General features: G+C 63.5%; 59 protein-coding genes and 2 pseudogenes (2 of these 61 running past the window's edge). 33 read left to right on the top strand and 28 right to left on the bottom strand.

Going from position 1 to position 54,355, the window contains the following annotated elements:
- Both NKI58_RS06270 and NKI58_RS06265 read right to left on the bottom strand, forming a co-directional pair.
- A protein-coding gene (locus tag NKI58_RS06270) for a DUF982 domain-containing protein (RefSeq protein WP_352784518.1) crosses the window boundary here: on the bottom strand, positions 1 to 268 show its 5' portion. Its footprint begins 2 nt before the window's first position; only the first 268 of its 270 coding nucleotides appear in the window; it begins with the start codon at positions 266 to 268; its stop codon straddles the left edge of the window (only 1 of its three bases is visible, at position 1).
- Between the two features lie 137 nt (positions 269 to 405).
- Positions 406 to 618, bottom strand: a complete 213-nt coding sequence (locus NKI58_RS06265) for a hypothetical protein (protein ID WP_245274651.1) — start codon at positions 616 to 618, stop codon at positions 406 to 408.
- A 344-nt stretch (positions 619 to 962) separates the two neighbouring features.
- Between NKI58_RS06265 and NKI58_RS06260 the strand changes: the two genes are divergently transcribed.
- From NKI58_RS06260 to NKI58_RS06220, 9 genes are all read left to right on the top strand, one after another.
- Positions 963 to 1,430 (top strand): Hsp20 family protein, encoded by a 468-nt coding sequence (locus NKI58_RS06260; RefSeq protein WP_352784516.1) that lies wholly within the window; start codon positions 963 to 965, stop codon positions 1,428 to 1,430.
- A gap of 29 nt (positions 1,431 to 1,459) precedes the next feature.
- The gene (locus tag NKI58_RS06255) at positions 1,460 to 1,981 is read left to right on the top strand and encodes an Hsp20/alpha crystallin family protein (RefSeq protein WP_352784513.1); all 522 of its coding nucleotides are present in this window, start codon (positions 1,460 to 1,462) and stop codon (positions 1,979 to 1,981) included.
- Between the two features lie 63 nt (positions 1,982 to 2,044).
- Positions 2,045 to 2,725 carry a hypothetical protein gene (locus NKI58_RS06250; protein WP_352457308.1) on the top strand — a complete coding sequence of 227 codons (681 nt, stop codon included), beginning with the start codon at positions 2,045 to 2,047 and terminating at the stop codon, positions 2,723 to 2,725.
- A 106-nt stretch (positions 2,726 to 2,831) separates the two neighbouring features.
- Complete coding sequence (locus NKI58_RS06245) at positions 2,832 to 3,434, top strand: CDP-alcohol phosphatidyltransferase family protein (protein WP_352724573.1); 603 nt, start codon at positions 2,832 to 2,834, stop codon at positions 3,432 to 3,434.
- 26 nt (positions 3,435 to 3,460) lie between these two features.
- Entirely contained in the window at positions 3,461 to 5,248 is a 1,788-nt protein-coding gene (locus NKI58_RS06240; RefSeq protein ID WP_352784510.1) for a bifunctional alpha/beta hydrolase/class I SAM-dependent methyltransferase, read from the top strand.
- 2 nt (positions 5,249 to 5,250) lie between these two features.
- Positions 5,251 to 6,594: a phosphatase PAP2/dual specificity phosphatase family protein gene (locus NKI58_RS06235; protein ID WP_352579496.1), complete on the top strand. Its 1,344-nt coding sequence runs from the start codon at positions 5,251 to 5,253 to the stop codon at positions 6,592 to 6,594.
- Positions 6,591 to 7,019: a hypothetical protein gene (locus NKI58_RS06230; protein ID WP_352579495.1), complete on the top strand. Its 429-nt coding sequence runs from the start codon at positions 6,591 to 6,593 to the stop codon at positions 7,017 to 7,019. The genes NKI58_RS06235 and NKI58_RS06230 overlap by 4 nt, the downstream gene beginning before the upstream one ends.
- An 8-nt stretch (positions 7,020 to 7,027) precedes the next feature.
- A complete protein-coding gene (locus tag NKI58_RS06225; protein ID WP_292664595.1) occupies positions 7,028 to 7,690 on the top strand; it encodes a lysophospholipid acyltransferase family protein in 663 nt (220 codons plus the stop codon).
- A gap of 22 nt (positions 7,691 to 7,712) precedes the next feature.
- Positions 7,713 to 8,648 carry a phosphatidate cytidylyltransferase gene (locus NKI58_RS06220; RefSeq protein WP_023675663.1) on the top strand — a complete coding sequence of 312 codons (936 nt, stop codon included), beginning with the start codon at positions 7,713 to 7,715 and terminating at the stop codon, positions 8,646 to 8,648.
- Positions 8,649 to 8,772: 124 nt separating this feature from the next.
- Here NKI58_RS06220 and NKI58_RS06215 read toward each other — a convergent pair whose 3' ends face one another.
- Positions 8,773 to 10,797: an AI-2E family transporter gene (locus NKI58_RS06215; protein ID WP_352579494.1), complete on the bottom strand. Its 2,025-nt coding sequence runs from the start codon at positions 10,795 to 10,797 to the stop codon at positions 8,773 to 8,775.
- 233 nt (positions 10,798 to 11,030) lie between these two features.
- Between NKI58_RS06215 and NKI58_RS06210 the strand changes: the two genes are divergently transcribed.
- The 3 genes and pseudogenes from NKI58_RS06210 (at position 11,031) to NKI58_RS06200 (ending at position 14,093) form a co-directional block, all read left to right on the top strand.
- A complete protein-coding gene (locus NKI58_RS06210; RefSeq protein ID WP_023675661.1) occupies positions 11,031 to 11,327 on the top strand; it encodes a hypothetical protein in 297 nt (98 codons plus the stop codon).
- 382 nt (positions 11,328 to 11,709) lie between these two features.
- Positions 11,710 to 11,925, top strand: a pseudogene (locus NKI58_RS06205) (alkylphosphonate utilization protein); the annotation flags it as partial.
- Positions 11,926 to 12,122: 197 nt separating this feature from the next.
- The gene (locus tag NKI58_RS06200; RefSeq protein ID WP_352579492.1) at positions 12,123 to 14,093 is read left to right on the top strand and encodes an acyltransferase family protein; all 1,971 of its coding nucleotides are present in this window, start codon (positions 12,123 to 12,125) and stop codon (positions 14,091 to 14,093) included.
- Between the two features lie 222 nt (positions 14,094 to 14,315).
- Here the strand turns inward: NKI58_RS06200 and NKI58_RS06195 are convergent, their stop codons facing one another.
- The 4 genes from NKI58_RS06195 to NKI58_RS06180 all read right to left on the bottom strand — a co-directional run bounded on the left by NKI58_RS06195 (position 14,316) and on the right by NKI58_RS06180 (position 17,434).
- Positions 14,316 to 14,594: a hypothetical protein gene (locus tag NKI58_RS06195; RefSeq protein WP_352617074.1), complete on the bottom strand. Its 279-nt coding sequence runs from the start codon at positions 14,592 to 14,594 to the stop codon at positions 14,316 to 14,318.
- A gap of 403 nt (positions 14,595 to 14,997) precedes the next feature.
- Complete coding sequence (locus NKI58_RS06190; RefSeq protein WP_352853095.1) at positions 14,998 to 16,269, bottom strand: DUF6456 domain-containing protein; 1,272 nt, start codon at positions 16,267 to 16,269, stop codon at positions 14,998 to 15,000.
- A gap of 61 nt (positions 16,270 to 16,330) precedes the next feature.
- Complete coding sequence (locus NKI58_RS06185; RefSeq protein ID WP_352579490.1) at positions 16,331 to 16,966, bottom strand: high mobility group family protein; 636 nt, start codon at positions 16,964 to 16,966, stop codon at positions 16,331 to 16,333.
- A gap of 69 nt (positions 16,967 to 17,035) precedes the next feature.
- Positions 17,036 to 17,434 (bottom strand): hypothetical protein, encoded by a 399-nt coding sequence (locus NKI58_RS06180; RefSeq protein ID WP_352579489.1) that lies wholly within the window; start codon positions 17,432 to 17,434, stop codon positions 17,036 to 17,038.
- Positions 17,435 to 17,516: 82 nt separating this feature from the next.
- Here NKI58_RS06180 and NKI58_RS06175 point away from each other — a divergent pair, with 82 nt between their 5' ends.
- Entirely contained in the window at positions 17,517 to 18,212 is a 696-nt protein-coding gene (locus tag NKI58_RS06175) for an XRE family transcriptional regulator (protein WP_352579488.1), read from the top strand.
- Positions 18,213 to 18,433: 221 nt separating this feature from the next.
- Here NKI58_RS06175 and NKI58_RS06170 read toward each other — a convergent pair whose 3' ends face one another.
- On the bottom strand, positions 18,434 to 18,739 hold the full coding sequence (locus tag NKI58_RS06170; protein WP_352826573.1) for a hypothetical protein: 306 nt from the start codon (positions 18,737 to 18,739) through the stop codon (positions 18,434 to 18,436).
- A 185-nt stretch (positions 18,740 to 18,924) separates the two neighbouring features.
- Here NKI58_RS06170 and NKI58_RS06165 point away from each other — a divergent pair, with 185 nt between their 5' ends.
- The 7 genes from NKI58_RS06165 to NKI58_RS06135 all read left to right on the top strand — a co-directional run bounded on the left by NKI58_RS06165 (position 18,925) and on the right by NKI58_RS06135 (position 24,092).
- Positions 18,925 to 19,245 (top strand): hypothetical protein, encoded by a 321-nt coding sequence (locus NKI58_RS06165; RefSeq protein ID WP_352784500.1) that lies wholly within the window; start codon positions 18,925 to 18,927, stop codon positions 19,243 to 19,245.
- A 54-nt stretch (positions 19,246 to 19,299) separates the two neighbouring features.
- Positions 19,300 to 19,446: a GNAT family N-acetyltransferase gene (locus NKI58_RS06160; protein ID WP_352784497.1), complete on the top strand. Its 147-nt coding sequence runs from the start codon at positions 19,300 to 19,302 to the stop codon at positions 19,444 to 19,446.
- A gap of 98 nt (positions 19,447 to 19,544) precedes the next feature.
- The gene (gene ybiA, locus NKI58_RS06155) at positions 19,545 to 20,093 is read left to right on the top strand and encodes a riboflavin biosynthesis intermediates N-glycosidase (RefSeq protein WP_352784676.1); all 549 of its coding nucleotides are present in this window, start codon (positions 19,545 to 19,547) and stop codon (positions 20,091 to 20,093) included.
- Between the two features lie 131 nt (positions 20,094 to 20,224).
- Entirely contained in the window at positions 20,225 to 21,466 is a 1,242-nt protein-coding gene (gene dinB, locus NKI58_RS06150; protein WP_023675647.1) for a DNA polymerase IV, read from the top strand.
- A 170-nt stretch (positions 21,467 to 21,636) separates the two neighbouring features.
- Positions 21,637 to 21,807, top strand: coding sequence for a hypothetical protein (locus tag NKI58_RS06145; RefSeq protein ID WP_352784494.1), 171 nt, complete (start codon positions 21,637 to 21,639; stop codon positions 21,805 to 21,807).
- Positions 21,808 to 21,857: 50 nt separating this feature from the next.
- Complete coding sequence (locus tag NKI58_RS06140) at positions 21,858 to 22,280, top strand: hypothetical protein (RefSeq protein WP_352824261.1); 423 nt, start codon at positions 21,858 to 21,860, stop codon at positions 22,278 to 22,280.
- A 654-nt stretch (positions 22,281 to 22,934) separates the two neighbouring features.
- Positions 22,935 to 24,092, top strand: coding sequence for a sulfite oxidase (locus tag NKI58_RS06135; protein ID WP_352617106.1), 1,158 nt, complete (start codon positions 22,935 to 22,937; stop codon positions 24,090 to 24,092).
- 188 nt (positions 24,093 to 24,280) lie between these two features.
- Here the strand turns inward: NKI58_RS06135 and NKI58_RS06130 are convergent, their stop codons facing one another.
- Entirely contained in the window at positions 24,281 to 25,156 is an 876-nt protein-coding gene (locus tag NKI58_RS06130) for a sigma-70 family RNA polymerase sigma factor (protein WP_352784489.1), read from the bottom strand.
- A 44-nt stretch (positions 25,157 to 25,200) separates the two neighbouring features.
- Positions 25,201 to 25,662, bottom strand: a complete 462-nt coding sequence (locus NKI58_RS06125; protein ID WP_352853094.1) for a hypothetical protein — start codon at positions 25,660 to 25,662, stop codon at positions 25,201 to 25,203.
- On the opposite strand from NKI58_RS06125, the gene NKI58_RS06120 reads away from it, so the two are divergent.
- Both NKI58_RS06120 and NKI58_RS06115 read left to right on the top strand, forming a co-directional pair.
- Complete coding sequence (locus tag NKI58_RS06120; protein WP_023680367.1) at positions 25,657 to 26,022, top strand: VOC family protein; 366 nt, start codon at positions 25,657 to 25,659, stop codon at positions 26,020 to 26,022. The two genes, NKI58_RS06125 and NKI58_RS06120, sit on opposite strands and share 6 nt — an antisense overlap.
- Before the next feature lie 230 nt (positions 26,023 to 26,252).
- Positions 26,253 to 26,477 (top strand): hypothetical protein, encoded by a 225-nt coding sequence (locus NKI58_RS06115; RefSeq protein ID WP_031213090.1) that lies wholly within the window; start codon positions 26,253 to 26,255, stop codon positions 26,475 to 26,477.
- Between the two features lie 24 nt (positions 26,478 to 26,501).
- Here NKI58_RS06115 and NKI58_RS06110 read toward each other — a convergent pair whose 3' ends face one another.
- From NKI58_RS06110 to NKI58_RS06075, 8 genes are all read right to left on the bottom strand, one after another.
- The gene (locus NKI58_RS06110; RefSeq protein WP_352784486.1) at positions 26,502 to 27,725 is read right to left on the bottom strand and encodes an MFS transporter; all 1,224 of its coding nucleotides are present in this window, start codon (positions 27,723 to 27,725) and stop codon (positions 26,502 to 26,504) included.
- Positions 27,722 to 29,098, bottom strand: coding sequence for an FAD-dependent oxidoreductase (locus tag NKI58_RS06105; RefSeq protein WP_502896904.1), 1,377 nt, complete (start codon positions 29,096 to 29,098; stop codon positions 27,722 to 27,724). Before NKI58_RS06105 ends, NKI58_RS06110 begins: the two co-directional genes overlap by 4 nt.
- A gap of 50 nt (positions 29,099 to 29,148) precedes the next feature.
- Positions 29,149 to 29,481, bottom strand: coding sequence for an ArsR/SmtB family transcription factor (locus tag NKI58_RS06100; protein WP_352490030.1), 333 nt, complete (start codon positions 29,479 to 29,481; stop codon positions 29,149 to 29,151).
- A 69-nt stretch (positions 29,482 to 29,550) separates the two neighbouring features.
- Positions 29,551 to 29,973 carry an arsenate reductase (glutaredoxin) gene (gene arsC, locus NKI58_RS06095; RefSeq protein WP_352784479.1) on the bottom strand — a complete coding sequence of 141 codons (423 nt, stop codon included), beginning with the start codon at positions 29,971 to 29,973 and terminating at the stop codon, positions 29,551 to 29,553.
- Positions 29,970 to 30,662, bottom strand: a complete 693-nt coding sequence (locus NKI58_RS06090) for an aquaporin (protein WP_352824260.1) — start codon at positions 30,660 to 30,662, stop codon at positions 29,970 to 29,972. Before NKI58_RS06090 ends, arsC begins: the two co-directional genes overlap by 4 nt.
- Before the next feature lie 4 nt (positions 30,663 to 30,666).
- On the bottom strand, positions 30,667 to 30,999 hold the full coding sequence (locus NKI58_RS06085) for an ArsR/SmtB family transcription factor (RefSeq protein WP_352784475.1): 333 nt from the start codon (positions 30,997 to 30,999) through the stop codon (positions 30,667 to 30,669).
- A gap of 99 nt (positions 31,000 to 31,098) precedes the next feature.
- On the bottom strand, positions 31,099 to 33,108 hold the full coding sequence (locus NKI58_RS06080) for a tetratricopeptide repeat protein (protein ID WP_352826571.1): 2,010 nt from the start codon (positions 33,106 to 33,108) through the stop codon (positions 31,099 to 31,101).
- Between the two features lie 134 nt (positions 33,109 to 33,242).
- Positions 33,243 to 33,866 (bottom strand): NAD(P)H-dependent oxidoreductase, encoded by a 624-nt coding sequence (locus NKI58_RS06075; RefSeq protein ID WP_352784469.1) that lies wholly within the window; start codon positions 33,864 to 33,866, stop codon positions 33,243 to 33,245.
- A 284-nt stretch (positions 33,867 to 34,150) separates the two neighbouring features.
- Here NKI58_RS06075 and NKI58_RS06070 point away from each other — a divergent pair, with 284 nt between their 5' ends.
- Positions 34,151 to 34,894: an SDR family oxidoreductase gene (locus NKI58_RS06070; protein WP_352784466.1), complete on the top strand. Its 744-nt coding sequence runs from the start codon at positions 34,151 to 34,153 to the stop codon at positions 34,892 to 34,894.
- A gap of 46 nt (positions 34,895 to 34,940) precedes the next feature.
- Here the strand turns inward: NKI58_RS06070 and NKI58_RS06065 are convergent, their stop codons facing one another.
- On the bottom strand, positions 34,941 to 35,531 hold the full coding sequence (locus NKI58_RS06065) for a DUF922 domain-containing Zn-dependent protease (RefSeq protein WP_352784464.1): 591 nt from the start codon (positions 35,529 to 35,531) through the stop codon (positions 34,941 to 34,943).
- A 115-nt stretch (positions 35,532 to 35,646) separates the two neighbouring features.
- Between NKI58_RS06065 and NKI58_RS06060 the strand changes: the two genes are divergently transcribed.
- From NKI58_RS06060 to NKI58_RS06045, 4 genes are all read left to right on the top strand, one after another.
- Positions 35,647 to 36,411 carry a pseudouridine synthase gene (locus tag NKI58_RS06060; protein ID WP_352784461.1) on the top strand — a complete coding sequence of 255 codons (765 nt, stop codon included), beginning with the start codon at positions 35,647 to 35,649 and terminating at the stop codon, positions 36,409 to 36,411.
- 156 nt (positions 36,412 to 36,567) lie between these two features.
- Positions 36,568 to 36,915: an antitoxin Xre/MbcA/ParS toxin-binding domain-containing protein gene (locus NKI58_RS06055; RefSeq protein ID WP_254819704.1), complete on the top strand. Its 348-nt coding sequence runs from the start codon at positions 36,568 to 36,570 to the stop codon at positions 36,913 to 36,915.
- Positions 36,916 to 37,506 carry an RES family NAD+ phosphorylase gene (locus tag NKI58_RS06050; RefSeq protein WP_352457343.1) on the top strand — a complete coding sequence of 197 codons (591 nt, stop codon included), beginning with the start codon at positions 36,916 to 36,918 and terminating at the stop codon, positions 37,504 to 37,506.
- Positions 37,507 to 37,576: 70 nt separating this feature from the next.
- Positions 37,577 to 37,864, top strand: coding sequence for a hypothetical protein (locus tag NKI58_RS06045; protein WP_352457344.1), 288 nt, complete (start codon positions 37,577 to 37,579; stop codon positions 37,862 to 37,864).
- A gap of 76 nt (positions 37,865 to 37,940) precedes the next feature.
- On the opposite strand, the pseudogene NKI58_RS06040 reads toward NKI58_RS06045, so the two are convergent.
- Positions 37,941 to 38,065, bottom strand: a pseudogene (locus tag NKI58_RS06040) (HAD family hydrolase); the annotation flags it as partial.
- 86 nt (positions 38,066 to 38,151) lie between these two features.
- Between NKI58_RS06040 and NKI58_RS06035 the strand changes: the two are divergent.
- Positions 38,152 to 39,546 carry an NfeD family protein gene (locus NKI58_RS06035; RefSeq protein WP_352784455.1) on the top strand — a complete coding sequence of 465 codons (1,395 nt, stop codon included), beginning with the start codon at positions 38,152 to 38,154 and terminating at the stop codon, positions 39,544 to 39,546.
- Positions 39,543 to 40,313, top strand: a complete 771-nt coding sequence (locus NKI58_RS06030; protein WP_352569156.1) for a slipin family protein — start codon at positions 39,543 to 39,545, stop codon at positions 40,311 to 40,313. The genes NKI58_RS06035 and NKI58_RS06030 overlap by 4 nt, the downstream gene beginning before the upstream one ends.
- A gap of 171 nt (positions 40,314 to 40,484) precedes the next feature.
- Here the strand turns inward: NKI58_RS06030 and NKI58_RS06025 are convergent, their stop codons facing one another.
- The gene (locus tag NKI58_RS06025; RefSeq protein ID WP_352569155.1) at positions 40,485 to 41,414 is read right to left on the bottom strand and encodes a LysR family transcriptional regulator; all 930 of its coding nucleotides are present in this window, start codon (positions 41,412 to 41,414) and stop codon (positions 40,485 to 40,487) included.
- A gap of 105 nt (positions 41,415 to 41,519) precedes the next feature.
- Here NKI58_RS06025 and NKI58_RS06020 point away from each other — a divergent pair, with 105 nt between their 5' ends.
- Positions 41,520 to 42,530, top strand: a complete 1,011-nt coding sequence (locus NKI58_RS06020) for a zinc-dependent alcohol dehydrogenase family protein (RefSeq protein WP_352784452.1) — start codon at positions 41,520 to 41,522, stop codon at positions 42,528 to 42,530.
- Between the two features lie 109 nt (positions 42,531 to 42,639).
- Here the strand turns inward: NKI58_RS06020 and NKI58_RS06015 are convergent, their stop codons facing one another.
- From NKI58_RS06015 to NKI58_RS06005, 3 genes are read right to left on the bottom strand one after another with little or no spacing between them, the layout of a single operon-like run.
- A complete protein-coding gene (locus NKI58_RS06015) occupies positions 42,640 to 44,961 on the bottom strand; it encodes a xanthine dehydrogenase family protein molybdopterin-binding subunit (protein ID WP_352784450.1) in 2,322 nt (773 codons plus the stop codon).
- Entirely contained in the window at positions 44,958 to 45,941 is a 984-nt protein-coding gene (locus NKI58_RS06010; protein WP_352784447.1) for an FAD binding domain-containing protein, read from the bottom strand. Before NKI58_RS06010 ends, NKI58_RS06015 begins: the two co-directional genes overlap by 4 nt.
- Positions 45,938 to 46,423 (bottom strand): (2Fe-2S)-binding protein, encoded by a 486-nt coding sequence (locus NKI58_RS06005; RefSeq protein ID WP_352579463.1) that lies wholly within the window; start codon positions 46,421 to 46,423, stop codon positions 45,938 to 45,940. Before NKI58_RS06005 ends, NKI58_RS06010 begins: the two co-directional genes overlap by 4 nt.
- A gap of 720 nt (positions 46,424 to 47,143) precedes the next feature.
- Here NKI58_RS06005 and NKI58_RS06000 point away from each other — a divergent pair.
- The gene (locus tag NKI58_RS06000; protein ID WP_023677324.1) at positions 47,144 to 47,776 is read left to right on the top strand and encodes a TetR/AcrR family transcriptional regulator; all 633 of its coding nucleotides are present in this window, start codon (positions 47,144 to 47,146) and stop codon (positions 47,774 to 47,776) included.
- Positions 47,777 to 47,794: 18 nt separating this feature from the next.
- Here NKI58_RS06000 and NKI58_RS05995 read toward each other — a convergent pair whose 3' ends face one another.
- Positions 47,795 to 48,235, bottom strand: coding sequence for a lipid-binding SYLF domain-containing protein (locus NKI58_RS05995; protein ID WP_023677323.1), 441 nt, complete (start codon positions 48,233 to 48,235; stop codon positions 47,795 to 47,797).
- 288 nt (positions 48,236 to 48,523) lie between these two features.
- Between NKI58_RS05995 and NKI58_RS05990 the strand changes: the two genes are divergently transcribed.
- The gene (locus NKI58_RS05990; RefSeq protein WP_352784445.1) at positions 48,524 to 49,465 is read left to right on the top strand and encodes a hypothetical protein; all 942 of its coding nucleotides are present in this window, start codon (positions 48,524 to 48,526) and stop codon (positions 49,463 to 49,465) included.
- Positions 49,466 to 49,511: 46 nt separating this feature from the next.
- On the opposite strand, the gene NKI58_RS05985 is transcribed toward NKI58_RS05990, so the two are convergent.
- The 3 genes from NKI58_RS05985 to NKI58_RS05975 form a co-directional block, all read right to left on the bottom strand.
- Positions 49,512 to 49,832: a hypothetical protein gene (locus NKI58_RS05985; protein ID WP_352784443.1), complete on the bottom strand. Its 321-nt coding sequence runs from the start codon at positions 49,830 to 49,832 to the stop codon at positions 49,512 to 49,514.
- Positions 49,833 to 50,087: 255 nt separating this feature from the next.
- Complete coding sequence (locus NKI58_RS05980; protein WP_352784440.1) at positions 50,088 to 51,650, bottom strand: serine hydrolase; 1,563 nt, start codon at positions 51,648 to 51,650, stop codon at positions 50,088 to 50,090.
- 132 nt (positions 51,651 to 51,782) lie between these two features.
- Positions 51,783 to 53,216 (bottom strand): coiled-coil domain-containing protein, encoded by a 1,434-nt coding sequence (locus tag NKI58_RS05975; protein ID WP_352784437.1) that lies wholly within the window; start codon positions 53,214 to 53,216, stop codon positions 51,783 to 51,785.
- Between the two features lie 443 nt (positions 53,217 to 53,659).
- Between NKI58_RS05975 and NKI58_RS05970 the strand changes: the two genes are divergently transcribed.
- On the top strand, positions 53,660 to 54,355 hold the 5' portion of the coding sequence (locus tag NKI58_RS05970) for an ATP-binding cassette domain-containing protein (RefSeq protein ID WP_023677318.1). It continues 45 nt past the right edge of the window; 696 of the gene's 741 nt are visible here — the first part of the coding sequence; it begins with the start codon at positions 53,660 to 53,662; the stop codon falls past the right edge of the window.

The following is a 54,355-nucleotide window of genomic DNA, read 5'->3' as shown; positions in this document are numbered from 1 at the left end:
AGCCGGCGTGGTCGACAGGCTTGCGGGCCGATGCGAGCAATCCAGCCTTGCGCGCCGCCCTGACGAAGGCCTTGCGCGCATCACGCGCGGTGCGCCAGCCGTCGAGCGCGTCGCGGCAGGTCCGATAGGCCGCGCGCCAACTCCGGCCGCGTGCACGGTCCGGCCACTGCTGGCGCATGCATTCGATGGCTTCCCAACTGCTGGCGACCTTGCGCTTGCTGGATTGGAATTTCAACGTGATCGGCTCGGCAAAGCGGACGTCGTCCATCACTTCCTCCTTGTTTTCTGATCGTCTTCTTGTTTGAGCAAGCAACGTTATGCTGGCGGCACCGGCGGCCGGCCGGCGCCGCTGAAGGACATGGTTCGTCTCTCTGCGCGGTTCAAGAGCATCGCGGCAACAGCCGGTTATTCCTCCTCGTCCGGCCCTTGCAGCAGTTCGATCAGCGTCGCTACTCTTGCCGTCGGCAGCGGTCGGCCCTCGTTCACCAACGCCTCGTCGGCGGCGATCCAAGCCAGGGCCTCGCGCAATTCCTGGACCGTCCCGTCCGTCGCCGCAATGTCGGCGATCACGGCTTCGTCGACCGGGCCCAGCACAGAAATGATCTCGTCGCGTGTCATGGTCAGCTCCATCTGCGAGTGCCGGGAACGGGCCCGGCAACACAAGAAATCTGGGTCTTGACCTGCTGCAGACAATAACCGACCGGGGAAGTCAGCGTTGGCGATTGAAATCAAACAGGCAATCTCCTGCCGGACATCTCGCCGCAAAAAGGGGGATTGGCAGCCTCGCCGAGCCGACCGAAAACGGCCCGAAAAACCGGCAAAGCGAAAGCCACCGGGTCTTGACTTGCGGCGGACAATAACCAGATCGAAGGCACCGGTCGCCGAAATGGGGCCGGCGAAACCAGGGAGCGCCAGCTCTTTGGCGCTCCTCGTATCTATGTTGCTCGATGGAGGATGTAGCTATGAGAACCGCATTCGACTTTTCCCCGCTCTATCGGTCGAGCATCGGCTTCGACCGCGTCTTCAACCTGCTGGAAAATGCTCCGCAGGCTTTCGACGCCTGGCCGCCCTATGACATCGCGCGCAGCGGCGAGAACAACTACCGCGTCACCATCGCCGTCGCTGGCTTTTCCGAGGACGACCTCGAAATCACCCATGAACCCAACCTCCTGATTGTCTCCGGCCAGCACAAGGAGCCGGATAACGCGGAGTATCTGCATCGTGGCCTCGCCGCACGGCCCTTTACCCGCCGTTTCGAGCTTGCTGATCACGTCAAGGTCGCAGGCGCCTCGCTCGACAACGGCCTGCTCAGCATCGATCTGGTACGTGAGGTGCCCAAGGAGATGAAGCCTCGGCGCATCGCCATCGCGACCGATGTCGCCTCGCCGAAGACCGGGCCGAAGGTCGCGCAGGTCGAGCAGGCTGCCTGAATGCACCAGTCGAGAAAGGAGACTGTGCAATGGCTATTCGTGATCTCATTCCCTGGGGCGGGGAGAACAATCAGGCCCCCAGCCTGTTCCGTGACGCCGATCGCGATCCCTTCCTGACGCTGCATCGCGAAATGAACCGCCTGTTCGACGAGGCGTTCCGCGGCTTCGACACGCGGCTGCCGTCGCTCGGTGGCCTCTCCGCGGCCCGCGCCAGCTGGCCGAGTGTCGAAATCTCCGATGGCGAAAAGGAGATCCGCGTCACCGCCGAGATCCCCGGCATGGACGCGAAGGACGTCGAGCTGCTGCTCGATGACGGCGTGCTGACGCTGCGCGGCGAGAAGCGCGAAGAGACCGAGGACAAGGACAGGCAGTTCTCCGAACGCTTCTATGGCCGTTTCGAGCGGCGTATCCCGCTCGGCTACGAAGTCGACGAAGACAAGGTGAACGCCGCGTTCCGGAACGGTGTGCTCAGCGTGACGCTGCCCAAGACGGAGCGCGCCCAGGCCAAGGCCAAGCGTATCGCCATCAGCGGCGGCGACGGCAAGTCCTGACGGCTCGTAGGACGACACCCCTTCTGCCTGCCGGTTCCGGCGGGCAGAAGCGGGCAAATGTCGATGACCCGTTCTCCCGACGCTCCGGTTCCGCCTGACCAGGCGCAGCACGCCCTGCAGTGCCTGACGACCGAGCATTTCGTCCTGCAAAACGCTCGCGCCGCGACCATTCAGGAAGCGAACCAGAGAGCCGATCTGTTCCTGACCTCGGTCTCGAGCGCAACGATTGCCTTGTCCTTCGTCGCGCAGGTCACGGAGATGGGCAGGCCGTTCGTGTTGTTCAGCCTGATCTTGCTGCCTTGCCTTTTCTTCATCGGACTGGTCACCTTCGTGCGCGCGGTGCAGGTTGCCATCGAGGACATGGTGCATGCCCGCGGCATGGCCAGGATCCGCCACTATTTCGTCGAACTGGCGCCCGTCCTGCAAAGATACCTCGTCAATTCCACGCATGACGACCCCTCGGCGGTGCTGGTCGACAAAGGTCTCAGACCCTCGCCGCTGCAATATTTCATGACCACCGCGGGGATGGTGGGCACGATCAATGGCGCCATTGCCGGCGTCTTCACCGGCATCGTTGTAAAGTCTGCGTTTGGCGGGGGCATGACGCCCGGCGTGATTTGCGGGCTGCTGGTCTTCGCCGCATGCATTCTCATCCTGCGGCGTTACCATAGTCGCGCCTGGGCGGCGGCCGAACAAAGTTTGCCCGCCCTGTTCCCGGGCGACACGGTCAAAGCGAGGACATAGCCGTCCGGCAAGTTTGCGGAAAGTGATGGGCGCCGCCCTTGCGCCTTGCGCGCCAATTGACCATCCTCGCCAACATCACTTTGCACCGCGGCCGGGGGGTTCGCACATGCCGACGCTTTATGCGCTGAAACCGGCCTTCCAGGCCAGGTTGCGGCCGCTTGCCGACGGACTGGCCAGAGCCGGCGTCACCGCCAACCAGATCACGTTGCTGGCCGCTGCCCTCTCGCTCGCCACCGGCCTTGTGGTGGCAGCCCTTGACGGCCACCGCGTGGTCTTTCTGCTTATGCCGCTCGTGCTGTTTACGCGAATGGCGCTGAATGCGATCGACGGTATGCTCGCAAGGGAACATGGCCAGGCCTCGAAGCTCGGCATGTATCTCAACGAGTTCTGCGATGTTGTCTCCGATCTCGCTTTGATCCTGGCCTTTGCCGTCATTTTTCCTGTCTGGGGCGTCGTCGCATTTGCGATCGCGGCGGTGATTGCGGAATTCGCCGGCGTGCTCGGCATCGCGGCCGGAGCGGGGCGCAGCTATGCCGGCCCGTTCGGCAAAAGCGACCGGGCGCTGGCGCTTGGCATCCTCGCCGTGCTTATCGCGTCCGGCCTGTGGCTCCCGGCGCTCACGACGCTCGTGTTTCCGGCCATGGCTACACTCTCGCTGGCGACCGCCATCAACCGGATACACAGCGGCCTTAACGGGAGCGGCAGCTGAATTCCGGTCTCGCCAGGGAGAACAACATGCTTCACCAACAGACGGTTGCGGCAGTGGCTTCAGCCAATATCGAGCGGGTGGCGCAGGAGCGCAGCTTCAAGAGCCATGACGGCACCGAGATCTTCTATCGCTATTGGCCGGCTCTGTCGGAAAACCGCAAGGGCGCCATCCTGCTGTTCCATCGCGGCCACGAGCATGGCGGCCGCATGGCGCATCTGGTCGACGAGCTCCAGATGCCCGACCACGCCTTCTATGCCTGGGACGCGCGCGGCAATGGCCGCTCCGCCGGCGAACGCGGCTATGCGCCGTCGTTTGCGGCGCTGGTGCGCGACATCGATTGTTTTGTGCGCGAGATCGGCAGCGACGGCTTTGCCCGGCGCGACATCGCGCTGATCGCGCAATCCTTCGGCGCCGTGCTTGCCGCCGCCTGGGTGCACGATTACGCGCCCGACATTCGCGCCCTGGTGCTGGCCTCGCCGGCCTTCTCGGTCAAGCTCTACGTGCCCTTCGCCAAGCAAGGCATTGCGTTGTGGCAGAAGCTGAAGGGCCGCTTCTTCGTCAATTCCTACGTCAAGGCGAAATTCCTGACGCATGACCCCGAGCGCATCGCCTCCTTCGACGCCGACCCGCTGATCGCCCGGCCGATCGCCTCCAACATCCTGGTCGAGCTCTACGACCATGCCGCGCGCATCGTCGCCGACGCCCGCGCCATCACCGTGCCGACACAGCTTCTGATCTCTGGCAGCGACTGGGTGGTGCGCCATGGACCGCAGCACGAGTTTTTCGTCAATCTGGCGAGCCCGGCCAAGGAGCGGCATATTTTGCCCGGCTTCTTCCACGACACGCTGGGCGAGCGCGACCGCCACAAGGCACTCGACCTGATCAGGCCCTTCCTCGAAAAGCAGTTCGCGGCGCCGGAAGAGCCGGTCGACCTGACCTGGGCCGACCGTGCCGGCTACACGCGCGACGAGGCCGACCGGCTGGCCTCGCCGCTGCCGCTGCTGTCGCTAAGGGGCCTCTACTGGGCAATGAGCCGCGCTTCGATCCGCATGGGCGCCTGGCTGTCGTCCGGCATGAAGACGGGGATTGCCACCGGCTTCGATTCCGGCTCGACGCTCGACTATGTCTACGAGAACGAGGCGCGCGGCATCAGCCCCATTGGCCGCATGATCGACCGCACCTTTCTCGATGCCATCGGCTGGCGCGGCATCCGCCAGCGCAAGCTGCATCTGGAAGAGCTGATCGGCAGCGCCGCCGCCTCGCTCAAGGCCGCCGGCCGGCCAGTCCATATCGTCGATATCGCCGCCGGCCATGGCCGCTATGTGCTCGATGCCGTGCAGAAATGCGCCGCGCCGCAGGCAAGCGTGCGGCTACAGGATTTCTTCGAGCTGAACGTCTCGCTCGGCCGCAAGCTGATCGCCGAGCGCAAGCTGCCGGCGACCGTCTCGTTCCATCAAGGTGACGCCTTCGACGCCACGATGCTGGCCGGGCTCGACCCGGCGCCGGATCTCGCCATCGTCTCAGGGCTCTACGAACTGTTTTCCGACAATGCCATGATCGCCCGCTCGCTCGGTGGACTGGCCAGCGCCATGCAGCCCGGAAGCCTGCTCGTCTACACCAACCAGCCTTGGCATCCGCAGCTCGAGATGATCGCGCGCAGCCTGACCTCGCATCGCGGCGGCCAGGCTTGGGTGATGCGCCGCCGCACGCAGACCGAGATGGACCAGTTGGTGGCGGCCGCCGGCTTCGAGAAGCTCGACCAGCGCATCGACCAGTGGGGCATCTTCACCGTTTCGGTCGCGCGGCGCGTCTGAGCATGAACTTGCCTGCCTCTGCCTTACCTCGCGATGCCCCTGCCCTTCCGGCCTTGCCGCACGAGCCGTATGCCGGGATAGTCCTGCGCGCCGCGCTGTGGCTGGCATTTCTGGCGCCGTTCTTCTACGCCACCTACGGCTTCGCCAACTGGCTGGCGTCGCGGCGCGACGACGTCGGCAGCATCGTGTTCGGCTGGGAGCATGGCGTCCCGTTCCTTGCCTGGACGATCGTGCCCTACTGGTCGATCAACCTGTTCTATGGCTTGTCGTTGCTGTTGAACAATTCGAAGAGCGGCGTCGACCGCCTTGCCGGCCGCTATCTGACGGCGCAGATCGTCGCCGTCGCCTGCTTCATCCTGTTCCCGCTGACTGCGACGTTCGTGCGCCCGCAGACGAGCGGCCTGCCCGGCTTCATGTTCGCCGTGCTCGGTGGCTTCGACAAACCCTTCAACCAGGTGCCGTCGCTGCATATCGCGCTGCTGGTCATCATCTGGGACCATTGGCGTCACAGATTGACCGGCATCGCCGGCGTCGCCTGGCATGCCTGGTGTTTCCTGATCGGCGCCTCGGTGCTGACGACGTGGCAGCACCATTTCATCGACATACCGACCGGCGCGCTGCTCGGCCTTTTCGCGCTGTGGCTGTTTCCGCGCGACGGCGAGCTGCCGTTCGCCGGCTTCCGCCTGACCGCCGACCCGAAGGCGCGGCGGCTGGCGCTGTTCTATGCGCTCGGCGCAACCCTTGCGCTGGCCGGCGCCGCTGCCGGGGCATTGGTCTCGGCGCTATGGCTCATCCTGTTGTGGCCGGCACTGGCGCTGGCCATAGTCGCTTTCGTCTATGCCGGCGCCGGCGCCAAGGTGTTCCAGAAAACAGCCGATGGCCGCGTGTCGCTGGCCAGCCGTCTTCTGCTGTGGCCTTACCGGGTTGCCGCCAAGGTCAATGTGTGGGCATGGACGCGAAAGCTTCCGGCGCAGATCGTCATTGCCGATGGTGTTTCCCTTGGCCGTTTTCCGACCGCCGCCGAGGCCGACGCCTTCGGCACGGTGATCGACCTTGCCGGCGAATTGGAAAGGCCGCGTGGCGCCTCGATCCACTGGTTGAGCCTGCCCATGGTCGACCTTTTGCCGCCGTCTCGCGAGGCGCGTGCGCAAGCGGTGGCGGCGATCGAGGCGGCGCAGAACCAGGGCACGGTGCTGGTCTGCTGTGCGGTCGGCTTCCAGCGCAGCGCCGCCGTCGTCGCCGAATGGCTGGTCGCCAGCGGCCGGGCCGCCACGCCGGATCAGGCGCGAGGCCAGCTCGCCGCCGCGGGCCGGCCTGTGCATCTTGGCATGGACGCGGCGACATGACCGCCTATCGTGACAAGGCCGAAGCGTTCGCCGCCGGGCTGATGGTGCAGGTGGCATGGCCGCTGCTGTTGATTGCTGCTGCCTTGCTGGCGGCGCCGGTCATCGGCCTGGCGGCTGCGCCGCAAACATCGTCGCTGTCCGCGGCGGCCTGGCTGATCGCCGCCGCGGGTGCCATAGCCACAATTATTCTCTCGGCCCTGCTTTTGTTCGACGCGCTGCTGTTCCGGCTGATGGCCAGCCACGCCAGCGAGGCAGGCGGCGGTGCGGCGATCGACGACGTGCTGGCGCGCATGCGGCTGAAACCCACGGCGGCCGGCGGCCGCTCGCTCGACCAGCGGATGGCCGGCACGCGCCGTCTGCTCGCCAAGCAGCGCATCGCCTTCAGCCTGTTCGCGGCGGCCTCGGTCGTCGCGGCATTCCTTTGAGCCCGTCCATGACAAAGCTTCGCGTCAGCACCTATACCCTGCTGCAGACGGTGACCTCGGTCGGCCTGTCGGCACTGGCCTGGGTGGTCACCGGCGTGCGGCCGATCTGGAACGGCAGCCAGCCATCGGACCGGCAGCGCATCTACTTCGCCAACCATGCCAGCCACGGCGATTTCATTCTGCTGTCGGCCTGCCTCAGCGAGAAGGAGCGCGCCCGTACCCATGCGGTGGCGGCCGCCGATTATTGGGGCAAGACGCGGCTGCGCCGTTTCATTGCGGAGGACATGCTGTCTTCCGTGCTGATCCACCGGCAGTGGACGGATGAAACGCAGCACCCGATCTCGATCATGCTGTCGGTGCTCGACCAGGGCCATTCGCTGATCCTGTTTCCCGAAGGCACGCGCAACATGACCGACGAACCGCTCCTGCCGTTCCGCTCCGGCCTCTACAATCTGTCGATGGCGCGGCCCGATGTCGAGCTCATCCCGTGCTGGATCGAGAACATGTCGCGGGTGCTGCCCAAGGGCCAATTCGTGCCGGTGCCGCTGCTTTGCCGCGTCGTCTTCGGCGCGCCGATCGCCATTCAACCGGGTGAGGAACGCCGCGCCTTTCTCGACCGCGCCCGCGAAACGCTGCTGGCGCTCAACCCCCGGCCGCAGCGAGACGATTGAGGACCAAGGCAAAATGCTGCCGATGATGCACGAAACCCTCATTCTGATTGTCGGCCTGCTGGCGGTGCTGATCAGTGCCAGCGTCGTCGCCGGCGTCTTGTCATGGCGCGCGCCAAAGCCGTTGTCGCCGACGCTGGTCAACCTCACCCAGCGCATCAATGCCTGGTGGGTGATGGTGGTGGCGATCACCGTCGCCTTCTTCTTCGGCCGCCCCGGCATGACCATCCTGTTCGCGCTGATTTCGTTCGCCGCGTTGCGCGAATTCGTGACGCTGACGCACAGCCGCCGCAGCGACCACTGGGTGCTGCTCGGCATGTTCGGCATCGTCATCCCGTTCCAGTACTGGTTGGTGTGGACCGCCTGGTACGGTCTCTTCACCATCTTCATCCCGGTCTACTGCTTCCTGCTGATGCCGGCGATCACCGCGCTGCACGGCGACACCGAGCGCTTTCTCGAGCGCGTCTCGGCGCAGCAATGGGCGGTGATGATTTCGGTCTACTGCGTCAGCCACGTGCCGGCGCTGCTGACGCTCGAGGTGCCAGGCTTCGAAGGCCGCAACCTGTTGCTGATCGCTTTCCTGATCATCACCGTGCAAGGCAGCGACGTGCTGCAATATATTTTCGGCAAGCTGTTCGGCCGGCATCTCCTGGCGCCGACGGTCTCGCCGTCGAAGACTTGGGAGGGGCTGGTCGGCGGGCTGGCGGCATCGAGCCTGCTCGGCGCGCTGCTGTCGTTCCTGACGCCGTTCTCGCCGCTGCAGGCAGCCGGCGTCGCCTTCATCGCCTGCCTGATGGGCTTCCTTGGCGGGCTGGTCGCCTCCGCCATCAAGCGCGATCAAGGCGTCAAGGACTGGGGCCATCTGATCGAAGGCCATGGCGGCATGATGGACCGTGCCGACAGCCTGGTCTTCGCCGCCCCGGTCTTCTTCCATACGGTGCGCTATTTCTGGACTGTATGAAGGTTGGCGCCGTTTGCCGCGGCGGACGGTTCAGCGCGACCTTGCGAAGACAACCTGATCCGTTTCGTTATTACCACTTTCGCGAAAGCGGTAATAACCCGACCTGCCGCAGTCTTCGCCGCGCTCATTTTGCCGCGGCGAGCGGCTCTTTCTTGCGCGCCGGCGTCAGGCGGCGCATGCGGCGTTTGGCGGTGGTCTTCAGCGCCACCGGCGGAGCGCTGGACAACGCACCGAGCACCGCGCCTACCATGCCGTGTGCGACGAAATCGGCGTTGATCTCGTTGGCCAATCTGGCATCTGCCTCCTGGTTGTCGCTGTCGGCTTCCGACCACAAGACGATGCCCACTCGCAACCTTGGTTTGGCGCGTTTCAGCCGACGGACCAGGAACCGCCCGTGCTTGACGGAATCCCGGTTCAAAAATCCGACGACGACACTATCGACGGGGTCGAGCTCAAGGCGGCGAATGCTCCCCGGTTCCATCTCGGCGAAGCTCGCTCTCAACACCGTAGCGCCCTGGACTTCGAGCACCTGCGCCAGCATAGCGGCAGCCGCGTCGTCGAGTTCGCCGCGCCCTCCGGCGCACAGCACCGACATGCCCGTGCCATCCGGCAGTTCGGTGTCTTCCTCGCCCTGAACCTCCCCCGGAACGTGCTTGTCCTCGCGTGAGCCGTTGTCCTCGGCCGCGGCCGTATCGTCCGCTTCCGCCTCCTCCTGCGCGCTGTCGTCGAGGTTCGCCACCATCGTCAGCGCGCTGCCCGCGACCTGCTGTCTTTGCTCATCGCTCAACACACCACGCACCCGGTCCTGCTCGCCGAGCAGAAGTGCGGGAATCGCGACCTTGTCGTAGAACTCGACCAGATATTCTTCCTCCAGCATCTCCTCGGCATGGTCCGTCGCTTCCTCGGGATCGCCGGCCAGCAGCCGCTGGTAAAGCCGGGCGTGCGGTTCGAGCACGGGTTCGTTGCCGAACAGAACGTCGAGGAATTCGAACTGCGGCACATGGCGGCCGAGCACGACGAGGCAGACCGTGAGCGGCGTCGACAGAACCAGGCCCAATGGCCCCCAAAGCCAGGTCCAGAAGATCGCCGCAACGATGATGGCCAATGGCGACAGCCCGGTGCGCGAGCCGTAGAGCCAAGGTTCGATCACGTTGCCGGTGATCAGTTCCACCACGACGAAAAGCCCTGCAGTCCAGAGCACGAGCGACCAGCCGGGCGCCACGGCCAGCGCCAGGAACAGAGGCAACAGCGTCGCTATGACCGGGCCGATATAGGGAACGAAGCGCAGCGCCAGCGCCAGCAAGCCCCACAGCAATGGATTGGGTATGCCCAGCAGCCAAAGTCCGATTGCAATCGGGACGGCATAGACGATGTTCACGACCAGTTGCATGAGCAGATAGCGGCCGACGCGCTTGCCGGCATCCTGCAGCGCCTCGGTGGTTCGATGCAGATCGCCATAGCCGACGAGGCGTATGAAGCGATCGCGCAGGTCCTCCCGCTCGAGCAGCATGAATATGACGACCACGACGATCAGTCCGGCCGATGCCAGCGGGCTCAGCAGCGGGCCGATCAGATTCTGGAGAACCTCGAGCGGTCGTTCGCGCGCGACGATTTCGACCGGGATCGGTTCCCGCGGAGGCTGATCGGCGGCGGGTTGTGCGGGCTCGGGTCTGTCGAGCTCCTGGCCGACGCGTTCGATCACCCGGCTCAATCTGGAAACGATGCCGCCGCCGACGCCGGTTTCCTTGAGCGACCGGACCTTGGTCAGGATATTCGCCTGGTAAAGCGGAATGTTCTGCGCCAGTTCACTGACCTGCGTGGCGACGATGAAGGAGAACAGAGCCAGCACCGTGAATGCGCCGAGCACACTGGCGATCACGGCAGGAAGACGCGGAATGCCGGCTCGCTTGAGTGCCGACACCATGGGCACGAGCGCAAAGGTAAGCAGCAGCGCGATTGCGATCGGCAGAAAGACCTCGCGCCCGAAATAGAGGGCCGCGACGGCCGTCACGACCGACGCTACGCTGGGCAACGATGTGCGCGGAAGCGCCCTGGCCGCGGAAACAATGCCCGCCCGCCGGGGCTCCGACAGGTGCGCGTCGTTTCGACGATTTGCCGCCACTTGATACCTCCGCCCCGCCGTCGCCATGATCGGGCATATTGAGCCGGCGTGCAACTTCGCAGCGTCTCACCCAGCTGGACGCCGATTGCCCTGGTCGGCAGCGCGGCAAATTCAGTCATGGTAGAATTTTTTGCATTAATGACGTCACGGGCAATCCTGTTCCATGTCTGCGCCAGAACGTGGAACTTTTGGGTCAAAACACCGTTCCTTCGTAGATCGCTGATGGACAACCTCAAAGCAGCAGCTCAGGAGGAATGATCATGAACATCAAGACGCTTTGCATGGGCGCGATGGCGCTTTCGATGATGACCGGCGCAGCGCTTGCCGCCGGTGCCACTGGCACTTCGGCGCTCGACGATCCGCAGAAAATGAACCCCTTCTTCACCGACGCCGGCATGAAGACCATGAAGTCGGAAGCCGAATTCAAGGCGGCATGGATGGCCATGTCCACGAGCGACCGAGCCATGATGTTGAAGGAATGCAGCGACGCAGGCATTGCCACGATGCATGCCGACTTCTGCAAGATGGCCAACCAGCTCGGTGGCGCCAATAAGTGATCGTTGCCAATTGAAATAACGCACCAAGCGAAAGGGCGGGCAGGTCTGTCACTGCGACCTTCCTGTCCGCACGGGCGGGCGCTCATCTATTTGAACTCGTGCCGGAATATCCGCGTAAAAGGCCACGACTTCGATTGCCGTGGCGCCATTGGCATGGCTTGGCCGGAGCGCATGTCGCGAAGCGGCAATGCCACTACCGCCCAGGGGGTCCCAGTCTGCTCACAATCCGGGTTTTCCGGTCGGCCGTCCGCCTGGCATTAGCGGTCGGCACGCTTGGTTACCGGCACGCTGCCCCCGGCACGCTTGACCTCGCCGCCAACCGTGGGATAGGCCGGGTAATGAGCCAACCACCTCCGCACCGGAGTCCCACGAAAGACCTGCCATGACCGACGCGATCATAAGAGACAGCAATGGCACGGCGCTGCACGAGGGCGACTCCGTGACCCTGATCAAGGATCTCAAGGTCAAAGGCACGTCGGAGACGATCAAGCGCGGCACGCTGGTGAAGAATATTCGCCTCACCGGCAATCCCGGCGAGATCGAATGCAGCACCAGGCAGGTGAAGGGCCTGGTGCTGAAGACCGAGTTTTTGAAAAGGCGTGATCGCCTCGGCACCCTTCGCTTCGCTTCCATATCAGTCGCTCTCGAATCGCTCATGTGAGTGAATCGCCGACGCGAGGAACTGGAGGAGCCGCGCCCTCCCCCTATGTTGCACTGCGTTAGATTTGTTGCATTGCAATATCGTCGCATCGGGTCGAGCCTCTGCGAGGTGGGCATTCCTTGCATGAGGTGATTGTGTCGGCATCATTTCGGCCTGACATCGAAGGGCTGCGCGCGCTGGCGGTGGCGGGTGTCATCGCCTTCCATTTTGGTCTGTCCGGCCTGCCCGGCGGCTTTGCCGGCGTCGACATCTTCTTCGTCATCTCCGGCTATCTGATCACCCGTCACCTGGTTACGGAAATCACCGAGACCGGGCGGCTGAACCTCTGGCGCTTCTACGCCCGGCGCGCCCGGCGCCTGTTGCCGGCGGCACTGTTCGTCATCCTCGCCACGCTGTTCACGGGTTACTTCATCCTGTCGCCGGAGGAACAGGCGCTTTATTCGAAAGGCGCCATGTTCGCCTCCGCCTACATGATCAACCTTTGGCTGATCCGCTGGTCGTTCGACTATTTCGCCGCCGACGCCACCAACAACCCGTTCATCCACTTCTGGTCGCTCTCGGTCGAGGAACAGTTCTATTTGGCATGGCCGGCGCTGCTTCTCGCCGCCGCTTGGCTGCGTCCCGGCAAGCGCGCCGCTATAATCGTCATCGGCGTCGCCGGCGCGGCCTCCTTCGCCGCCTGCGCCTGGCTGACGGAAGTGTCGCAGCCCTGGGCGTTCTATTTCTCGCCGCTCAGGGCCTGGGAATTCGCCGCCGGCGGCCTCGCGACCATGGCGCCGGCAAAGATCTGGCGCGACCGGCCGCTGCTGGCCACGCTCCAGGCATGCCTCGGTCTGGCGCTGATCGCCTGGGCCTATCTGATGCTGGACGAAGACTCGCCGTTCCCCGGGGTGAATGCGCTGGCGCCTGTTGCCGGCACCGTGCTGCTGCTGCTCAGCGGCAGCGGCGGCCGCAATCTGCCGAGCGCCGTGCTGGCGCTGCCGCCCATGCAATGGTTGGGCCGGCTGTCCTATTCGCTCTATCTCTGGCACTGGCCGGTCATCGTCTATGCGGCGATGGTGGTTCCCAGCCTGTCCATCCTGGACCGCCTTGCCTGCGCGGCGCTGACGCTGCTTCTATCGATGTTCACCTATCATTTCATCGAGAACCCGATCCGCCGCAACGGCTGGCTGATGGCCGGAGCAGCGCGGGCGCTGGTGCCCGCCGTCGCGCTGACCGGCGCCGGCGTGGTCGCGGCCTATGGCAATGCGCGCTTTGCCGAGCACAATCTCAGCCCCGAACAGCACGTCATCGCCGACAGCGCCGCCCAGCTCTCCACCGTGCGCGCGAGCAATGGCGGCTGCGTGCTCGATTTCGAGACCGTCAAGCCGAAGCCCTGCATGTTCGGCCGCAAGGATGCCCAGCGCTCGGTCGTGCTGTTCGGCGACTCGCATGCCGACCATTGGTCGACGCCGCTGATCAAGGCGGCCGAGAAGAACAATTTTCGCGTCGTCACCTTTCTCAAATCCTCCTGCCGGGCTTCGCGGGTGACGACCTGGAACTGGCGGCTGAAGCGCGACTACACCGAATGCGATCAATGGCGCGAGCAGTCGGTCAAGGACATCATCGCGCTCCACCCGCAACTGGTGGTGATCTCGGAGTTCTCGATCGGAAATGTGATGAAAGAATCGCCCGAGGAGTTGAAGCACGCCGATTGGCAAGCGCAGTGGCGGACCGGCCTCAGCTGGACGCTTCAAGCCTTCAGCCAGGCCGGCATCAAGGTCGCGGTCATCAGGGACGTTCCCTACAATGCAAGCTACGCCGACAAATGCGTGGCGCGGGCGCTGTGGCGGGGCCAGACGCCCGCGACATGCGACACGCCGAGGATCATGGCGGCAAACGACGACATCGCCACCATCGAGCGCGATATCGTGCGCTCGACACCGAACGCTGCTTACATCGACATGACCGACCGCTTTTGCGACCAGACCACCTGCCATGTCTTCATCGACGGCAAACTAGCCTTCCGCGACCGCCACCACTTGGCGACGCCCTTCGCCGAAACGCTGGAACCGGCAGTGGAGCGGGCGCTGTTTTCGGATGTGATGGCGGCGGCCGTAAAGTAACGGTTCCGGATCTTGTCGGATCACGACCCAGCCCTCGGCAAGCAACCATGCGGGGGTCAGCTAAGGATAAGACCCGCCAGGAAAACCGTAAGGATAAGCGACAGCGGAACTGCAAGAAGGCAGCACAGCTCGAAAGCTCGCCAAGAAGTCATTGGGCGCTTTTCCATGTTGGCCTCCTCCCTCAACGGCCAGACCGAGACGGCAGTTCCGCTTAGATAGTGCTCACCCCCACCACTCATCATGCAATTGGCGCAACTCGTTCCGCTTCCTGGTCATCCATCGTGCACGCGCCAGATGTGTCGCCCACGCCCGGAAAGCCCTCTCCGGCTCCTGCTCCGGATCAATGTGCAGAACGATGCGGGCGACCTCACGCCAATCGGTCCCTTCAGCCGACGCGTCGAGCAGCCGGATATAAGTAAGCATGCGATCTTCGTCATAACCGGTCGGCACTGAAGACGTCGGCGCTGCGTTCGCGATATGAGAGTTTGGCTGCTTTGGCATTGCGACCTACCAGCAATGGCGCACCGTAGCAGCCTATGAAGAAGCCTGCGCCCTTTGATCGGAGGATGCGGATCGCGATTCGCCCCGACAGTCGACAAATGCGGACCTCGGGCGGGGGTTCCCCGCCCAGCTGGTCTCACGCCTCACCAAGTCGTGATCGGGTCGAGGCAATGTATCTATTTTAGTGGAACCTAATTTAGTCGACGCAATTATGCGTGCGTGAGAAAGCGTGAAATCCAGACCGTCACTGAAAGCCGGCTATCGCGAGATCAGTTGGCCGATGATCCAGTGATTGCAGTCGATTTGACGGAACGGATATTACAGGCGGCCGACAACGACAGGATTGTCTGCCTCGTCGTGGCAACGGAGCAGCTGGAAACCGACCGCATCGAGAAAGCGGAGCCTAAGGAGACCAGGATTGCCGCAAGCTTCGTCCGGGACTTTGAGGTAATGCTGCTTGTTCTTTATGCGGCCTACGCCCTCGCTGTGCTGGGTGCGACCGCGTTCGTTTTGCTGGAATTGGGCCATGTTCTGTAGGCAGACGTCGGCAAAAGACGGGACTGACGCGCGATTGCCGCTGTTTGATGAGAGGAGCGGCCACGCTGCGTCGACGATCCGACCCCGGCGCAGCCAGCGGCGTTTTCGCGCCAGCAGGCGCTAAACTTCGGGCTCGTCCGTTCGTTACATCTTGCCAATCTATGGAACGAGGCTGCCCCTCGGGGGTTTTTCTATTAGAGGGACTAAGGAGGTAGCTATGAAGAAGCTCCTGCTTGCCTCGGTGATCGCCATCGCCTCGGCGGCTTCCGTGATCGGCCCGGCGAATGCCGGTGGCAGCGTCACGATCGGCATCGGCAACGGCTATGACGACGACTATTATTATCGCCACCATCGGTATTCCGATTACGACGATGAGTACGTCCCCCGTTACCGCTATGATGTCTACGACGAGGACTACAGGCCGCGCTACCGGTACCACCGGCGCTGTCATACCGAAGTCGTCAAGCACTGGCGCCATCACCACCGGGTTATCGAAAGAATCCGTGTCTGCCGTCGTTGACGGATCGATCCGGCCGGTATTGCCGGCCGGCAGCATCATGCCGTAATGCACGGCCAATATGTCGAGCCCGATCTTGAGTAGTTTCACCACCACGTCGCGCGGCTCGCCGGCCTGTTCGGCCAGGCTCTTGACCGTTGCGTCGGCACAGCAGACCTTTTGCACGATGCCGGCGATCTCCCAATGGACAAGCGCCCTGGTGGCCTCGGCATGGTCGCGACCGGCGGACAGGATGTGTTCGGCGACGCCGCTGCCGGTGCGGCCGCCGTCGACGCGCTCGGCCCAAGCCATCGGCTTGGCGGTTGCCTCGGACGAGTTGCGGAAATCCTGGCGATAGCGCATGCCCGCCTCGCGCTGCTGGCGCGACAGCGAGGTGAGGCCGCTCAGCGGGTCGACGTTGCGCACCCGCACGATGCCGCCGGTCGCTGTGTGGCCGTCATTGGAGACCTCATAGAGGCGCGCTCCCTCCTGCGTCCCCTTCGCCAGCCGCTTGCGGCCGAACCGGTCGTCCTTCAGTGCGAAATCATGGCCGATCTCCTTGCGGATGCGCACCTGCTCGGCCTCGCCTTTCGGCAATCTCGGTGGCCTGGCTTTGGCCTTTTGGGCGGTTTTGGTGCTCATCGGCTCGGTCCTCCTGGGTTTTGGTCGTCGGGCTCTGGCGAATTTCCGTCATCCAGCGGGCTCAAATCGCTTCGGCCGGCAGCGTGCGCAGGTAGCGCGCCGCGTGATAGGCGCAGTAGCTTTTCGATGGGTTCGTGCGCAGTCCGCAGCACAGCATGTCCAAACCGGGCCGGCTGCCGGGGGCATCGTTTTCCGCATCCGCCTGCAGCGTCGTGTCGAGCGGGGCGCGGCAGCGCTCGAACAGGCAATCGATGAAGCGCATGGCAACGAAATGCGGCTGGCGGCCGCCGGCGGCGATCGGGCGCGGCGCCGGCATTTCGAGTGGCGCGCCATCGGTCCCGGTGATCCGAGCCGGACCCGGCTGCCATGCCGGCGGCGCCAGCCTGGCCGACAGCCTTGCCGGGCGGCAGCGTGGCTCGGCCTTCGGAGCCGACTCCGCTTGATCAGCAGTGCTTGATGGCTCAGGCGCCGAATTTCCGAGCCGGCCGCCAGAGCGTCGGCCACACCAGCCCTTGGATCTGGCAAGGCCGATGGTGCGCAAACGGGCGGTGCGGTGGACGATGCCGATGATGGCTGCACGCGAGGCCGGGCGGCCGCGCAGCGCGGTCAACCGGGTGGCGATCTTCGCGGCCGACAGTCCGCTCATCAGCCAGTTCTCGATTTGTTCCAGTTCCGAGGCGGAATAGCGGGCGGCCATGATGTTTCATTCCCTGCAAAAATGGTTGTGTGCGGCGCCGGCTTCGCCGGCCTCAGGCTCGAAAGCCGGTCAGCCTTCGCGTGGTCTGCTGCGATCGAGCTTCATCTCGGCCGCCTGCCTTGTTGCGCCGGACACTGCCTTGCCCGTCCGCTCGTCGAAGGCGATGACCGTGCCGTCTTCGGTGCGGGTGCAGGAAACCGCGGCATCCGCATTGCCGGCCGGCAGGTAATTCGTGGCCGGAGCCGTGAGGGGAACGGCTCCGGCCGTTCCGGCCGCTTGCGCTGCCGGATCCGAGGCGCGAGCCTCGGGCATCGTCCCGGCCGGGGAGGAGGACAGCCGCGACGAAGGGGACAGGGTTGGCACATGCATGGCCCCGGCGATCGGTTGCGGTACCACCTCCAGGCGAGCGCTGCCGGCGCGCTGAACGGCGGATTCAAGGACCGAAAGCTGGCGAAGCGACTTGCGCATGCCTACATAAGAGCATAACTCAAATCATAATGCAAGCGATTCTTGCATAGACTAAACCGAATCTTATGCCACAGATGGACCCATGGCGAAAACTGCACTGTCGATCAAGGTCGGAGCGGCGATCCGCCGGGCGCGCAAGCAGCGCGGCCTGGTGATGCGTCACATTGCCGAGCACAACGACACCGACGTCGCTGCCGTCGGCAATTGGGAGACCGGGCGCAACCTGCCCAAGACCGAGAACCTTTTGAAGACCGCCGCTTTCCTGCGCGTCGACCCGGTGGCACTCGGCAAGGGCGAGGTCGTTTTCCTCGATGATGCCGGACCGGTCGCCGATGCCGAGATCGTCACCGATCCCGGCCCCCTGCCCGCCGGGCCGATGGACATCCAGCTTCTCGGTACCGCCGTCGGCGGCGACGATGGCGACTTTACCTTCAACGGCCAGCCGGCCGGCTATGTCCAGCGGCCGCCGGGGATCCGGCATCTGCGCAATGTGTTTGCGCTGCACGTGCTGAGCGATTCGATGGTGCCGCGCTACGAGCCCGGCGAGATGATCTATTGCGGCGGCCGCGAAGCGTTGCCCGGCGACCATGTGGTGATCGAGACCCTGCCCGAGGAGAACGAGCAAAACGGCAAGGCCTTCATCAAGAAGCTGGTCAAGCGCACCGCCGCCGAGCTGATCGTCGAGCAGTACAACCCGCCCAAGACGCTGTCCTTCAACCGCTACGCCATCAAGAACGTCTTCCGCGTCATCCCGCTCAAGGAATTGCTGGGGTATTGAGGGCTTGTTGCCTTCTCCCCTTGTGGGAGAAGGTGGATCGGCGCACAGCGCCGAGCCGGATGAGGGGTGCTGGAAGGAACGCGGCGGAGGAAATGTAGAAGCGATTTTTAAGCACTTACGCCATCAAGGTAGCGATCCGTCCAACACCCCTCATCCGACCGAGCTTCGCTCGGCCACCTTCTCCCACAAGGGGAGAAGGGAAGAGCAGCACGCCCGCCCCCTCAAGCCCGCCTCGACTGCAGCTCTCGACCGTTGAGCAGGCGCGCCTCGGCGCGGGTCCGTTGCCGGTCGTCGATGAAGGCAGCCTGGATCGAGACGGCGGCGCCCGGCAGGCCGTCGGCCCGGCAGGCCTTGCAGATCAGGCGCCCCGAAAGTGCGGCCAGCGGTGTCTCCGGCATCACCCCATGCCGCTTGAGCTCGGCCGGCTTCCACCACCTGTTACGGCCGCAGTCGATGCATTCGACGGCAATCGAGACAACTTCGGCGATCGTCGCTTCCTTGCCTGCCAATGCCATGGTCATCCCCATCATTGTTCCTGCTTTGTTCGCAACATTATCGGTTTTTGGAGCGGAGTCGAGTCGGTTCCGCTTACATCAACGTGAAAGTTTCACTTGTTCGATTATTTGAGTTATGCTTATATCTCGTGCAGGCTGGAATCGGCGCGAGCAACAGAACCGCGCCCGCTCCGTCCGCCGGCAGCAAGGGAGTGACGATGGACCTCGCTCAGTTCGCCCAGGCCTGCGGTTATGCCGGCGACAGCCCGGCCATGCTTGCCGCTTTCGCGGCCATCCGCCAGGACGGCATCCGCACGGCGCGCCAGGGCCATCGCCAGCGCAAGGCGACGATTGACCAGATGAAGCCGAGCCGCGCTCTGTTCCTGGCGGCGATCCGCCCGGCGCAGTCAGCCGAGGAGGCACTCGAGGATGCCGCCCGCTTCGTGTCGATGTTCCGCAACATGCCGCGCTGGCGGCAGGAAAGGCGCGCCGCCGACCTCGCCCGCGCCAGGCAGCAGCGCCTCTTCGCCCGCTTCTAGATCGAAGGCGTTCGCGTCGCCTGGCAATGGCGCTCTCGCGGCGTCGGCAAGCTGATGATCGAATGGGCGATTGAAACATGCCGTTCGCGCAATTGCAGCTTCGTCCAGCTCACCACGGACAAAGGTCGATGGGAGGCGCACGCTTTTTACGAGCGCCTCGGCTTCACCGCCAGTCATCTCGGCTACAAGATGGCGCTGTAGATCAGCATTTCATCGCATTCAGCGCCGACCGCTCATCTTCGCTACCCACTCTGGATGGAGCATTGACAAGCCGGCCTTTCGCCCTGCTCCATCCGCCCATGATTTACGACCGAACCTGGCTTGAGAAAACCTTTCGCGCAAAGCCCCGGCAGAAGTTCCTGTTCTTCTGGGGCCATCAGCCGTCTAAGGACGGCCGCATAACCACGTCGTGCTTCAGCCAGTGGTGGCATGCGCCCTTTACCGTCGATGGCCTGAGCTATCCGACTGCCGAACACTGGATGATGGCCGAGAAGGCACGACTGTTCGGTGATGCTCCGACGGCAACACAAATCCTCAGGGCGGCGAGCCCCAAGCAGGCAAAGCAGCTTGGCCGCCAGGTGAGCGGCTTCGATGGCACCAAATGGGATGCAGACAAATATCGCATCGTGATTGAAGGGAGCTTTCAGAAGTTCCGTCAGAACGCGGCGCTGCGCGAATATCTGTTGTCGACGCATGACCGGGTGCTGGTCGAGGCGAGCCCTGTCGACCGGGTGTGGGGTATCGGCCTTGCGGCAGATGACGAGAAGGCGTCGAACCCGCTGCTGTGGCGCGGCGAGAACCTCTTGGGATTCGCGCTGATGCAGGCCCGCGATCGGCTGCGCGGCTGAACATTTGCCGTGCGCTCGTCATCTGCGGCGGCCTCCGCGCTGCTTGACAATCCACCCATAATGTTCTCTTTATGTTCTCATCACAACTCGAGACAATGCGGCGTTCGAACCGCCGCGGGCGAACGGGCCGGATGGAAGCCAACATCCTCCACGCGGATCTGGATGCCTTCTATGCCTCGGTCGAACAGTTGCTCGACCCGGCCTTGCGCGGCAAGCCGATTGCCGTCGGCGGCGGGGTAGTGCTTGCCGCATCCTATGAAGCCAAGGCGTTCGGCGTGCGCGGCGGTATGCCGGGACGGCGGGCGCGGGAACTCTGCCCGCAACTCATTTTCGTCGGCGGCCATTTCAAGGACTACCAGCGGCTGGGCGATGCGGCGATCAAGGTGCTCGGCGATTTCACGCCGGTGGTCGAGCGGATTTCGATCGACGAGGCCTTTGCCGACGTCGCCGGCTGCACCCATTTGTTCGGCTCGCCGGCCGAGATCGCCGGCAAGATCCGCCGCCGCGTGCGGGCCGAGCTCGGCCTGCCGATCTCGGTCGGCGTAGCCCGCACCAAGCATCTGGCCAAGATCGCCTCACAGGTCGCAAAACCGGACGGGCTGGTGGTGGTCGATCCGCGCCACGAGCTGGAGTTCCTGCACCACCTGCCGGTCGAGTTGATGTGGGGCGTCGGCCCGGTCACCAGGCAGCGGCTGGCCGGCATCGGCGTCAACACCATCGGCGAGCTGGCGAAGACCAATGGTGGGGCGCTTGAGCGCCTGCTCGGGCCGGCGGCGGGAGAGAAACTCAACGCGCTGGCGTGGAACCGCGATCCGCGCAAGCTCGAGACGCAGCGCCGGGCGCGCTCGGCCGGCGCGCAATCGGCGCTCGGCCGGAAACCCGCCGAGGAGCAGGTCTTCGTGCCCGCTTTGCTGCATCTGGCCGACAGGGTCGCCACAAGGCTGCGGGCGAAATCCCGGCCCGGCCGCACGGTGACGGTTCGCGTCCGCTTTGCCGATTTGCGCTCGGTGACGCGCTCGATCACGCTCGATCAGCCGATTTCGGCAACCGCCATGCTGGCCGAGATCGCCGAGGCGCTGGTGCGCAAGGTGCTCATCGACCATCCGCACGAAAAGACAATCTCGCTGCTGGCGATCGCCGTATCGCATCTGGAGCAGCATGCCGGCCTGCAACTGGAACTGCCGCTCGGGCTCGACGACTACCGCCGCCGCCCCGGCACCAGCAAGGGCGCGGCGCGCTGGACCGCGGATCGCGCCGTCGACAAGATCCGCGACCGCTTCGGCTGGGAGGCGGTCGGCTACGCCTCGGTCGCGCTCGGGCTACAGCGGTCGGTTCCCGACGCATTTCGGGAGCTGGCCGAGAAGGAATTGTGAGCCTCGATTACACTTTGGTTGCCAAGTCGCCGGAATGACGTTGAAGGCTGCGGACTTGTGAATTTATCTTCGGTCCAGTTGGTCGTGCACCGGTTTGGGTATCGGCCAGACAGGGTAGCACCCGCCCGCAAATCCTTCCGCACCTTCATTTCGAACGACAGGAGATCGGCATGGGACAGAACGCCGGATATTTCGCACTCATCGTTGCCGGACTGGTGACCAATGCAACGACGCTGGCCAAGCCGCTCAACCCGGACCGGGCGATTCCATCCCTGGCGATATCAACTCGCCGCTGGCCAGCCCGCTATTCAAGCAGGTCAAGGCTGGGCCGCTGGAGATAAAGCTTGAGGAAACCACGCTTGCCGATGTCGAAAAAGCCTTCGGCGGAGCCATGCACGATGAAGGTGACGCCGGAGATTCACGCCACTGGCTTTGCTATGCCGGCCCCGACGCCGGCGGATCGCCGTCGATCTTCTGGTTCGTATCCGGCGAGATGGGCGGCTCCGACCACGGTGTCCTGTCCGTCGCCCTGCAGCCGAACCCGGAAGGTAAGGTGCCGGAAGGATGCGCCGGCGCGCCTGCCAGCCTGACAGCTGTTGAACTCGATACGCCCGGCGTCGGAGCGCCGCTGAGCGACGTGGCCGCGAAATTTGGCGCCGCCAAGCCCGATCGTTACGGCCATTTCGGCTTCGCCGCCTCTTATCCTCCTTCGTCTCCCGACCAGAAGGACGCCACGGTCACGCAGACGCTCACCTACACAGCCGGGAACGGCAGGATAACCGGCGTGGCGGTGACGCAAGTCACCACCAATTAGGGTGTCCCCGCTCGGTTGGCGAATGGTTCACGTGTGAATGATCTGCCGCGCCCAAGCCAGGCGGCCTGGTTGCTGGCCACCTCGTAATGCAGACTGGTTCTGATGTGCCGCCCGGGCCCGCCCTCCACCTGCAAATTCCTGATCTTGAAATATTAGACCGCCATCATACACCTGCGCCGGCCGCACCGCCATCCTGTCGCGCCCACAGACGGCAGGCCAACGCAGTTTCTCGTCGAAATGGGTGAACATCCGCCCTGGAGTTGGCAAGGCCGATATCGGAACGGCAGAAATTGGGTCGGAACGGCCCTTCCGATCGCACCCGCGAAGGTCCGGAAATGACCCAGAAGCGGGCGGTCGGCAGCGGTCCGAGCAGCAACCATTTTGGCAGGACAGGAAATCGGCATGGAATGCTGCAATCATCATCATGTCCCGTCCAAGTTGTGGACAGTTCCTTCTCAAAGGCGCACTCTTAGCGTGCGAAACGCGAGCTGGCGTTTCGTGCAATGCTTCACATGCTTGACTTGCGTCGGTGATTATCTGACCTACCCGGATACTTCCGGGTGGGCAGACCTCACATTGTGTCGCCTATCCGTGATCAGGCTACGGCCTAAGGCACGTTGCAGCCCGTTCCGGATCAACTGGGAGGTAAACAACATGCCTGATTTTCAGCGCAGAGAACTTCTTGTTCAAGGAAGCGCGGCTCTTGCCGCAATTGCTGCTCTCTATACCTCGCGCCGGGCTTACGCTTTTCCAACACGGCCGAACGAGGAAGTTATTCCATGGCTGGATCAGCCGACCGAAAATCCCGATCCGGCGGGTATCCAGAAGCAGCTTGTCTGGGAGGATTTGGATAGCTGGATAACGCCAAACGACAAGTTCTTCAGCATCTCGCATTTCAACCGACCAACGATCGACGAGAAGACATGGTCGATGGAGATCGGAGGCCTGGTTAAGAAGCCCCTGGAGTTAACGCTCGCCGACATCAGGGCGCGACCGAGGCAGGAGGTCGTTTTCACAGTGGAATGCTCGGGCAACCACGGGTTTCCCTTTTTCACCGGCGGCATCGGCAATGCTCGCTGGGCAGGGACGCCGCTCGCCCCGATCCTCGAGGAAGCCGGCGTTCTGGAGAAGGGTATCGAGGTCGTCTTTTTCGGTACCGATACAGGCGAGGTCCCGATACGCGACGTCAAGATGCAGCAGAACTTCGCTCGTAGCATGTCGCTCGCCGACGCGATGAACCCCGACAATCTCCTCTGCTATGAAATGAACGGGGCCGCCTTGCCGGCGCCCAATGGCTTCCCGGTACGGCTCATTGCGCCAGGCTGGTACGGGATCGCCAACGTCAAGTGGCTAAAGCGCATCGAGGTTCGCGATACGCGGTTCATGAGCCTTCTGATGGCCCGTGACTATGTCACCATCCGGGAGGAGGACCACAACGGCGAGACCGTATGGGCCGAGACGTCAGTCGGGCGAGCGCTGATAAAGTCCGCGCCTGCGAAGGTTACCCGGAAAGATTCAGATTACCGCATCGTTGGGGCAGCCTGGGGGGCGCCGATCGACCGGGTCGAAGTGCAAATCGATCAAGGGCCTTGGACACCAGCGACCATTGACCACAGTGAGGAGGCCGAACACGCCTGGAAAATATGGTCCCTGGCTTGGGCAAATCCCTCTCCTGGAGAACACACGGTGACCTCGCGCGCGGTCAGCACCACAGGACAAATTCAACCGGCGATGGACGATCCCTTGATTGCCAAGAAACACACATACTGGGAAAGCAATGGCCAGGTGACGCGCCGCGTGCGTATCGGCTAGAGCATTTTGCAGCCAAAAGGAAGCATTTGGCGTCCGCATAGATGCGGGAAAACAGATAGTTAGAGCGAGTTACCGGTTCCAAGAGAACCGGAACCGCTCTAAGAACGTGCTGCCATGTGGCAATTGCGTTTGGGTCAAACAGGAGGAGGCTGCCTGATCGCCATTTCGCACCATTTCCAGCGCTCTCCTCACCCCTCCACAGCCCTGATCTCCGCGTCGACCAGGCACCAGGGCGCGTAGCGGAAGTCGCGGATCTGGATGACCTGATCGTCCCGCCACTCGACCAGCATGAAGCCGCGCACGGCGCCGTCGGCCGCCTGCGGGTGGCGGATCAGGATCGCCGGCCTGCCGTCGACGAAGCCGAGCGACAATGTCCAGTCGCTGATACGGGCATAATTGCCGAAATAGGTCGACACCTCGGCCTTGCCGCGCAGGCGGACGCGGTTGACGACGTCGAGCCGGACGTCCTCGGCGATCAGTGCCCTGACCGCGTCGAAGTCGCGCGCGTTGAACAGGTCGACATAGCGCCGCAGCCGGCGCTCGTCATCGGCGTCGAGCCTCGGCGCAAGCGCCTGTTCGGGCTGCAGCGCCAGCTGCTTGAGCTGCGCCCGCCCGCGATGCAGCGCGGCCTTGGTGGCGGCGAGCGTCGTGCCGGTCACCTCGCAGGTCTCATGCAGGCTGAGGCCGAGCACGTCGACCAGGATCACAGCGCTGCGCTGCGGCACCGAAAGCTGCATGAAGGAGCGCAGGCTGGTCTGGGCGGCGAGCCGGCTGTCGGCGCTGCCGGAGGGATCCTCGATGACGCTCATGTCGGCCTCGGTCATGCGCGACCTTTCCCGATTGCGCCGCCGCAGGTGATCCTGCGCGGCATTGTGGGCGATGCGAAACAGCCATTGCTCGGGACGTTCGACGATCGCACCCCCGTCGATCGCCTGCAGCGCCTTGATCAGGACCTCCTGGACGATGTCCTCGCCGTCGATCACCGAGCCGGCCATACGCGCGCAGTAGCGATGCAGCCTTGGCCGCAACCCGACGAGCATCGCCTCCAAAGTCGCCCTGTTCATTTTCGGCGTAGCGTCCCATTTCTGCGCGAGCGGCACGGCAGGCGCTACCCGGCTTTCTGATCCGCCAGCATACGGTAATTGCCGATGACTTTGACAGGCGATCGCAATGCCGGGGTCGAACGGCGCTCGGCGTGGTTTTCCGTAAACGCCTTGAAGGCCGCAAGCCCGGTCAGCGCCGACGAATCGCCGTCCTGGCCGACGATGTGGACGAACGAGCCGTCGTCCAGCTCGAGCACGAGATAACGCACCGTCGGCGGTGCCGCCTCGCCCAGTGCTTCGAACACTTTTTCGACCAGCGCGCGGTTATCTTCCAGGTCGGCTTGCTTCACACCGTATCGAATGAGCGCGTAGTTCATCGTCGTCTCCTGACTGGTTGGTATGAACGAAGGACGACCGGCTGCGCTGAAAAGATTCTCCTTGCCGAAGAATCTTTTCGGTTGCCCGCATCGTCTTTCCCGCGTGGGCGGCTGCGCGGCAGCCATCAAGCAGGAGAGACGATCATGCATATCCAGTTTGCCGAGCTTCCGGTGTTCGAGCAGGACCGCGCCAAGGCGTTCTACACCAGGCATCTCGCCTGCCAGGTCATGGCCGACCAGAAGATGGGTGATGGCGGCTGGCGCTGGATCGAGCTGGCATTTCCGCATGCCGTGACGAACCTGCATTTTGTCAGGCGCGCCGACGACGCACCCGGCGCGGAGCCGGTATTGGTGCTGGTCGACGAAAATGTCGGGGCAATGATCGCGGCCATGAAAGCGGGCGGCGTCGAGATCATCACCGAAGCGCATGAGGCGCCGTGGCAGCCGGGGCGCACGGTGGCGGAGTTTCGCGACAGCGAAGGCAACCGCATGGTCCTCGCCAGCCGATAAGGCACCGGAGCCCTCTGTCCGGCGGGGCGTCGTACCTAAGTCCTACCTCCGGCCGGACCATCGGCCGTACTTCCTTCGTATTATTATTTCGTGACCTCTGCGCGCCGGAACCTTCCCTTGCATCGGGCGTTCGGGCGCTGTATCGCGATGCCTCATATTTAGGCAGGCGGAGGAAATACGAATAAGGGCGGGTGGCAAAACAAACATGGGCCGGGGAGGAGCATCTTACCATGTCGAACCGTAAAATCGGAATGTCCCACAGTTTGGGGCTGCGCGTCGCTGACCTCAAATCCAGAATGCAAAGTGCCCAGATTACCGAGCATGAGATCAAGACGTTTCAAAAGGTTGCCGCCATTATGGGCGGCGCCAAAGGCTCACTGCGCCTCGATGCGGACGATCTGATCGCCGCGTCCTTCCTTGTCGATCCCTTGGAAGATCTCCCGCTCTCCAGTTGAAGGCGCTGAACGCAGGTCAAAATCCTATCGGGTTTGAACCTGCGATTGCCGCCGGCGGAGCATCCGCCAGCCCAAGCCGCATGCGAGGATGACGTTGGCCAGCGCCAGGCCGGAAAGCGCGGCCAACGTCCCGTGCGGGCCGAAGCGCTCCAGCAGCAATGCTCCGGCCGAGGGTGCCGCCGCCTGGGCGATCAGGCTCGGCATGGCGAGGCGGCCCATCAGTCTCGCGTAGCCGTTCGAGCCGAACAGCGCGAGCGGCAGCGTTCCCCGGGCGATGGATTCGAGGCCGATGCCCGCGCCGTAGAAACCGAGCGCCAGCGGGATGATCGGCATGCCGGCCCAGAGCGTCGAAACGCCGATCGCCACAAATGCAACCGAGGCAAACTTGGTGAAAATCGGATGGTGGTAGCGCGCGATCATCATCTCGATCGCGCGGGCCGCCACCTGGGACGGGCCAACCAGCACGCCGAGCCCGACGGCTGCGGCAAGCGCCATGCCGCTGCCTTGCAGGATGGTGAGCAGATGCACCGACAGCGTCGAGGAGATCACAGCCGCAAGTGTGAGGGTCGCGGCCAGAACGATCACGATCGACGGATCGGCTTGGTTGTCAAGAATGGGTGCCGCCTCCTTCAATCCTGGTTTGACTGCCGGTTGCGGCGGCTCCCGGGGCAGGATCGCCAGATAGAGCGGAAGCGCAATCACCAGCTGAAAGGCGGCGTAAACCAGGCAGGTGCCGCGCCAGCCGACCTCCCCCAGCAGCAAGGCTGAGATCGGCCAGCAGATGGTGCTCGCAAGGCCGCCGAACAGCGTCAGCATGGTGATGGCGGAGCGCGCGCCGTGGCCATAGTGGCGGCCAAGCGTTGCGAAAGCGGCATCGTAGAGCCCCGCCCCCATGCCCAGGCCGATGACCAGCCAGGCAGCGATATAGGCCGCAAGGTTGGGGGCAACGGCCAGCCCAACCTGGCCGACCCCGATGCATCCAGCGCTGAACGCCAGGACATTGCGGCCGCCATGCCGCTCGATCGACGACCCGACGCGCGGAGAGATCAATCCTGCCGCGAGCAAGCCGAGAGACAGGCCGCCGACAACCCATGCCAGCGGCCAGCCGGTATCGGAGGAGACTGCCGGCGCGATGACCGCGGGAAGATAGTAGGAAGAACCCCACGCCATGATCTGCGTCAGGCCAAGCGCGGTGATGATCGCGCCGCGGCTGCGCAGGATGGCCGGCGAAGGCGGCGAAAGACTCATGCCGCGACGCTGCAGCCACAGCCGCCTTTGCCGACCGCCTTCGCCTTGGCGTCGGCGACACAGCACGCATCCACCGCTGCCGGCGCCGGACCGCCGCAGCACCCCTTGTCGGCCACGCCGATCCGCGGCACGGTGCAGACGCCGGTCTCGGGCAGCACGAGCTGGACATTGTCGGCCGCCACCATGTCTCCGGCGATCGCCGCCGCGACCGAGCGGACCTGCTCATAGCCGGTCAGCAGCAGGAAGGTCGGCGCGCGACCATAGCTCTTGATGCCGACTGTGTAGAACCCTTCCTCTGGATGGCTGAGCTCACGGTGGCCGTGCGGCGGCACGTCGCCGCAGGAGTGCTCGTTGGGATCGATCAACGGTCCCAGTGCCTTGACGCTTTCCAGCCATGGATCGAGCTCGAGCCGAAGCTCACGGGTCAGCGACAGATCCGGGCGCTGTCCGGTCGCGGCGATGATGCGGTCGACCGGACCCAGCGCCTGCAAACCGTCCCTGGTCTGGCCTTCGACGACCAGCCGGCCGTTGGCATCGCGGATCGAAACAGCCGCAAAGCCCGTCACCAGTCTGACGCCGCCGCTCTCGGCGAGTTCGCGCACTTCGGCGCCGAGTTCGCCGCGTGCCGGCAATTGGTCGGCATCACCGCCACCGTAGATGCGCACCAGGTCGGTGCCGCGCGTTGTCCAGATGAAAGCGGTGCCGGCCTCCACATTTGCCAGGCTGGCGAGATCCAGCACCGCATTGGCGGCAGAATGGCCGGAGCCGGCGACCAGCGTCGTCTTCCCCGCATAAAGGCTGCGGTCGCGGCCGAGAATATCGGGGATGCCGTAGGCGATGCGGTCGGCAAATTCGGCCTCGCCTTCTGCAGGAATTCCGCCGGCGCCGAGCGGGTTCGGCATCTGCCAGGTTCCCGAAGCATCGATGACGGCACGTGCGCTGTCGCGTCTTGTACCATCGGCAGTCTCGACCGCCAGCATGAACGGCCGGTTCTCGCGTCCCTTGCTCGAGACCTTGTCGGCGCCCCAGCGCGAAATGCCGACGACCCGGGCGCCGGTTTCGATCGACGGCGACAATTGCGGAAGCTTTGCCAGCGGCTCGAGATAATCCGCGACGAGGTCGTTTGCGGTTGGGAATGCCTCGGGCTCAGGCATCCGCCAGCCATGCGCCTCGAGCAGGTTTCTGGTCGCCTGATCGACGCAATAGCGCCAGGGCGTGAACACACGGACATGGCCCCAATCCCTGAGATTGGATGCAACCGCATTGCCGGCTTCGTAGACTTTGACAGGAATGCCCCGCGCGATCAGGTGGACCGCTGCCGCCAGACCGACCGGCCCGGCGCCGATCACCGCAACGGGGAGTTTTTCGATCATCTCCATGTCTTCCATCCTTCCGGTAATTTCGAATTATAATGGCAAAAAAATCATGCCGCCGTTTTGGCGGCCGCTTCCGCCGATGCCGGCGCACAGGTGGCGTCGGCGCAGCATTCGTCTGCGAGGTATCCGATGAGCCCGTTCATGGCGGGATAGTTGGCCCGGCAGATCAGCGTCGTCGCCTGGCGCTCCTGTGTCACCAGGCCGGTGTCGACCAGCCGCTTGAGGTGATGCGACAGCGTCGAGGCAGCGATGCCCAATCTGTCCTGGATACGCCCGACCGGCAGCCCCTCATCGCCCGCCCGCACCAGCGTCCGATAGAGCTGCAACCGCGTCGGGCTGCCGAGGGCTTCAAGTTGCGAGGCTGCTTTTTCGAGTTTCATGGAAATAAGCTATTTCCAAAATCGCTGCACGTCAAGAGAATTTCGACAAAGATCGAAATAAGACGATATCTACCCGACGCGCTTGCCGCTGGCGTCGATGACGACCTCGCCGTCCTCCTTGGTGAACGGGCCGATATCCGGATTGGGCAGGATATCGAGCACGGCTTCGGAGGGTCGGGCGAGCATGGTGCCGAGCGGCGTCACCACGATCGGCCGGTTGATCAGGATCGGATGCGCCAGCATGAAATCGAGGATCTCGTCGTCGCTCCACTTCGGGTCGCCCAGGCCAAGGTCGGCATAGGGCGTGCCCTTTTCGCGCAGCAATTGGCGCGGCGTCATGCCCATCGCTGCGATCAGCTCGACGAGCTTTTCGCGCGACGGCGGATTTTTCAGATATTCGACCACCTCAGGCTCCTCGCCGGACTGCCTGATCATGGCCAGCGTGTTGCGCGAGGTGCCGCAATCGGGGTTGTGATAGATGGTGATGGTCATTGCGCAGCTTTCATCTGTCCGGCTGGTTTCGGTTGGGCGAGCAGCCACCCTGCCAATGCAATGGCGAGCAACGCGCCCAAAAGTTCGGCGCCGATGAAGCCCGGCAGATCGGCGGGGCGGATGCCGGCAAAAGTGTTGGAGAACGCACGGGCGATGGCGACGGCCGGATTGGCGAAGGATGTCGATGCGGTGAACCAGTAGGCGGCGGTGATATAGAGCCCGACCAGCCAGGGGATCGAATCCGGACGGGAACGCAGGCCGGCGAGGATGGTGAAGACCAGCCCGAAGGCGGCGACCAGCTCCGCAATCCATTGCCCGCTTCCGGTCCGCACCGTCGCCGACACTTGCAGGATCGGCAGTTCGAACATCGCATGCGCGAGCAACGTTCCAGCGATGCCGCCGGCAATCTGAGCGGCGACGTAAGCCAGCGCTGCGTTCGTTTCGATCTCGCGTCGAAGCGCGAATACCAGCGTCACCGCCGGGTTGAAGTGCGCTCCGGATATCGGCCCGAATATCGTGATGAGCACGACCAGGATCGCCCCGGTCGGCAAGGTGTTGCCGAGCAGGGAGACGGCGACATCATTGCTCAGCCTGTCAGCCATGATGCCGGAACCGACCACGGTGGCGACCAGCAGAGCCGTGCCGAGGGCTTCGGCAACAAGGCGGCGGGGAAGATTGCCGGAGCTCATCTGGCTAGCAGTTGCAGGTCACAGCCTGGATGACAGGCTGGCAAAGTTCCGGCGCGCCATTGCAGCAATCCTCCATGAGGTAGGCCAGCAGATCGCGAAACCTGGTCATGTCGGCGAAGTAGCGCACGCTGCGGCCCTCTCGTTCGGTCCGCACCAGGCCGGCATGCGACAGGATCTTGAGATGGGCCGACATCGTATTCGGGAACGCGGCGAGCCGTGAGGCGATCTCGCCCGCCGGCACGCCATCGGCTCCAGCCCGCACCAAAAGGCGAAAAACGTCCAGCCGGGTCTCCTGGCCGAGCGCGGCAAGCGCCGAAAGGGCGAGTGTCTTATCCACATTTCCAGGATCCCAGAAATGACGAAGAGAGTCAACGCGCGAAGACTGTGTTGAGCAACGAAATCTCACCGAAGGCGGGGAAATCCGTAGCGGCGGCAGCTAAGGCGACAGCTCGCGCAGGGCTGCGTTGGCGGCAACAAATTCGTAGGAGTTTTCGGGGCAATCGCTGGCGGCGAGCCGATAGAGCCGCAAAGCTTCATCGCTGTGCCCCTGCAGTCGGCTCAGCTCGGCGCTGAACATATTTGTCTCGCACAGGTTTCCGCGTTTCTTTATCGCATCAGGGTCTTCGGCTTCTGCAATTGTCGCGGCGAGAGTCTGCTCGCCAAGCAGCATTCGAACAGCCGGCGCCGGCCATCGCGTCATGTCGAGCTTCTTGGTCGCTTCCTGCAAATGCCCTGCTGCGCCATTGCGACGCTCGGCAAAATCGAGCCAGATCGCAACATACACATCCTCTGGTTTGACTGTGGCGGCTTGCGCGAAATCGGCTTGGGCTTTCTCCATCGCACCGGAGTAGAAATGGACAATACCCCGGCCCAAATAGGCGTAGACAATCGTCGGATCGAGGCTGATTGCCTGGTCGTGATCTGCCGTTGCACGTACGTATTCGCCTTTTATTGACCAGACGAGACCTCTGCTGAGATAAGCATGGGCATATTTCGGATCGAGCCCAATTGCTTTGCCATAGTCCTCGAGGGCGCGGTCGTATTCGCCATTCTTGTCCCATATCCAGCCGCGCTTCCTGTAGGCACTGGCGTGTTTCGGGTCGAGCAGGATTGCCTGATCGAAGTCGGCAATCGCGCGGTCGTCATCGCCTTTGTGTGCCCAAGCCGTACCTCGATCGTCGTAAGCATTGGGGTCTTTCGAATCGAGGCCGATCGCCTGGTCAAAGTCGGCGATGGCGCGGTCATAGTCGCCTTTGTCAGCCCAAACGTTGCCTCTGTTGTAGAAGGCACTGGCGCGTTCCGGATCGAGACTGATCGCCTGGTCGGCGTCGGCGATGGCGCGGTCGTAGTCGCCCTTATATTTCCAGGCCCGGCTTCGATTGCCATAGGCACTGGCGTCTTTCGGGTCGAGGCTTATCGCTTGGTCGTAGTCGGCGATCGCACGATTGTAATCGCCTTTGATTGTCCAAGTCAGGCCTCTATCGAGGTAGGCACGGGCGTTCTTCGGATTGAGGCTGATTTCCTGATCGTAGTCGGCAATGGCGTAATCAGAATCGCCTCTGAGTGACCAGGCCATGCCTCGATGATGATGGACTCCGGCGACATTCGGATCGAGGCTGATCGCCTGTCCGAAATCGGAAATGGCATGGTCATAGTCGCCCTTGAGTAGCCAGGCCATGCCCCGATTGTCGTAGGCGCTGGCTTCGTTCGGATCGAGGCTGATCGCCTGGTCATAATCGGCGATGGCACGGTCGTAGTCCCGCTTCCTTTTCCACACGAGACCTCGGTTGTTATAAGTTCGGCCATCGCGGGGATCGAGGCTGATCGCTTGGCCGAAATCGGCGATAGCGCGGTCGTTGTCGCCCTTGCGTGCCCAGGCCAGGCCCCGGTCGCCATAAGCTCCGGCATTCCGGGGCTCGAGGCTGATGGCCTGATCGTAGTCGACAATAGCTCGGTCGTTGTCGCCTTTGTCGAGCCAGGCAGAGCCTCGGATGCGGTATGCATCGCTCTTCGGGTCGAGGCTGATCGCCTGGTCGAAATCGGCGATAGCGCGATCAGCGTCGCTCTTGAGTGCCCAGGTGATGCCTCGGTAGTAATAAGCACTGGCATCTTCCGGATCGAGGCTGATCGCCTTATCGAAATCGGCAATGGCGCGATCATAATCATTCTGCCTCGCCCAGGCGACGCCGCGCTTGAAATAGGCCGTCAAACGGCTGCTGGCGGGCTCCGTCACATCCTCTATCATGAGTGTACAAGCGGCAATTCGCCGAGCCGTATCGGCCTCGTCGTCCCCGACACAATCGCTGCTGGCAGCCAAAGCTGGGCCGCTCAGGGCAAACAAGACCACGAGCCCACGCAGCAGCGACCGACAAAAAGACCTATGCCATTTTCGAATCATCGGCTCACGGATCATGTCGTTTATTTGCATCGCAGTGCGCTTGATCAAGAAGGCCTTGATCTTTGCAACCCAACACTGCAACCATTCTTGGGTCAAGGTGAGACTTGATTTTTTTGACCTTTGCCAAACCGACGCCCGCCCGCGACATTCGGCGGAGACAGCGGCGGCTCGCCTGGTCCAAATCAGCCAGGCACTGTGGCGGCGACCGCATCAGCGCGACCAAGGCCGGCAACCGCTTTTCTGACCCGCTGCAGATGCGCCTGGCGTCCGGCGGCCGAGACGCTGTCCATCCGGTAGAGCGCCAGGAATTTGGTCCGGCACAGCGGATGGCAGACGGAGCGGAAGCCGCGTAGCAGGGTCCGCCGGCCGGGCTGTCCCATGATCCACGACATCAGCGGCGTGGCGCCACATGTGGTCATTGCCATCACCCGGCGTATGTGCCGCAATTTGGGCTGCGGGCCGCGTCGTGCCGTCGGCATCTCGAAAGCGAAGCCCGGCACCAGCACACGCTCCAGCCAGCCTTTCAGCATCGCCGGCAGGCCATACCACCAGGTCGGATAGATGAAGACGACCGCCTCCGCCCAGAGCAGCTCCTGCGCATGTTCGTGCACCGGTTGCAGGTTCGCCGCCTTGTCGTGGTAACCGCGCCATTCCTGCGTGCGCATGACCGGATCGAAGCCGGTCGCATAGAGGTCGAGCAGGTGGACCTGATGGCCGCTTTCGGCAAGCGTCTCCAGCACCGTGTCGCGCACCGCGCCGTTGAAGCTGTCGGCGCAGGGATGGCAATAGACGACGAGGACCTTCATCTTGCGCTCGGACCTGTCGGTCGCGAGAGGATCGCGGGGGTGCATGCAAGCGTCGCATGCAAACAAGCCACCCGCAGACGTAGTCGATCAGCTGTTTTCATGCGAAGCCCCGCAGCCCCCATATCAAGACGCAACACCTCCGGTCGCGTCAAGGCCCGTTCGTGCGCAGACGTGAGCTTGCTGGGGCCAAAACCCCCAACAGTGGATTCGGTTTTCGATCAGCATTGTTCCAGAAAGCCTGCGCCCTAGCTTCGCGGCGTGTCCAAAGCGTCAGGAGAGAAAACATGCACGCAGGAAAACTGAGCGGCAAGATCGCCTTGGTGACGGGCGCCTCCTCCGGCATCGGCGAGGCCACCGCCTTGGCGCTGGCGGCCGAGGGCGCCACGGTTGCGATTGCCGCGCGGCGCACTGAGCGCCTGGACGACCTGGCGAGGCGGATCCGTGAGACCGGCAGCGCGGCACTGCCGATTGCCGTCGACGTCACCGACGAAACGCAAGCCACGGCGATGGTCGAGCGGGTCCAGCAGGAGTACGGCCGGCTCGACATGCTGCTTGCGGTTGCCGGCGTCGGCGTCGCCGCGCCGTTCCGCAACACGACGCCGGAAGAATACCGCCGGATGGTCGACGTCAACATCCTGGGCCTGCTTTATCCGATCCATGCGGCACTGCCGTCGATGCAGCGGCAAGGCGCCGGCCACATCGTCGTGGTCTCGTCCGGCACCGGCCGTTACATCCACCCTTCGGTGGTCTATTCCGGCACCAAGCACGCGGTGAGCGCGATGGCGGAATCGCTGCGCCGCGAGATCGGCAAGGATGGCATCCGCGTCACCTGCATCGAGCCTGGCGCCGTCAAGACCGAGTTCACCCAGAATATGCGCGCCGATGTGCGCCAGGCGGTCGAGCAAAGGCTGGGCGACATCGAGCAGCTGGAAAGCGAGGACATCGCCGCCGCCATCCTGTATGCGGTGAGCCAGCCGCCACGGGTCAACGTCAACATCCTGACGCTCTATCCGACCGAGCAGGCGTGAGGGCCGCAAAGGTGGTACCCTGCGCCGCCCCCGCAGCCCTGCAGCATCATCCGCCGATCATCAGCGTGAACACAAGCTGCCGCAACTTGCCGCCTGGGCCGAATTCGACCCGGTCGAAATCGCGGCTCGCCTGCCGTTGTGCCTGCGAGATTCCGGCGAGCCGTCTCGTCACTTCGATCCTGATCTTGCGGCAGCCGCGGTCATCGGCGACGGTCAGGCCGATGATGGCCGCCTCGATCTTGTGCACCATGTCGACGATGCTGGCGCCATGCACCTTCTCGTGAGCTGCGAGGCCGGCTGCGAAAACCTCCCAGTTCTTCTGGATTGCGCCCGGCAGCCGCGCGGCCGGCTTCGGCAAGGTGTAGGTGATGATCAGCTTCGGCTGCGCCGACACCAGCACGCAGGCGTCGCCTTGCGGCTGGTAGTCCCTCACCCAGGTCAGCTTGAAATTGGTATGCGCGATGACGCGGCGTTCGCCGAGCAGCGGCCCGCGCCCGCCGATCGAGGCGTAGAGCTCCGGCCCGGATTGCCCTGAGATGGCATAGGTCTCGACCTTCTCGACCGCCTGCCAGCCGGCATGCGCCGGCGATGTCGGCAGGAAGGCGAGCAGCAGGCAAAGGCGAATGGCTGTTTTCATGCAAGTCCTCGCAGCCGTTGCGCACGACGCAAACGATATGCAGTTCCCTTCCGTGGACATAGCCGGCGGCCGGCTATAGTGGGATGCTCGTATACAAGAATCCACAGGCAACATCATGTCGCCGCGACCGAACATTGCCCGGCAACGCCCTGCCCCCGGGGCCCAGCCTCCCGGCGTCAGTCTCTGTCGCGCGATGTCGAAGCTTGGCCTGTGCTCGCGCAAACAGGCCGAGCTTCTGGTTGCCGAGGGGCGCGTGCGGGTCGCCGGCAAGATCGTGCGCAACGGCTCGATGCGCGTCGATCCAGGCCGCGATCGCATCGAGGTCGACGGCCGCCGCGTCGCCGCCGAGCGCAAGGTCTATCTGATGCTCAACAAGCCGCGCGGGCTGGTCACCACCCGTGACGACCCGCAGGACCGCGGCACCGTCTATGATTGCCTGGCAGGCCTCGACCTGCCTTTCGTCTCGCCCGTCGGCCGCCTCGACAAGGCAAGCGAAGGCCTGCTGTTGATGACCAACGACACGCGCTTCGCGCAGCGCCTGCTCGATCCCGCCTCGCATGTCGCCAAGACCTATCACGTGCAGATCGGCGCGCTGCCCGACGAGGCCATGCTGGCGCGGTTGCGCGCCGGCGCGACCGTCGACGGCGAATTGCTGGCGGCCCGCTCGATCGAGCTGCTGCGCGGCGGCACCAGCACCGCCTGGCTGGAAATCGTGCTCGACGAGGGCCGCAACCGCCATATCCGCCGGCTGCTCGCCGCCCACGATATCGAGGTGCTGCGCCTGGTACGGATCGCGATCGGATCTCTGCAACTCGGCGACCTTGCCAAGGGCAAGGTACGCCATCTGAGCGCGGAAGAGCAGGCGCTGCTTCAGGCCTGAGCGATCAGGCACTGGAGGCCCCTCGAACCGAAGCGGCAATTGACATTTGCATCTCCGTTTCATATTTTCCATTTGTGAAACCGAAATGCGCCGATGCAGTCAAAGTTTCAGGCTGACACGCATGGGCGAAGCTGGCTTGGAAGACGGAGAGAAAACATGGCTACGGCGTTGCGGGCGGTTCCCAGGTTCCTGGACGAATTGGGCACGTTTGGCGGTCTCAAGGGAACCGATATTGCAAACATCACCGACGTGTCCAAGGCCACGGTTTCGAGGTGGAAGGCCGGCGACATCAAGCCCCAGCCGCGCAGCGAGCTGATTCTATCGGACCTGCACTATATCGTCGGCCGACTGCAGGAATTCTACGAGCCAAGCGATATCCGCACCTGGCTTTACGCTCGCCACCCGCAATTGAACGGCGAAAGAGCAATCGATCTCATTCACGACGACCGTGCTCTCGACGTGCTCAAAGTCATCGATCGGCTTGAGAACGAGGTCTTTCTCTAGTTGGCGATCGCCGGGCGGAAACGACGCGATAGCCGGCTCATCGACGCTATCGAGGCAATAGTTCCGGTCGAATACTCCGGAACGGTTTGGCGTGTGGTGCGCCAGGGCCGCAGCCTGATCCAGTGCTCGAGCTCCGGCGGCCGTTGGGACGATGGAACATTCGACGTGCTCTACACCTCGCAAGAGCGCGAAGGTGCCTTGAGCGAGATGAGATTCCACCTGACGCGGGGGCAGCCAGTGATCCCTTCGCGCGTCAGATACAATCTCTTCGAGATCGATCTTGCTTTGGACCGGACGCTCAGACTGCTCGACCTGGCAGCCTTGCAGACCCTTGGCCTCGACACCTCGCGCTACGGGCAGCTTTCGTATCAGGAAAAGCACGCCGAATATCCGAGGTCGCAAGACATCGGCGAGGCCGCGCATTTCCTCGATTATGACGGTCTGATCGTGCCCAGCGCGCGATATGACTGCCTGAACGTCGTCGCGTTTTGTGATCGGCTGCCGGCCGGAGCGATAACGACAAGAACCGATCACGGGGAAATTGCCTGGGCTAGCGGCGGCCCCGCTGCCGTCCATCCCCCGCACGGGTGATGCGGCCAGCGGAAGTGGCGCGCTAACATTGCCTCCAAGTGTAGAGGGTCTAACGCGCAAGGGAGGATCCATGCGTATGCTCCGACTGATACCGACGCTGCTGGCGCTGCTGGCCGTCATGCCATTGAACGCTGAAGCGACCACGAAGAAGTACCCCAAAGGCCACGGCACGAATTGCGCCGAGAAGGACCAGGCGTGCCAGAAGAAATGCCAGGCTGTGCCGATCGACTACAATAGCGTCAGATCCATCAAGGGACGCAACGAATGTCTGAATAATTGCACCATCGGCTACGATCAGTGTCTCGGGGCACCCGCCCGAATCCAGGAACAGACAATCCAGGAGGACGCCGCGCAATAGAAGCCCGCTAGAGATGGCTCCAATGCGCAAGAGACATAGGTGTGATCGAATGACGGCGACAGCCCGCCGGTCGCCTTCATGTGCGGCCGCCGACCTCGTCTATATGGCGCAACATGCCGTCGGGTCTGCACAGCCGCGGAACGTGCCCGATTGGCGGAGCTTCTCGGTGCCGTAGCCGCCGCTGAGCAGGCCGACGCCCAGCAGGACCGTGCGATGCGTCACCCGCCGCGAAGCGTCATGGATTTCGGCAAAATCCAGCCCATATTCCTAGATGTGGAGCTTTGAGCGTGAAACTCGCGCGTGCGGTCCTGCTTGCCGCGGCTTTCGTGGCTGTTGCGGCCGTTTGTCCCTCTTCCGCAACCGGAGAGGCGGACGGCCGGGAGAAAATTGTGTTGCGCGTCGAGATAGACGGCGCCATCGGTCCGGCGAGTGCCAGGCAGCTCGAGGAAGCGCTGGCGGTGGCCGCGGACCGAAATGCCCAGGCTCTCATCCTGCAGATGGACACGCCCGGCGGGCTGGTCACCAGCATGCGCGAGATGATCGCCGGCATTCTCGCCTCGCCGGTTCCCGTCATCGGCTATGTCGCGCCCGCCGGCGGGCATGCGGCGAGCGCCGGAACCTATATCCTCTACGCCACCCATGTAGCGGCGATGGCGCCCGGCACCAATCTGGGCGCGGCAACGCCGATCGAGATGGGCGGGCCGCTGCCATCGTTTCCCGACGGCGGCAAGAACGATGGCCCCGAGGCGGACAAGGACAAGAAGAACGCGCCCGCGGGCGATACGATGATCGCCAAGGCGACGAACGATGCCGTTGCCCTGATCCGCAGCCTGGCTGAATTGCGCGGGCGCAATGCCGAATGGGGAGAAAAGGCCGTGCGCGAGGCGGCCAGCCTGTCGGCCGGCGCGGCACTGCAGCAGCATGTCATCGACTTCGTCGCCCGCGACACCACCGAACTGCTTCAACTGGCCGACGGCCGGACAGTCGAGATCGTCGGCAAAAAAGAGGCAATGGCGACGAAAGGACTGCCGGTCGAAACGCTCGAGCCAGGCTGGCTCATCCGGCTTCTCGCCGTGATCACGGACCCGAACATCGCCGTCATCCTGATGCTGGTCGGCGTCTATGGCCTCGTCTTCGAATTCACGAGCCCGGGCGCTGTCGCGCCCGGCGTGATCGGCACGATTTGCCTTCTGCTCGGACTCTATGCGCTCAATCTCCTGCCGATCAGCTATGCCGGCCTTGCCTTGATGCTGCTTGGCATCATCTTCCTGGTCGTCGAAGCCTTGAACCCGACTGTGGTCCTTGGGCTGGGAGGCGTGGCTGCGTTTCTGCTGGGCGCAGCCATGCTGCTCAGGATCGAGGGGCCCGGCTTCGAGATGTCGTGGGCCGTTATCGGCACCGCCGCCGTCCTGACGCTCGGCCTGGCGCTGTTGACCGGCAGCTATCTGTGGGCGGCCCGCAAGAACGTTCCGCGTGTTGGCGCACAGGCCATGCAGGGGCTGCCGGCGGAGGTCCTCGACTGGCAGGGCAGCGAGGGCCACGTGCTCGCCCGGGGCGAGCGCTGGCGGGCAAAAGCCGACGAACCGCTTGCAGTGGGCGACAGCGTCGAGGTGGCCGATGTCAGGGATCTTGTGCTGACGATACGGCGCCGCAATGTGAGAAGCGATGGAGCAAGGCAATGATCATCGGTTATGTGGCCTATCTGGCAGCAGCGCTCGTCGTGGTCATGTTCCTATCCGCGGCCATTCGCATCCTGCGGGAATATGAGCGCGGCGTGGTCTTCACGCTCGGCCGCTTCACCGGGGTCAAAGGCCCCGGCCTTATCATCCTCATCCCCTTCGTGCAGCAGATGGTGAAGGTCGACCTGCGAGTGGTGGTCCAGGACGTCCCGCCGCAGGACGTGATCTCGCGCGACAACGTCTCGGTGAAGGTCAACGCGGTGCTGTATTTTCGTATCGTCGACGCCGAGCGGGCGGTGATCCAGGTTGAAGACTTCATGACCGCCACCAACCAGCTGGCACAGACCACGTTGCGCTCGGTGCTCGGCAAGCATGAGCTCGACGAAATGCTGGCCGAACGTGACAAGCTCAACAGCGATATCCAGGAGATTCTCGATCAGCGCACCGATGCCTGGGGCATCAAGGTCTCCGATGTCGAGATCAAGCATGTGGACCTCAACGAGAACATGGTCCGCGCCATCGCCAAGCAGGCCGAGGCCGAACGGCTGCGGCGTGCGAAAGTGATCAATGCCGACGGCGAACAGCAGGCGGCGGCAAAGCTCGTCGAGGCCGGCAAGATGCTGGCCGAAGCACCGCAGGCCATGCAGCTACGCTACTTCGAGGCTCTCCATGACATCGCCGGTGAGCGCTCGTCGACGGTCGTGTTTCCGGTGCCGATGGATCTGCTCGGTCATTTCATCAAGCAGGGTGGTCGAGGCGGAGGCGGCTGAGCGCGCAATCCCCCCTCGAGGGGGAGATGGCCGCGAAGCGGCCAGAGGGGGTCGTCTCACATAGATCGCCGACGCCTTCTTCTACGAGAGACGGCGCTGACGCTCCACGCGCCGCGACCCCCTCTGTCGCCTGCGGCGACATCTCCCCCTCAAGGGGGGAGATCAGCACCCTCACCTCCGCCACGGCGGGACCGGCGCAAAGCGTTTGCCGATCCAGTCGGCGAAGGCACGTGTCTTGGCGGCTTGCCCCTTGGCCGAAGGCATGACGACATAGACCGCGCCTTCATCGGCGAGTGTCCAGTCCTCCAGCACTGGCACCAGCCGGCCGTCGGCGAGTTCGCGTCCGACCAGCCAATCCGTGCTCATCATCAGTCCGACGCCTTGCACGGCGGCTTCGACCAGCACCTCGGCATCGTCGGTGACCAGCGGCCCGGAGACCTCGATACTGACGCGGCGACCCGTGCTGCCGGTCATCTCCCAGGCCGGAAAGGTCTGGAAACCCGAGAAGCCCAGGCAGCTGTGTTCCAGCAGCGCCTCCGGCGCAGTCGGTGTGCCCCGGCGGGCGAGGTAGGACGGCGCGGCGCACAGCAGCCGCCGCCGTGTAGCGACCTTACGCGCCACCAGCCGCGAATCCTCCAGCGCGCCGAGACGCACGGCGACATCGAAATTCTCGGCGACGAGATCGACGAAGTGGTTGGAGAACTCGGCCTCGATACGAACGTCGGGAAATTCGGCGAGAAACTGCGGCAGCAGCGGGCCGATCCACATGCGCCCGAACGAGCCGGGCAGCGCCAGCCGCAGCACGCCGCGCGGTCCGCCGCCGGCATGCGCCGACGCGGCAGCCTCGGCCTCGTCGACCGCAGCCAGGATGGCGCGGACCCGGACGAGAAATTCCGAACCCGCCTCGGTCAGCGACACGCTTCGCGTCGTCCGGTGCAGCAGGCGCACGCCCAACCGCTCTTCCAGCGAGGCAAGGCGCCGCGACAGGATCGTCGCGTCGCGGCCGATGCGAGCAGCCGCCTTGGTGAAGGAGCGTGCTTCGGCGATTGCCGCGAAGGCGGTCATTTCGACCAATGCTGCCGGTTCGTGCGATTGCTGCATCAGGCGCAGAGCTCAAATGTAAAAGCCAAGGATTATATACCAATAACGCAGCAGCTAGTTTCACTCAATCCCGGCCCGTCAATCGGCCATCAACCGGAGTGAGACATGAAAGCGATCGAACTGGCTGCCCCGAGACTGGACGCGTTTCGCGCGGCCACCGTTCCCACGCCTGAACCGCAGCGCGGCGAAGTGCTGATCCGCCTGCGCGCCGCAAGCCTCAATTTTGTCGATGTCGCGATAGCGAGCGGCAACTATCCAGGTCCGAGCTTTCCGCTCATTCCCGTCGTCGACGGCGCCGGCGAGATCGTCGGCATCGGCGAGGGCGTGTCGAAGCTCGCCATCAACGACCGCGTCATCGCCCATGCAAAACCGCGCTGGATCGGCGGCCGTCCGCGGCCTTACGAGACCAGAGAGATGCGCGGCCTGACGCTCCCCGGCTCGCTCGCCGAGTATGTCGCGCTGCCGGCCAATGCCGTCGTGCCGATGCCTGCGCATTTGTCCTTCGAAGCGGCAGCGACGCTGCCGATCGCCGGCACCACCGCGTGGAATGCGCTTCGCGCCGCCGATGCCGGGCCGGGGTCGGTCGTCGTCCTGCTCGGTACCGGCGGTGTCTCGATCCTGACCCTGCAGCTGGCCAAGGCAGCCGGCGCCACGGTCATCATCACCTCGTCGTCGGACGAAAAGCTGGCCCGCGCCAAGGCTTTGGGTGCTGATCACCTCATCAATTACCGCGAAACAACGGACTGGGACGCCAAGGTGCTCGAATTGACCGACGGGCTCGGCGCCGATCTGATCGTCGAAACCGGCGGCTCGGCCACCTTCGCCCGTTCCATCAATGCTGCGGCGCCCGGCGGCACGGTGTTCGCCATCGGCTTCGTCACCGGCGCCGAGGCCAGCACGAACCTGCTGCCGATCATCATCAAGGCACTCAAGGTTGTGGGCAACAACACCGGTTCGGTATCCGACCTGCGCGACGCGGCGCGCGCCATCGGCGCCGCCCGTATCGATCCGGTCATCGACACGGTCTACAGCCAGCACCAGGCGACCGAGGCCTACGCCCATATGGCGGCCGGCGGCCGGCATTTCGGCAAGCTTGCATTCAGTCTGTCGTGGTGAGCCTAAAGAAGGCAGAGCGTTGAAGCTGCCGATCTCCCCTCTCGTGGGGAGATCGGTCGTCACCTCGGCTTTCGCCAATCGCCAACGCGCCGACAGTCCCAACCTCCGCCTAAATCAGCTTCTCCAGCGTGATCGGCAGGTCCCGCACCCGTTTCCCGGTGGCGTGGAATACCGCGTTGGCGATCGCCGGCGCCACGCCGACAATGCCCAGCTCGCCGACCCCCTTGCCGCCAAGCACCGAGGAATGCGGATCGGGAATACCGACCGAGATCACCTCGATGTCGGGAATGTCGGCATTGGTGGCTATGAGATAGTCGGCGAGGTTGTTGTTGACGATGCGGCCGTGGCGGCGGTCGACGATGCCCTCCTCGAGCAGCGCCTGGCCGATGCCCATGATGATGCCGCCCTTCCATTGGCTTTCGGCGAGCTTGGGATTGTAGAGCCGGCCCGAATCCAGCGCCGACACCACGCGGGAGACGCGAACCGTGCCAAAGTCCTCGTCGACGCGGACTTCGATGAAATGCGCGCACCAGCTGTGGCGGGAATAGTCGCCCTCGGTGTGTGGCAGCGCCATGGCTATGGTGGTGTAGTTCTTGTAGCGGTCCTCGACCGTCGAATTGGCCGGCATGGTGTCGCCCTTCGCCTCGATATGCTCGCGCCCGACGCTGCTGAGCAGTTCGGCGATGGAAACTTCAGGCCCGTTGCCGCGCGGCGAGGCGATGCGGCCATTGGCGACGACGAGCGTGTTGGCCTGCAGCGCATGGAACGGCGAAGCCGGATCGCTGATGGCGAGCCCGATCAGCTGGTCGAGCGCGGCACTCGCCGCCTTGTGGACGGCGCCGGTCATCACCCCGGCCAGCCGCGAACCGCCGGTGACGCCGGCACGGGCATAGCGGGAATCGCCAAGCTTGACGACGACGTTTTCCGCCGGCACGCCCACCACCTCGGCGGCGGTCTGCGCCAGGATCGTGTAGGTGCCCTGCCCCATGTCGATCGATGAGCTTTCGACCTCGACCGAGCCGTCGGCGAGAATGCGCACGACCGCCTCGCCATAGGCGCGCCGGACCGGGTAGGTGCCTGCCGCGACACCCCAGCCGATCAGCTGGTTGCCGTCGCGCATCGAACGCGGCCGGGGGTTCCGCTTCGACCAGCCAAAGGCTTCGGCGCCGGCCGCGAAGGCCTCACGCAGCTGCCGTGTCGACCACGGCTTCTTCGCATGCGGATCCTGCTCGGCATAGTTCCTGAGCCGGATTTCCAGCGGATCGATACCGACCTCATAGGCGAGCTCGTCGATGGCGCTTTCGATGCCGAAGGCGCTCGGGTTCTCGCCCGGCGCGCGCAATGCCCCCGGCACCACCGTGTTGACCCGCACGACGTTCTGCCGCGACGAGAAATTCGGCGTCGCGTACATGACCGAGGTGACCGAGCCGAGCGGCTCGACCCACATGCCGTCGACCGAGGTCTCGTTGACGCCGCGATGCACGATCGACTGGATCTGGCCCTCCGCGTTGGCGCCGAGCGCCACGGTCTGGCGCGTCGCCGCCCGTCCGCCATAGGCGGTGAAGGTCTGCGGCCTGGTGATCGCCAGCTTCACCGGCCGTCCCAGCATTTTCGCGGCGACTGCCGCTACAGCGCCGTAGCCATAGGCAAACGCCTTGGAGCCGAAGCCGCCGCCAATATAGGGCGAGACCAGTCGTACATTCTCGAACGGAACGCCGAACCATTCGGCATAGGTCCGCGCCATGCCGTCGAGCCATTGGCTCGGCTCCCAGACCGTCAGCTGGTCGCCCTGCCACTTTGCGATCAGGCCATGCGGCTCCATCGGCGCCTGGTATTCGCGCGGCGTGTTGTAGGCGTTGCAGATCCTGACCGGAGCCGAGGCGAACGCTGTCTCCGCCTCGCCCCATTCCTTGGTCATCGCATCGACGGGGATGCCGTCGCCGGCCTTTGGATCGCTGAGGTCGACGATCGCCGGCGCCTCGTCATAGGCAATCTTGACCAGCGCTGCGGCCGCGACCGCCTGCTCGAAACTCTCGGCCACCACCGCCGCGACATGCTGGCCGCTGAAGGTGATGTCGCGCGCCAGCGGGCAATAGGCGACGTCCGGCGGCGGCGTACCCAGCCAGTCCGTTGCGGTTCTCAGCGGCAGGATATTGTCGGGCGTCAGCACCAGCAGCACTCCGGGCGACGCCTTGGCCGCGGCCGTGTCGATCGAACGCACCCGGCCGGCGGCAATGGTGCTCTCGACCAGCACCGCATGGGTAAGCCCCTCGAGCTGCTGCTCGACGGCGTATTTGGCGGCACCGGTGATCTTGGCCGGGCCGTCGACGCGCGACAGCCGGCCGCCGACCTGATCGGGGAGGACGGCACCGTCCGAAGCGTCGCCGCGTTTGGCATCGCCGGGTCTTGTTCTCAACTCGTGAACGGTCATGCCGTTTCTCCCATTTTGAGGATGGCGCGGGCGACGACGCGCGGCGCCAGTTCGATCTTGTAGTGGTTGGCGCCATGGTCGACGGCGCCCTCGACGGCGAGCAGGCTGGCTTGCCTGACGACCTCCGGCTCGAGCACTTTGCCTTTCAGCGCCTCTTCGACGGCAAGGGCGCGCCATGGCTTGGTGGCGACGCCGCCAAGCGCGACGCGCAGATCGCGAATTGTCCTTCCGTCGGCCTCGAATTCAATGCCGACCGCAGCACTTGCCGCGGCGAATTCATAGGACTGGCGGTCGCGGACCTTGAGATAGGTCGAGCGGCGGGCGGCGGCCGAAGCGGGAATGCTGATCGCGGTGATCATCTCGCCGGGCTCGATCGCATGTTCCCTTTCGGGCGTGCTGCCAGGCAACAGGAAAAAATCATCGACGGCGACCTGACGGTCGCCGAGATGGACGATCGCGTCGAAGGCGACGAGTGCAACCGCCAGGTCGCCGGGATAGGTGGCGATGCAGGCCTCGCTGGTGCCGAGCACGGCATGGCCTCGGGTGACGCCGCCGATCGCCGAGCAGCCGCTGCCGGGCGAGCGCTTGTTGCAAGCGGGGAAATTCGCCGGATCGCGGAAATAGGGGCAGCGCGTACGCTGCATCAGATTGCCGCCGATCGTCGCCATGTTGCGCAGCTGAGCCGACGCCGCCTGCCACAATGCTTCCGAGACTGCGGGGAACCGACTCTTGATATCGGCATGGTCGGCGACGCGGCTCATCCTGGCCAGCGCGCCGATCGTGGCGCCCCGGTCATCAACGGCAATCGTGTGCAGTCCCTTGAGATGGGTGATGTCGACCACGGTCTCGGGTTCGGCAACGCCGCATTTCGCGAGATCGACAAGCGTCGTGCCGCCGGCCAAAAGCATGGCGCCGGGAAGTGCTGCTGCCTCACGGGCTGCATCGACGGAGCCGGCGCGGAGATACGAAAAGTCCCTCATGACGCAGCCTCCACGGCCGCCTGGCGCACGGCGGCGATGATATGCGGATAGGCGCCGCAGCGGCAGAGATTGCCGGCCATGTATTCGCGGATCTCCTCATCCGAGCCGGCATGGCCTTCGCGAATGCAGGCGACCGCCGACATGATCTGGCCCGGCGTGCAATAGCCGCACTGGAAGGCATCCTGTTCGAGGAAGGCGGCCTGCACCGCATGCAGCGTGCCATCCTCCCCGGCAAGCCCTTCGATGGTGGTGATGTCCCTGCTTTCAGCCTGAGTGGCAAGCGTCAGGCAGGCCAGCACGCGCTGGCCGTCGATATGAACGGTGCAGGCGCCGCACTGGCCCTGGTCGCAGCCCTTCTTGGTGCCGGTCAGGCCGAGATGGTCGCGCAAGGCGTCGAGCAGGGTAACGCGCGGTTCGACCTCCAGCTCATGTCGATGTCCGTTGATTCGAAGTTGGATTGGAGTTCGGGTTTTGCTTGTCATGGGGCGTCTGGCTCCAGTTGCTTGACGCGGGAGGGGATGATCTGGTGCCCGGCCTGCGAGCGGCAAGATCAGCTTATGGCTAGGTGAGCCAATCTCCCCCCTTGCGGGGGAGATGCCCGGCAGGGCAGAGGGGATCTGCCTGACTTGGTGCGACCTCGGGGAGGGCTGCGGCTTGCGAGGTCGAAAGACGTGACATACCCGATCCCGTGATTACATGAGAAAGGCGCTCCACAATCGGAGGCGCCTCCGCTTATTACCTAAGGGCCTGCTCCGCCCTGTTCAAGCCCAGGATCGAAAATGATCAAAATTGGAGAAAATTGGCAGGGCAGCCGGCCGTCATGCCTGGAGACAAAAAAGCACCACCGGCCCAAGCCGGTGGTGCTCTCTGAACTGTCTGTAGGGGCAGGACAGTCCAATGATCCTGAGGGGATCGTGCTCAACATGGGCTCATTTTTGCCCCACGGCATCGGCCGAACAGATGAGGAGTGCCGGCCGCGAAGAAATATCCTCCGTCGTCATCCACCGGACGTCATCCACCGGCCGTGCACCGAAGGCGGGCAAGATGCCTCGCCTGCCGGAACGCCGGCCCAGACTCGATCCTGTGATTATATTTACTTGCGATTATATTTGTCGGGGACGTAACGAAGGTGGAAGCGTCTGCGTTCTTGAGACGGGGCCTGCCTGTCCGGGTATGCTTCGGATCAGCACTGGAGAAAAAAATTGGCCGCGGAGCCGCCCGTCATTTCTGGAGACAAAACCGAAGCCGCCGTTGCAAAACCGCTGCGCGCCGACGCGCAGCGCAACCGCGATGCTCTGGTCGAGGTCGCGGCAAAAGCCTTTGCCGCGCAAGGCGTCGATGCCTCGCTGGAGGAGATTGCGCGCCAGGCCGGCGTCGGCATCGGCACGCTCTACCGGCATTTCCCAACCCGCGAGCACCTGGTCGAGGTGGTTTATCGGCGCGAAGTGGAAGGACTGTGCCAGGCGGCCGACGAACTCGCCCGCGATCATGCGCCCGACATGGCGCTCGAACAATGGATGCAGCGCTTCGTCGACTACATCGCCACCAAGCGCGGGCTGTCGACAAGCCTGCGCATCCTGCTCACGACCAACTCAACCCTGTTCTCCGACGTTTCCGGCAGGGTGACGCTCGCCTTGCGGCGGCTGATCGATGCTGCGGTCGCCGACGGCTCGATCCGCGGCGATGTCGATGCCTCCGACGTGCTGCATGCGCTGGGCGGCATCTATTCGGCCCCGGACACCAAGGACTGGCGCGACCGCTCGCGCCGATTGGTGTCGCTGCTGATGGATGGGCTGCGGTTTGGAGCGGCCAAATCCGGCCCATCCAAGGAATAACGAATGCAGTGACTGTCCTTATTTCAGCGAGATGCTCATACCGCTGAGATCGGCATTGACTTGCAGGCCTACCTGCCTGCCCGTGAGTTCGAGTTGGGCACCCTTGTCATTGGTCATGACGATCACCTGGGCTCCTTTGCCGAGCGCGCCGCCACCGCCCGCTGCACCGTACACCCCCGTCACATCCCGGGCGCGGCGTATGTGGCGCACGGTACCTTTGAAATAGGTCTTGGAGGCGCCGAAGGCGAGGCCGCCCGAGATGCCGCCGACCGAGATGGGATATCGGCGACCATGGAAGGTCAGTGTGCCCTCGCCTCCGGAGCCGCCGATGAAAAAGGCCGCCTTGTAGATGGCGAAGCGGATCGTACCGCTGTCGGCATGCGCGACGCTGGCAAAGCTAACTGCCGCCGCAGCGATGACGGCAACTGCGACTGAACGAAATCTGGACGAAATCTTCATGATGAGAACTCCTCAAGATCGCCGCATGCCCAGCCGGCCGGGCACGTCGGCGTCATATCAAAGTCATAGCTGAACAGTCTCGCCCGTCATTGGTTCCAAGCACGCGGCCTGAATTCCGGCCGCGAGAAGACCGCCACGAAACGAGGCGGATGGCGAGCATAGTCCTGGCTGTAAGAACAGTGGCCGACCAGCGGGGATCTGTCGCCGGCGCTCCTATGAAAACGTAGGTGTTGAAGCGGAATGGTATTAGTCTGCGCTGTCTGGGGTTTCGGGGAGCGCGGCAAAAGAATGGATTTGAACTCGGGCTATGGCTACCTGCTGATCGGCGGCCTGATCCTGGTCGGTGCCGGTCTCCTGGTCGTTTCGCTGATCGTCAATCTTCGCGTGGCGCACAGTGTGCGTGACGACGTACGCCATCGTGAAAAGCTGCTGGAATATTATCGCAATATCTTTTCGCAGCTGGGCGTGATCCTGATCGGGATTGGCGTGTCCCTGTTCATCTTCTTTTTCCAGCAGAATTATCAGGACCAGCGCAAACGCGAAACGGAGCTCCAGCAGGTTCTCGCCAAACTGGCGGCGCGTGTTGCCCGCGACAGCGCTGTCGTGGAGGCCCTCGGCGAATTCGATGAGCTGCTGGATGATGGCGGCGCCTATGTCAGTCCGGAACTCGGCGGAAACAATGCCGCCGTCAGCGCCGACGGAACGGCGCTCGCCAAGCAGGTTTCGCAGATCCTTCTGGTCGAGCGCGACGTCGATGTTCAGGGGTTCGATATTCTCAATCTGTCACGCGATTTCGAAGCATCGTTCGTCGTCAACGAGCTCAACCCAATGCTATGGTTCAACATCGTCCGGGACGAGAGCGACATCAAATATGCCACTACCCAGATCGCCCTGGATTACAAGGACCTGCAGTATGCGATCGGCGGCGAGCCGATCGAGGTTGCGATCGCCAATCCCGAAAAGGAGCGGAAGATCAAGCAGGAGGTGCTCGACATCTTTTATGATGCCGACCTCCTGCGCCAGCGCAGCAGGCGGTTTCTCGGCCGCGCGTGCTGGCTTTTCAGCAACGGGCGCGGCTTCGTCAAGCTTGCGCCGGTCAACGAGATCGAAGCCGATGCCAGATCGCACCAGGAATGGCTCGACCGGTCGAAACCCTTCCTGACGCAGTTGAAGTCGGGAAGCGGCGATTGCTTCAAATTGCTTCAGTACGGTCCAGCGTCTTTGAGTTGAGAACGAGCCAAACACTCAACGACCAGGTTCGACCCATTGCGGACGATCAGCCAGGCGCCACAAACGCGTATGACTTCATCAGATCAAGTGTTGTCTCGGCGCGTACAGAAAGGTTGTCTGGCACCTCGATCCGAACGAGTAAAATGTCTGTTCCTTGATCAATTCCGAACAAAGCGGCAATCGGTCGGGGACCATCGAAATGGCACGATGTCCATCGCCCTGGAGATGCATCTGTATCGGTTTCTTTGAGCTCGTCTTCGAGAATCCTACGCAATCCGACATCAAGGGCCTCGCCAGCCATGTGACCGATTTCATCGATCAGCGGGTTCCAATTAACTAGCCAGACCCAATTCTGCACCCAGGCCACCTGCTGGTCTCCAATTTGGGACGAAAGCCGACTGGTCTCGTTAGTCGGTCTTTGCATGATTTGTCGAATCCGCTATCGGCGATTCCTACCATAATAAGCTTGACTGCTTTTTGACCATCTCGGCTGTTGGCGGCAGCCAGCTGATTGAATTTTGACCTAAAGCGGTTCAGCTTTTGATAGTCGCTGACCCGCTCCAAATATCTGTTTTCACGCAATTATGGACGGAAAGCCGCTCCGCACTTTCCTGGAATTGCTCTAATCTCCCGCGCGCTGCAGCGTGCCGAGATGATTGTCGTTGAGAAAATCAACGGTCATGGCCGACGCCTTGCCGTCGGGGCCGACGGCAAAGCTGACGGCCGAGGGCCTGTCCGGCATCTCGGCATCAGGGAAAGTCACGAAGAGGTCGCGGTCGAAATGCTTCAGCGAATAGGACCGCGCACCGGCAGGCCCGACCTTGAGGACAAGAGTGTCTCCTTCGTCCGATACAATAGCTTCGCCGAAGAAATCGTTGAAGTAACGGCCTGCATAGGCACTGGCCGGCTCGGCCGGACTTGCTGGAGAGGGCGGCGCGGCATAGGTGGCCTTGGCCGCCGCAATCACCGGGCCGAACATGCTCGCATAGATATTATTCCATGCCTTTACCTTATCCTTCCCCAGCGTTCCGTCGAAAACGAGATCGGCGAAGCTGTCGGACAGCCCCTCCGGCACGCCTGTCGGAAAGGCGTTGGCGATGACGACGATGCCAAGCTTCTCCTCGGGGAAGAGCATCACCAGGCTGCGTGCGCCGGCGCTGAAGGCGCCCGCGTGACCCCAGATCAGCCCGTGCCGGCCGAATTCGATATTCCAGCCGAGGCCGTAGAAGGCCTCGCCTCCGGAGACGGGATTCTTGCCGCGAGCCGTCAAGGGAATATGTGTCTGGTCCAGCGCATCGGCGGCAATGAGTCTCTTGCCGGCATAGACCCCATTGCCGAGCACAAAGCGCATCCATTGCGAGAGATCGCGTGCGGTGGAACTGACGCCGCCTGCTGGCGCCTGCGCGTCCGGATAGCGCTGGACTTTCGCGGTCCAGGCGCCATCGATTTTGGCGTGGAGCTCGGCGCGGTTGGCGTGCTTGATGAAGTCCGAATGACGGGAGCTGGTCGAGGCCATTCCAAGCGGACGGTAGAGCTTCTCTTCGGCGACCTCTTCCCATGATTTGCCCGTCGGCTTCGCGGCCGCGACGGCACCCTCGGTCAGTCCGAAATTACTGTAGGAATAGCCCGCACGAAAGCTCGATGACGGCGACACGAACCGCAGCCGGCGCAGGATCTCCGCGCGGTCATAGCCGATGTCCTCGAGGTCGTCGCCGGCGGTGCCGGGAAGCCCGCTGCGGTGCGCAAACAGGTCGCGGACCGTGAGTTCGCTGGTCGGATAGGGCTGAGCGAGCCGGAAAGCCGGATCGAGGTCGGCGATCTTGGAATCCCACGAAGCGATCCCGTCGCTGACCAGCGCCGCCACGACGGTGGCGGAGACCGGCTTGGAGAGCGAGGCGATCTGGAAGACCGTGTCAGCATCGACGATCTCCGGTTTTCCGGCTTCGCGATGCCCGAACCCCTTGAGGAAGATCACCTCGTCGCCGTGCACGACGCCGATGGCCAGACCGGGCACGCTACCATCCGCGACGACGCCTTCGGCAAGCAATTCGAGCTTCGCAAGGGCCGCGGCGATCCTGTCTGATGGAATGGTATCGGCCGACGCCACTTTCGGCGAAAGCGTAATGAGGGCGATGAAGGCCAACATCCTCCACCGGAGGTGATTCCGGTTTGTGAATAGCCGCATGCTCAGCCCCTCCGCTTCACCGGCGTGCACTATTGCAGGCCGACGCAGGGAAGGCCAGCCTCACGCTCGACCCGCCATCCATTGACGGACATCCGCTTCACACCAGTCGAAATTCAGACAGCCGCGCCTGAGCTAGGATGCAGCACGCAGACGGAGGCGCCGCCTGCTGGCGCGGGCCTTCTCCGCCACCGCGGCGGTGATCTCGACCACGCCGTCTTCACGCGGTCTGGCGTTGGTGACCTTGTGGAGCCGCTCGTAGGGCAACAGTTCCTTGACCCGGGCTTGAAGCGACGCGACTTCGGCTCGCAGATCCTCGCATTCCTGCCTCTGGACGTCGAACTGTATCTGTTCGGAAGCCTGCTGCAGGGAAAGCTGCGAAAAATTCGCGCTGACCGCGGAAAGGTTCATCTTGTCGTGTTCGCTCTCCTTCATGAGAGCGGACAATTTTTCCTCGGCAATTTGCTTTTCGGCCACCGCGTCGCTCGCTTGAGCCTTGAGCCTGGCGATCTCGGTGACGGCTTCGCTGTTGTGGTTGGAGGCGGCTTCCAGTCGCGATCGGAGATCCTCGATTTCAGAACGCAAGCCGGTCATCTCCGCGACACCGCGTGCAAGTTCGGCTTCCCTGTCACCGTCCCTGATGCGGGCCGCTTCCGTTATTTCCGACAGCTTCGTCTGCGCCATATCGAGCGATTTCTGCAGCCGCATTTCCTCTTTCTCGCTCTTGCCAAGCGCGGCCAGCAGTTCGGAAACCTGCGCGGCGTCATTGGCATGGACGGTCGAGAGTTCGTCCAGCCTGTGCCGCGCCTCGGCCTCCCGTTTCAGCGCCTTGTCGAGATCGATCGACAGACTGACATGCTTCTCCCGCAGCATCTCGTTCTCGCGCGAGCGTCTGTTGGCCTCGACCGCTCTGGCCGAGAGTGTTTTGACAAGCTCGCCGAACTCGGCCTCGCGTTTTGCGCTCGCATTGCCTGCGACGACGAGTTCCAGCCTTGCCGCAGCCAGCGCGCCGCGAAGTGCTTCCTTGTCCTCGACCAGGCTCGCCTCGTGCTGCTGCAGGGCCTCGATAGCGCTGTCGCGCTCGCGCTGCTTTCTGGTCGCTTCGTGGAGCTGTTCGGACAGCACTCTTTGCTGCGCGGTCAGGCCGGTATTTGCCAGCTCCAATTCGTTGGCGCGAAGAATGTCGCCGTGGAGGAGTTTCAGGAATTCGCCTGTCAGATGATGCGAGGTCGCGATCTCCGACAGTTTCGCATTGATCTCCCCCAGATACTCCTGCGCGTCGTGAAAGAGCCCATCGACCGCACTTAAGGCAGCCAGCCGGGTTTGCGTATGGGGGGTCAGCCGCCGTGCGGTCTCGAAGGCGTCCGCATTGGCCTCGAGCTGCGAGCTGTCATCCGTTGCCGGGAGATTCTCATCCGATACAGTCTCATCCGGCACAGTGACGTCGTTCAACGGCGACTGATCGTCCACGTTGAGACATTCGCTAAACGCATCCGCCAAATCGGTTTCGAGCTCCTTGAACGCTCTCTCCACAGTCTCGGCACGCTTGATCAAACCCTTGAAATTCATGACCGAATATCCCTCTCGTGCAGCGCCGTTAAGGAGCGGACTTTCAACACTTGACCCTCGCCTCCCCCGAATGCGGGTTCATCTCCTGACGTGCGCTCTGGCCGACGCACGCTAGGGACAGGCTTGGCCACTGTCCTCGTGTGTTTGAATGACATGTTCTGCCGCGCTCCATACCCGAGGCGTTGGCACCGCTCGCAAAATGCCCACTCATTTCACCCGAAACGGATATGAAGCGGCGCAAGCCTGAGGATCGCCTGGTGACTGTTGTAAGGATCGGCCGAGCGCCTCGGTGCTCTGCAGCAGCTACAAGTCACACTCGGACGAGGCGCGTTACGGCCGGGAGGCCTGACCTAATAAATGATTGTGTTGAATACGTTTCGCTGATTAGCTGCTGTGCATTGACCAGGGACAAGACCGATAAATGTTGTCCCGGGAGGACCGCGATGCCGGTGCTTGAGGTTCGCCACGTCTCCAAGAATTTCGGGGCTATCCAGGCCCTGACTGACGTCAGCTTCCAGGTGGAGCGAGGCGAAGTCGTTGGTCTGATGGGGGATAACGGGGCCGGCAAGTCGACGATAGTCAAGGCTGTGGCCGGGAATTTTCCTCCGAGCGACGGCGAAATTGTAGTCGAGGGCGAGGTGTGCCACTTCCACCAGCCCGTGCAGGCCCGCGCCAAGGGGATCGAAGTTGTTTATCAGGACCTGGCGCTCGCCGATAATCTGACGGCCGCGCAGAACGTCTTTCTGGGGCGCGAGATCAAGAAAGGCTTCTGGCCGATCAGGATTCTTGACAAGCAGGCGATGATCGATCGCTCGGCAGCGCTGTTCAAGGAACTCAAATCGGAAACCCGGCCGCGCGACCTCGTCAGGAAGATGTCGGGTGGGCAGCGCCAGGCGGTCGCCATCGCGCGGACCCGGCTTTCAAATGCTAAGCTGGTGCTGATGGACGAACCAACGGCCGCCATCTCCGTGCGCCAGGTGGCGGAAGTACTCGAACTGATCCGACGCCTCAAAGCACAAGGAGTCGGCGTCATGCTGATCAGTCACCGAATGCCTGACGTGTTCGCCGTGGCAGATCGCATTATCGTCCTCAGGCGGGGCTCGAAAGTTGCCGACAAGCCAGCTGACAAAACATCGCCC

Source organism: Mesorhizobium sp. M0522 (assembly GCF_040321085.1).
In the GTDB taxonomy this organism is placed as follows: Bacteria; Pseudomonadota; Alphaproteobacteria; order Rhizobiales; family Rhizobiaceae; genus Mesorhizobium.
The sequence above is the reverse complement of the archived record's forward strand: the minus strand, read 5'-3'. Positions and strand labels throughout refer to the sequence as shown.

Coding starts and splice junctions, on each gene's coding strand:
- NKI58_RS06265 (WP_245274651.1), bottom strand. CDS start 618: ATGACACGCGACGAGATCATTTCTGTGCTGGGCCCGGTCGACGAAGCC.
- NKI58_RS06260 (WP_352784516.1), top strand. CDS start 963: ATGAGAACCGCATTCGACTTTTCCCCGCTCTATCGGTCGAGCATCGGC.
- NKI58_RS06255 (WP_352784513.1), top strand. CDS start 1,460: ATGGCTATTCGTGATCTCATTCCCTGGGGCGGGGAGAACAATCAGGCC.
- NKI58_RS06250 (WP_352457308.1), top strand. CDS start 2,045: ATGACCCGTTCTCCCGACGCTCCGGTTCCGCCTGACCAGGCGCAGCAC.
- NKI58_RS06245 (WP_352724573.1), top strand. CDS start 2,832: ATGCCGACGCTTTATGCGCTGAAACCGGCCTTCCAGGCCAGGTTGCGG.
- NKI58_RS06240 (WP_352784510.1), top strand. CDS start 3,461: ATGCTTCACCAACAGACGGTTGCGGCAGTGGCTTCAGCCAATATCGAG.
- NKI58_RS06235 (WP_352579496.1), top strand. CDS start 5,251: ATGAACTTGCCTGCCTCTGCCTTACCTCGCGATGCCCCTGCCCTTCCG.
- NKI58_RS06230 (WP_352579495.1), top strand. CDS start 6,591: ATGACCGCCTATCGTGACAAGGCCGAAGCGTTCGCCGCCGGGCTGATG.
- NKI58_RS06225 (WP_292664595.1), top strand. CDS start 7,028: ATGACAAAGCTTCGCGTCAGCACCTATACCCTGCTGCAGACGGTGACC.
- NKI58_RS06220 (WP_023675663.1), top strand. CDS start 7,713: ATGATGCACGAAACCCTCATTCTGATTGTCGGCCTGCTGGCGGTGCTG.
- NKI58_RS06215 (WP_352579494.1), bottom strand. CDS start 10,797: ATGGCGACGGCGGGGCGGAGGTATCAAGTGGCGGCAAATCGTCGAAAC.
- NKI58_RS06210 (WP_023675661.1), top strand. CDS start 11,031: ATGAACATCAAGACGCTTTGCATGGGCGCGATGGCGCTTTCGATGATG.
- NKI58_RS06195 (WP_352617074.1), bottom strand. CDS start 14,594: ATGCCAAAGCAGCCAAACTCTCATATCGCGAACGCAGCGCCGACGTCT.
- NKI58_RS06190 (WP_352853095.1), bottom strand. CDS start 16,269: ATGAGCACCAAAACCGCCCAAAAGGCCAAAGCCAGGCCACCGAGATTG.
- NKI58_RS06185 (WP_352579490.1), bottom strand. CDS start 16,966: ATGGCCGCCCGCTATTCCGCCTCGGAACTGGAACAAATCGAGAACTGG.
- NKI58_RS06180 (WP_352579489.1), bottom strand. CDS start 17,434: ATGCGCAAGTCGCTTCGCCAGCTTTCGGTCCTTGAATCCGCCGTTCAG.
- NKI58_RS06175 (WP_352579488.1), top strand. CDS start 17,517: ATGGCGAAAACTGCACTGTCGATCAAGGTCGGAGCGGCGATCCGCCGG.
- NKI58_RS06170 (WP_352826573.1), bottom strand. CDS start 18,739: ATGGGGATGACCATGGCATTGGCAGGCAAGGAAGCGACGATCGCCGAA.
- NKI58_RS06165 (WP_352784500.1), top strand. CDS start 18,925: ATGGACCTCGCTCAGTTCGCCCAGGCCTGCGGTTATGCCGGCGACAGC.
- NKI58_RS06160 (WP_352784497.1), top strand. CDS start 19,300: ATGATCGAATGGGCGATTGAAACATGCCGTTCGCGCAATTGCAGCTTC.
- ybiA (WP_352784676.1), top strand. CDS start 19,545: ATGATTTACGACCGAACCTGGCTTGAGAAAACCTTTCGCGCAAAGCCC.
- dinB (WP_023675647.1), top strand. CDS start 20,225: ATGGAAGCCAACATCCTCCACGCGGATCTGGATGCCTTCTATGCCTCG.
- NKI58_RS06145 (WP_352784494.1), top strand. CDS start 21,637: ATGGGACAGAACGCCGGATATTTCGCACTCATCGTTGCCGGACTGGTG.
- NKI58_RS06140 (WP_352824261.1), top strand. CDS start 21,858: ATGCACGATGAAGGTGACGCCGGAGATTCACGCCACTGGCTTTGCTAT.
- NKI58_RS06135 (WP_352617106.1), top strand. CDS start 22,935: ATGCCTGATTTTCAGCGCAGAGAACTTCTTGTTCAAGGAAGCGCGGCT.
- NKI58_RS06130 (WP_352784489.1), bottom strand. CDS start 25,156: ATGAACAGGGCGACTTTGGAGGCGATGCTCGTCGGGTTGCGGCCAAGG.
- NKI58_RS06120 (WP_023680367.1), top strand. CDS start 25,657: ATGCATATCCAGTTTGCCGAGCTTCCGGTGTTCGAGCAGGACCGCGCC.
- NKI58_RS06125 (WP_352853094.1), bottom strand. CDS start 25,662: ATGCATGATCGTCTCTCCTGCTTGATGGCTGCCGCGCAGCCGCCCACG.
- NKI58_RS06115 (WP_031213090.1), top strand. CDS start 26,253: ATGTCGAACCGTAAAATCGGAATGTCCCACAGTTTGGGGCTGCGCGTC.
- NKI58_RS06110 (WP_352784486.1), bottom strand. CDS start 27,725: ATGAGTCTTTCGCCGCCTTCGCCGGCCATCCTGCGCAGCCGCGGCGCG.
- NKI58_RS06105 (WP_502896904.1), bottom strand. CDS start 29,098: ATGATCGAAAAACTCCCCGTTGCGGTGATCGGCGCCGGGCCGGTCGGT.
- NKI58_RS06100 (WP_352490030.1), bottom strand. CDS start 29,481: ATGAAACTCGAAAAAGCAGCCTCGCAACTTGAAGCCCTCGGCAGCCCG.
- arsC (WP_352784479.1), bottom strand. CDS start 29,973: ATGACCATCACCATCTATCACAACCCCGATTGCGGCACCTCGCGCAAC.
- NKI58_RS06090 (WP_352824260.1), bottom strand. CDS start 30,662: ATGAGCTCCGGCAATCTTCCCCGCCGCCTTGTTGCCGAAGCCCTCGGC.
- NKI58_RS06075 (WP_352784469.1), bottom strand. CDS start 33,866: ATGAAGGTCCTCGTCGTCTATTGCCATCCCTGCGCCGACAGCTTCAAC.
- NKI58_RS06070 (WP_352784466.1), top strand. CDS start 34,151: ATGCACGCAGGAAAACTGAGCGGCAAGATCGCCTTGGTGACGGGCGCC.
- NKI58_RS06065 (WP_352784464.1), bottom strand. CDS start 35,531: ATGAAAACAGCCATTCGCCTTTGCCTGCTGCTCGCCTTCCTGCCGACA.
- NKI58_RS06060 (WP_352784461.1), top strand. CDS start 35,647: ATGTCGCCGCGACCGAACATTGCCCGGCAACGCCCTGCCCCCGGGGCC.
- NKI58_RS06055 (WP_254819704.1), top strand. CDS start 36,568: ATGGCTACGGCGTTGCGGGCGGTTCCCAGGTTCCTGGACGAATTGGGC.
- NKI58_RS06045 (WP_352457344.1), top strand. CDS start 37,577: ATGCGTATGCTCCGACTGATACCGACGCTGCTGGCGCTGCTGGCCGTC.
- NKI58_RS06030 (WP_352569156.1), top strand. CDS start 39,543: ATGATCATCGGTTATGTGGCCTATCTGGCAGCAGCGCTCGTCGTGGTC.
- NKI58_RS06025 (WP_352569155.1), bottom strand. CDS start 41,414: ATGCAGCAATCGCACGAACCGGCAGCATTGGTCGAAATGACCGCCTTC.
- NKI58_RS06020 (WP_352784452.1), top strand. CDS start 41,520: ATGAAAGCGATCGAACTGGCTGCCCCGAGACTGGACGCGTTTCGCGCG.
- NKI58_RS06015 (WP_352784450.1), bottom strand. CDS start 44,961: ATGACCGTTCACGAGTTGAGAACAAGACCCGGCGATGCCAAACGCGGC.
- NKI58_RS06010 (WP_352784447.1), bottom strand. CDS start 45,941: ATGAGGGACTTTTCGTATCTCCGCGCCGGCTCCGTCGATGCAGCCCGT.
- NKI58_RS06005 (WP_352579463.1), bottom strand. CDS start 46,423: ATGACAAGCAAAACCCGAACTCCAATCCAACTTCGAATCAACGGACAT.
- NKI58_RS05995 (WP_023677323.1), bottom strand. CDS start 48,235: ATGAAGATTTCGTCCAGATTTCGTTCAGTCGCAGTTGCCGTCATCGCT.
- NKI58_RS05990 (WP_352784445.1), top strand. CDS start 48,524: ATGGATTTGAACTCGGGCTATGGCTACCTGCTGATCGGCGGCCTGATC.
- NKI58_RS05980 (WP_352784440.1), bottom strand. CDS start 51,650: ATGCGGCTATTCACAAACCGGAATCACCTCCGGTGGAGGATGTTGGCC.
- NKI58_RS05975 (WP_352784437.1), bottom strand. CDS start 53,216: ATGAATTTCAAGGGTTTGATCAAGCGTGCCGAGACTGTGGAGAGAGCG.